Genomic DNA, 57,671 nt, shown 5'->3' with positions numbered 1-57,671 from the left:
GCTGTACCCGACCATCATGCAGGACCTGCAACCCTGGGCGGACAAACTCAAGGTGCCCATGCCGGAGCCGCTGAACCCGTAGGGGCCTGCAGGCAGGTTCCTATGTCGACATTGCCCCTGATTAAAAGGAGGTGATCCGGATGATAAAAAGAGTCGGCGATACGGCAATACAGCCCATCCACCGCGCGTCCTGCCACTGCGGCGCGGTAGGATACGAACTGGAACTGCCGCAGGGCATTGTCGAACCGAGCCGCTGCGACTGTTCCCTGTGCCGGCGCCGCGGCGCCGTCGCCGCTTCGGTGCCGCTGTCCGGGTTGCGCATAGTGCGTGGCGAGGAGCATCTGAAGCGCTATCAGTTCAACACCATGACAGCGGAGCACTACTTCTGCGGCAACTGCGGTATCTATACCCATCACCGGCGCCGTTCCAACCCGGATGAATACGGCTTCAACGTCGCCTGTCTCGAGGGCGTCAACCCGTTTGAACTCGGCGAGACCCCCGTCAGTGAGGGTATCAACCACCCGGCGGACCGCGAGGAGTGAACGCTGTGAACCCCAACAGCGACCCGGCACTACAAAGGTTCGCGGCGCGGATGCGCGGCACTTGAGCCCGACAGCAAGCTCCCCTTTCCCGCCGGGAGAGGGGTTGGGGGAGAGGGCAGTGAGGGGCACGGTGATTTCTACAGCCCCATGCCGGAATCACCTCGAGCCGGGGCTTCTTTATTGGTACGGCGAGTGCCGCCGCACCTCCCGATATTCCACCTCCCGCATCGACAGCTCGTACTCCAGGTCCTCGATCTCCATACCCAGCTCGCTGTGTCTATCCTTCAGCCGCGCGATATCGGCCAGCAGTTCGACGCGTTCGTCCCTGGTCGCCTCATCACTGACCAGCCGCGCGCTCATGTCGGTGATATCGTCGAGCAGGTGTTCCCGCTCCCGCGCGCGGTTGCGGATGGCCCGGGAAACCTCGTTTACCGCCGCCCGGGCCCGGTAGATCTCCCGCCCCGCCTCGTAGGCGTGCAGGAACGGCGGCTCCAGGTCCGCCGGGCAGACACCGTTGTAGGTCCGCCCCGAACGGCCGAGGCGGAAGCCGCGCTGATCGGTGCAGTAGAGCCGCAGCCCCTCACTGCGGCCGGCGCGGTAGGCGCCGGTATCCGGGCGCACACCGTATTCGGCACAGGCCTGGCGGCGCTCGCCCAGTTGGGCCACCGGCTGCCCGGCGGCGCCGTCTTCATAGCCGAGGGCGTGCCAGTCGGCCACCAGACATTCCTCTTCACTCATGCTGGCGCAGCCACCGACCAGCAAAACCAGCCCAGCCACTGCTATTTTCTTGTAGGTATCGATCACAGCTTGCCCCCGTTCGCGGCTTTATCGGCTGCAGGTTATCACCCCGAAGCTGTCTGAATCCTGAAGCGGGTTTCGCAAAATGGAACGTCCGTTACAGGTCGAAGGGGCAGGCCGCTTTCCCGCTGCGACCATGGTCCCGGCGAGAAATTGGGGCGCGACAATCCACGGCAATGCGGCGGGTCTGGCGCCGTCGCGTACTAGGATAGGTGCATAAACGGAAGAAGAAGAGGAATTGCCGATGAATGATTTTGTCAGCATGACAGCCGTGGAGCTGTTACAAGGGTATAAAGACAAGTCATTTTCTCCGGTTGAAGTCACCGAAGCCCTGCTGAAACAGGTAGAGCGCTGCAATCCGGCCGTCAATGCCTATTGCCTGGTGGATAGAGACACCACCATGGCTTTCGCGCGCGAGTCCGAACAGCGTTACGCCAACGGCGAGCCCCGCGGACAGCTCGACGGCGTACCGGTAGCGATCAAGGATGTCTTCCTCACACCCATGTGGCCCACCCTCAAGGGATCCCGGACCACCGTGCCGCAATCCACCATGGGCAAGGAAGCACCCTGTGTCGCGGCGCTGAACCGCAACGGCTACATCCCCCTGGGCAAAACCACCACACCGGAATTCGGCTGGAAGGGAGTCACCGACAACCCGATCGACGGTGTCACCTGTAATCCCTGGAACCCGGAAAAGACCGCTGGCGGCTCCAGCGGTGGCAGCGCCGCATCGGTACCGCTGGGCATGGGCCCGCTGGCCCTGGGCACCGATGCCGGTGGTTCCATCCGCATTCCCGCGAGTTTCTGTGGCCATGTGGGCCTGAAACCCAGCTTCGGCGAGGTGCCGCACTGGCCGGCGAGCCCTTTCGGCACCCTGGCCCACGCCGGCCCAATGACCTGGACGGTGGCCGACTGCGCGCTGATGATGAATGTGTTGAGCGAGGCGGACCACCGCGACACCAACGCAATTCCGCGGCGCAACATCGACTACCTCGAAGCCATCGCCGGCGAGCCGGGCGAACTGCTCAAGGGCATGCGCATCGCCTACAGCGCCACCCTCGGCTACGTGAATGTGGAGCGCGAGGTGGAGGAGAGCGTGCGCGAGGCTGCGCATCTGCTGCAGAGCCTGGGAGCCGAGATCACCGAAGTGGCGCCGGGCTTTGACGACCCTCTGGCCGCCTTCGGCCACCTCTTTTACGGCGGCGCCGCCAATGCGCTGCGCAACCTCAGCAGGCGCCAGCGTTCGTTGATGGATCCGCAGTTGGTGGCGGTATCGGAAAAGGCCTCCCAACTGACGATGCTGGACTACCTGGCCGCGGTCAACGAGCGCACGGCACTTTGCGAGCGCATGGCGAATTTCCACCGCAAATACGATCTGCTGCTGACGCCGACACTGCCGATTACCGCCTTCAAGGCCGGTCGCGAGGTGCCGGAAGACTGGCCCAGCACCCGCTGGCCGTCGTGGACGCCGTTTACCTATCCGTTCAACATGACGGGCCAACCGGCGCTGACGGTCCCCTGTGGCTTCTCGTCCGACGGCCTGCCCATCGGCCTGCACCTGGTGGGCAAGCGCTTCGACGACGCCACGGTGCTGCGCGCCGGCCAGGCCTACCAACTGGCTGCGCCGCTGACCGACAGGCGCCCGGAACTCTTCTATGCCAACGCCACTGAAGGGGAAAAAGTGTGAGTCGCCTGGATTTCGATTTCTACGAGTCCGAGGATCCGGTCTGGAACCCGGCGCTGTTAACGATACCGGTACCCGGCATCCGCAAGATGGTGAACCTGGCTGCGACCATGGACGACGTGATTCACCTGTCCATCGGCCAGCCGGACGCGCCGGCACCACCCCATGTCATCCAGGCCGGCGTGGACGCGTTGCAGGCGGGCCAGACCGGCTACACCATGGACGCCGGACTGCCGGAGCTGCTCGATGCCCTGGCCGAATACAATGGCGAGCGCTATGGGCGCACCATCTCGCCGGAAAATATTCTCGTTACCACCGGTGCCACCGAGGCCATCTACCTGGCACTCAGCGCAGTATCCGCACCGGGGCGGGAATTCATCGTCGCCGATCCGTCCTTCATGCTCTACGCGCCGCTGATCCGCATGCACGGCGGCGAGGTGCGCTATGTGCCCACGCGGGTGGAAAACAATCACCAGCTGGATCCCCAGGAAGTGATCGACGCGATCGACAGCAACACCCACGCGATCATCCTGAATTCGCCCAGCAATCCCACCGGTACCGTCTATCCGCGGGAAACGGTGGAGACCATCGTCCAGGAGGCCGCCTACCGCGGCATCTATGTGATCAGCGACGAGGTCTACGATCACCTGGTTTACGACAACCGCGACTACGCCAGCGTGCTCTCCTGTTGCTCCGATCTCGACCACGTGATGATCATCAGCAGCTTCTCCAAAACCTTCAGCATGGCCGGCATGCGTATCGGCTGGCTGATTGCCAGCCAGGGCGCCATCAAGAAACTGCGCCGCTACCATATGTTCACCACCACCGTCGCCAACACCCCCTGCCAGTGGGCTGGCGTCGCTGCCCTGAAAGGTCCGCGGGCCTTTATCGACGATATCCAGGAAAACTACAAAAAACGTCGCAACCGCCTGGTACAGCTCGTCGAACAGACGCCGCACCTAGAGGGCTACATGCCCGAGGGCGCCTTCTATTTATTCCCCTCCCTACCGGAGGGCGTCAACGGCAACAACGTAGCCCTGCGCATGCTGCGCGAAACCGGCGTCTGCACCATCGCCGGCGACACCTTCGGCGAGTCCTGTCGTAACGCACTGCGCTTCAGTTACGCGACTTCGATCGAGAATATCGAGCGGGCGTTTGAACGGATTATTCCGTGGATGGAGCGGCAGGATTTCGGCTGATTTTTCCCGCTCGCATGAGCCTATCCGCTATCGGTGCGCACGGCGCACCTACGGTACTACGTTACCTCGATCGAGAATGTTGAGCGGGTGTTCGAGCGGATTATGCCGTGGATGAAGCGGCAGGATTTCGGCTGATGTTCCCGCTCGAATCGGTTCCCCCGTAGGGTGCGCCGTGCGCACCGCCACCGCGAGGTATACGCCCGCGCTGTCGGTGCGCAGGCAGCGTCCCCTCGGCCCCCCTTCCGGATAGCCCTCGAGACGAAAGGGCTGGCCCCGGAGTTAGCCCACCCACCGTTTCTTCATTTCCTGACAGCCCTCATTCATACCAATGGATGAGGGACAGCCATCCCGGACAGGCATACAGTCGATGGCTGGAAGCCGTTGAATGTTCGAATTGCGGGCAGTCTTCCACAGTATGCGGAGAATAACGAGAGACCGCGTAAAAGCGAATCCAGATCGAGAGCGAAGAGAGAAACCATGAAAACAATAAACCCCGCCGGCGGGCAGAGGAACCTGTCTGCCAGACTGACACGACTGCTCGGCACCGCTGTGTGCTTTGTATTGGCTACCCTGGGCGCACACGCCGCGGCCGGCACCGTTTACGACGAGACCATGGTTGCGAAAAGCTACGCCGGCTCCCGGGACCGGCAGTACCGGGTTTATGTTCCCGACAGCGCGCCATCCCCGGCGCCGATGGTCATGGCCCTGCACGGTTGTGTGCAGGACCACCTGGATGTGTACAACAACTGGGGCCTGAAGGAGGCGGCCGACGATTACGGTTTTATCCTGGTCATGCCCTTCATCACCAGCTACGACGGCATGCGCAGTGAAAACTGCTGGGGCTTCTGGTTCGACCAGCATACCCACGAGGGCAGCGGCGAGCCGGAAGACCTGCACCAGATCGCGCTGGAGGTGGAGGCAGACTTCGCCATTGATTCCCAGCGCCGCTACATCACCGGCTTTTCATCGGGCGGCGCCATGACCGCGGTGGCGGCCATCACGCACAACGAGTACTGGGCGGCGGTCGCGCCGGCCGCGGGCCTGGCCTATGGCGAGACCTCCAGCGCCGTGTCTCTATCCGGTTGCTACGGCTCCCCCACCATGGAATCGGTCGCGACTTCCGCCAGCGACATGGAGCGGGAACTGGACGACGGCTACGCCATCCCCCTGCTGGTGATGATGAACAACGTGGATTGTGTGGTGCAGCAGCCCGCCGGGCGCAACCTGCGCGATGCCCACCTGCGCGTATTCGGCGGTACCGAGGCGGATGACGTCGCCTGCGAGTATGATTACCAGGAGAGCTACGGCTGCCGGCACGCGTACTACACGGTTGACGGTGCGCCGGGCAGCCGCTCGGTAGTGGAGACGGTCTTCTTCGACGGGCCGCTGGAGACGGCCTCGACCGGCGACAACGACTACGGCCACTACTGGGTCGCCGGCGAGCGCGGCCAGGAGGCAGACTACAATCGCCGCACCGGGCCGGGTTATCCGGATCTGCTGTGGGATTTCTTCAGCCGCCACGCCCGGGACGGCAGCGGCGGGCCGGTCGACGACGGCAAGCCGACCATCGCCCTGAACGGCGATAACCCCATCACGCTGAATCTGAATGAGACCTTTACCGATCCGGGGGCCAGCGCCACCGATCCCGAAGACGGCAGCCTGGCGGTGACGGCGAACTGCGATGTGGACACTTCCGTGGCCGGCGAATACTACTGTACCTATACCGCCGAAGATTCAGCGGGCAACGTGGCCAGTGCCACACGTACGGTCATTGTGATAGATCCGAATGCGTCGGATACAACCTGCGCCGAGGTCACCTCCGCACCGAGCACCCATATCGACAAAGGCCGCGCGCTCAAGGGCGGTGACTACGATCTCTACGCACTGGCCACTGGCGACGAAGAGCGCATCGGCTATTACTTTGACACCTGGTCCGACGTCACCCTGTACGAGGGTAAACCCGGTGAGTGGTTCACCGCACAACCGGGCGAATGCCGCAGCGGTGACGACGCTTTTTCCTGCCGGGACTGGTACGACACCAATGGTTGGCACGAGAATCGGGGCCGGGCCTACTACCAGAGCGGCTACTACACCACGGGCGGCGACGATGGTCTCGGCAGCTTGTCGGGCACCTACACCTACGTAAAGGAGACTTCCGAGGGGTTCTACGAAAAGGGGCAATGCCCCTAGTGGTCCATGCGGTAGATTCAGTAACACTATCTCTTCGCCCCGGGCCCCAGTGCTGCGTTGAAAAAGCTTGAATTAGCGCTGCTAGTCCTGCGCTTTTTCGCCTTGCCCTGGAACCTGTGGCTGTGAGCTAGCGTCATCGAATTTACCGCATGAACCACTAGCGGATTGTTGAAAAAGACCTTCCATGGTCTTTTTTCAAACCGGGTTTGCAACACATGTTCGCAAACCCTCCACGAAAAATAATCGAGCACTTACGTACTCCATTTGCGGCCCGGCCCTCTGAGGTCGGGTTGTCGGCAAAGGGGAACAGGAATTCCGGTTGCCGGCGCCGGCCTTTTTTCGCCGCTTCAAATGCACTGTCCTAGCGGTTTCTATCCAGTGCTGCCCGCGCCAGCTCCAACGCCCTGTCGAGTGCCTGGTCCGCCGCGACAGGTACATCCGGCTTCACCCCGACATCCTGCCAGTTGGAACCGGTGATCGGGTTGATCGAGCGGGCTTCCGGCAGGTCGACGGCGAAGTGCGGGTGTACTCGGCGATACTCGAATGGGTGTGCGCCGCCGCCGGTAGTCTCGCCGACGATCACCGCACGTTTCAGCGCCTGCAGGTCATAGGCCAGTGCCTCTGCGGCCGAGAAGGTTCTCTGCGAGGTGAGAATGTACAGGGGTTTGGTGGATCCGAAGCGACGGCCCGGAACCCATGCTGGAGAGGAAACATGGCTGTGGGTATCCGTTGGACGGTTGTAGGTGCCGCTGAGCGGGCTGTGTTTCTCCAGAAGATAGCCGGTCAGTAACTGCACTGTTTCGGCCCCTCCGCCATTGCGGCGAAGGTCGATGATCAGGGCATCGCCCTGGGCCACCAGTGTCATCGCTGCGGCGAATACCTCGCCGGCCATGGATGGCGGCGGGAAGACGCGCAGGTCGAGCAGCATGATGTTGTCCTCGAGGCGCTCGATTTTCTCGATGCCGTGATTGATCTGCGGTCCGTACCAGCGCTGCATTTCCTCATCGGAAAAGGTTTTTTCCCCGCTTCGCTCGGGGATCGGTTCCGCACTGTAGCTGAGCCCCAGATGTCCGTCGCCGGAGAGTTCTCGCAGGAGATCGGTCATTTCCTCGGCGAAGGCGGCGCCCTCCCGTGTTCTCTGCCAGCGATTGTCCGGCCGGCGCAGGGCAGCGGAGATTTCCCGCGCTTTTTCGGCATCGACATAGCGCTTTTCGATAAGATCGGCAGCGGTTTGGACTATTTTGACCTGCTCTTCCGGATCCAGTGAAATGGCATGCGCCTGGGTCGATAGAAAACAGAGTGCGATCAAAATTGCGCGGCAACGGGACATAGTCGGTTTCCTCGATTTTTTATTATGAGCTTTCATCGCTCGCTACGGCGTCTTGATGTTGGTTATCGTAGCGGGCCGACCGGGCCTCGGGAAAGATGGTCCAGTCAGCTTTTGGACGAATCGTATTGGAAACAGGACGAGGGCGGGCACTGCGGTTGGCGCCAGGAAGGGTGACGGAGGAGCGAAGCGATGTGCCCATCGGTGCAGATGGATGGGTATGCTGCGCTTTGCCCATCCTGCGGGATTGCTATTCGGTACCACCTGGATCAGGCAAAGCCAGTCAACAGCCCCCCGTCCGCCAACACGGTGGTCCCGGTCACGTAGGAGGCCTCGTCCGAGGCCAGCCACAGTGCCACCCGCGCGATTTCTTCCGGCTCGGCGATCCGCTTCACACCCCGCACGATATTGTTGGCTCTCTCCACCGCTTCTTCATCGCGCCCGGTGGCGCGGCGGAACATGGGGGTATCGGTAATGCCGGGTGCGACCACATTGACGCGCAGCCCCCGCTCGGCGTAATCCTGGCTGGCGCTCTGTGCCAACGCCTCCAGGGCGCGCTTGCTGCTGGCGTAGGCGGCGCCGCCCGGGCGGGTGGAATAGGCGTGCTGGGAGGAGGTGATGACGATATTGCCACCGCCGGCCTTGAGGATTTCCGGTATTTCGTACTTCATCGCCAGAAACACGCCGCGCAGGTTGGTGTTGTGTATCCATTCCCACTCTTCCAGGCCGATCTGGTGCAGCGGTTTGAAGGTCACCTCACCGGCGTTGTTGAAGGCGATATCGAGGCGGCCGTAGCTGTCTACCGTTTCCCGGATAAACATTTCCACCTGCTCGGGCCGGGTGACATCCGCGCGGATATAGCGCGCCTCGCCGCCGGCCCGGTGGATGCTCTTTGCCACCTGTTCGCCCAGTTTCTGCCGCCGGCCGCAGAAGGTCACTCGCGCGCCCTCGGCGGCGAACAGCCGCGCTGCGGCGGCGCCGATTCCGGAGGTGGCACCGGTGATGGCAACCACCTTGCCGGCAAAGCGTCCGTTGCTCTTATCGCCGCTGTTGCCCTGGGCCACGGACGGTATCGAGGAGGTGGCCGCGGTGCCCAAGGTCGCCGCGCCCAGTTTGAGGAAGTTGCGCCGTTGTCTGCTCATAACTCTTTTCCGTCGTTGTAAATGGCAGTGGTTTGTCACCGCTTACTCTGCCGCAGCGGCCCGCGCGGAATAAATCCATGTGTGGGCAAAATATTCGTGATTTCCAGTCAGTAATGGATAACAGGAGCGTGATAGGCTGGTATGCCGATCGAACGGAGTGAGAGGGAAAGCCCCATGCCGCTGGATACTTCCGCTATTGCCGTCTTCGCCAGTGTTGTGAAGCACTCGAACTTCGCCCGTGCAGCGGAGGAGCAGGGGATGACGCCCTCGGGTGTCAGCCGGGTGATTTCCCGGCTGGAGGAACGTCTGGGAGTGCGGCTGCTGCAGCGCTCGACGCGCCGCCTTTCACTGACGGAGACCGGCGCGATTTTCCACCGGCGGGCACTGCGGATACGGCGGGACCTGGACGAAGCGGAGGAGGAGGCGTCGGCCGCCAGCCTGCAGCCCCGCGGGCTGCTGCGGCTCAATGCGCCGGTGGTGTTCGGCCGCCAGCATATGGTGCCACTGCTGCGGCCGCTGCGGCAGCGCTATCCGGAGCTGTCGGTGGAGCTGACGCTGAGCGACGACTTTGTCGACCTGATCGAGGAGGGCGTGGACCTGGCGGTGCGCATCGGCGCCCTGGCGGACTCGCGCCTGATTGCGCGGCGCCTGTGCGCCAACCGCCGCCTGCTGGTGGCCAGCCCGGATTACCTGAAGCGCCGCGGCGCGCCGCAGACGGCGGCGGACCTGGACGATCACGATTGCCTGGTGTTCACCGGCCTGGAGCGGCCCCACCAGTGGCGGCTGGTGGGCCCCGAGGGGCCGGTGACGGTTTCCGCCGGCGGGCCGCTGGTCTGCAACAACGGCGAGGTGCTGAGCGAGGCCGCCAAGAACGGCCTGGGTATCGCTCTAGGCGCCACCTTTTCCATCTCCGGAGCACTAGAGTCCGGCGAGCTGGTGCGCGTATTGCCGGACTACGAATTCGAACCCACGGCCATCCACGTGATCTATCCCTCCACCCGGCAGTTGTCGCGCAAGGTGCGCGCCACCGTGGATTTCCTTGCGTCGGCTTTCGACGGCGTGCCGGCCTGGGACGCCACGTTGGAAGGGGTTGTACCGGGCTTCATTGCGAAAGCCTGAACTCACCATTCTTGATCCGGGGGCAATAAACCCTTGATCGCGATCCGCTTTTTCCCCAATGCCGCTGCCGCTAGATTTTCTCCCTTGAATGACGAAGCAATGAAGGAGACGGAATTGAAGACGGCGCAAATATCCTTCGCAACCTGCTGCTGGCGGCCGTATCCATCAATGTTGCCGCCGAGCTGCCCGACAGCGCACGGGCGCAACAGGCGCGGCGGCGGTATCGAGTTTTTCCGCGTGAAGAGCGACAGGCTGAAAGACCCGGGCCGCATCGCCATGCCCCACGGGCTGCACCATATCGCTATCGCCAATTGAGAAAAGGCTGGAGAAGTCATGTTGAAATATCTGCAGAAATACCGCTTTGCCACAATTGCCGCCATTTTGCTGTCGCCGCCGGCGGTCGCGGAGGAGAAGACGGACTACCGCGTCGACGACGCCCTCTACCAGTTGGCGCCCACTGCGGTGCTGGCGCAGGGGTTGTACGAGGGGCCGACGCCGTTTCGGGAGCTGCTGCGCTTCGGGGATTTCGGCCTCGGCGGGATCAATCCCATCGATGGCGAAATCATTATTGTCGACGGTGCCGTCTATCACGCGAGCCATCGGGGCGGGAAACTGCGGGAAGTGGGGCCCGGGGAAAAAAGCCCCTTCGCCTATATCAAGCGCTTCCGCGAGGATCGGCGCATAGCACTGCCGGCGGCGGAGAGCCTCGAGGAACTGGAACGGGCAATCGACCGGCGGTTGCCGACCCCCAACCTGATCTATGCCCTGCGTATCGAAGGGGTGTTCGACTATCTGAAACTCCGCAGCGTGCCGCGACAGAAACCGCCCTATCCGTCCATCGATGAAGTGGTGAAGGGCCAGTCGGTCTACGAGCGCACCGATACACCCGGCACCATCGTCGCCCTGCGTTTCCCCCCCTACCTCGGCGGTGCCACCGGCAGTGGCTTCCACATGCACTTTGTCGATGCGGAGCGCCGGCTAGGCGGCCATGTGCTGGACCTGCGCAGCCCGGCGTTGTCGGTGCCGGTGGATGAGAGCCGCGGCCTCCACCTGATACTGCCGGACAGCCCGGCGTTCGAGGAGGCGGATTTCAGCGCCGCCAACGATTCCTCCGGCGCCTACGAGCGCGCCGTGCGGCCGCGTTCGGGGGAGTAGGGCGAGGGACTCTGGACAGAAAGCGGGGAATCGATTTCGCACTGCCCGGGCCTGCGCGCATGAGTCTGGAACAACGGTACCGACCAGGAATGAGTCTGCTCTGGAAATCATTGGAGAGTGTACGCAGGCCGGATCTATCTCTATGGAGGATGTAGTGGCGGCGGTCAGTTGAGGGCCGCATCGCCCGCCCGCAGGGAATCGGCCGTTGCCGACCTCAAGCCGTGCACCAGCGACACAAGGACGAAGCTCAACAGCATCAACAGATACCAGGAAGACAGCTTGGCCAGCGGCACCATGCTCCAGGTGGCGGACTGGCTGGGGTAGACCCAGATATTGACAAAAGTGGCGATATTTTCGGCCAGCCAGATAAACAGGGCTACCAGCAGCCAGCCGAGCAGCAACGGCATCCGCCGATAGGCCGAGTCCACCCGGAAGTAAATCTGTGTGCGCCAGAACAGGACCGCAGTCCAGCCGAGCAGTAGCCAGCGCAGGTCCGGAATGAAGTGATGGGTGAAAAAGTTCAGGTAGATCAGTATCACCAGAACTATCGCCGGGCGGTTATCCGGGTAGCCGCTGTAGCGGAATTCCAGAATGCGCCAGATTCGCGCCAGGTAGCTGCCCACTGCACTGTACATAAAACCGGTGAACAGCGGCACATTGCCGATGCCGAATAGATAGGCTTCCGGATACACCCAGGAACCGATGGCATCGGCGGTCTTGAACAGCTCCATGACTGTCGCCACCAGGTGGAATACCACAATCACCAGCGCTTCGCGCAGTGTCTCGAACCGGAACAGCAGCAGAAACACCTGAAAGCCGACAGCGGCGAGGAAGATAAAATCGTAGCGGTGCAGGAACTCCAGCGGGTACCAGTACTTGGTGACGATCATCACTGCCAGCAGAAAACCGCCGAACATACAGGCATAGGCCTGCTTGAGGCCGAATAGCCAGAACTCGCGGAGCATCGAATACAGCGGCACGCTTGTTACTCTTTTTGTCTGAAGCAAACTTGACCGGTCCCCCGGCTTTCAATGGGCGCAGTTTATCAGGTGGCAGGCAGGGATTGCGCAAACTGGCCGAAACAAGGCGCCTCCCGCCGGACCGACGGAATCATACCGGTGCCGGCGACCCGGGGCGCACCAGCCGTCCGCGCGCGGGGAATTGCCGGCCACGGAGGGGCTAGTGTGCCGTACGGGAAGTTCGCAAACAGTTCGCTGCGCCAAAACGCCCAGCTCTGCGTTGAGAAAGCTTGAAATAACGCTGCTATTCCAGCGCTTTCTCGCCTTGATCTGAGCGCTTTGGCTATGCTCCTTTGTTCGCGAACTTCCCGCACGGCACACTAGACTGAAGTTCAGGAGCCGACCACCGCATTACCCCGGACCTGCACATGAGCCTGGACCCCCTACCGCCGGAACAACTGTATCGACACTGCCCGCTGGAATGGCTGGAAGCGGAGGCCGAGGCGGGAGATGCCGACCAGTTGCCGGGTTTCGGCCAGGAACGCGCCCTGGAGGCCATGGAGCTGGCGCTGGACCTGTCCGGCAATGGCTACAACCTCTATGTGGCCGGTTCCGTGGGGCTGGGCAAGCACGACCTGGTCAGGGCGCGCATCGACGCCTGGGCGAAAGGGCAGGGGCCGGCGGACGACCTCTGCTATGTCCACAATTTCGACGCCGAGCACAGGCCCCGGGCCCTGGTGCTGCCCGCCGGCACCGCCCGCCAGTTGCAGCGCGATACCGACAACCTGCTCGAGCATCTGCTCACGGCCATCCCCGATATTTTTCGCAGCGACGAGTACCGCGCGCGCCGCGAGGAACTCAAGAAGGAAGTGGAGGAGCGCGAGGAGGAGGCCTTCTCCGAGCTGGCGGCGCGCGCCGGCGAGCTGGACATCGGCCTGGCGCGCACGCCCCAAGGGTACACCATCGGGCCGCAGATCGACGATGAATTTATCAGCCCGAAAAAATTTTCCGAGCTGTCGGAAGAGGAGCAGAAGCGGCTCAAGAAAAATATCGACAGGGTCAACGCCGACCTCAAGGAAACCCTGGCCCGTGCCCTGCGCTGGCACGAGCAACTGACGAAAAAGCTCAAGCGCCTGAACCGCGAATACCTGCACCTGACCCTGGATGAACGCATCGAGTGGTTGCATCGTCGCTACCAGCGGCTGGAGCAGGTGCAGGCGTTTATCGACAATATCAGGCGCGATGTGATGGAAAATGCCGACGACTTTCGCGCCGCCGGTGAGCGGGGCGAGAAGGAGGGCGTCTCCGTCGGCAAGCTGATCCGCATGCGCGAGTTTATTCGCTTTCGCGTCAATATCCTGGTCGACAACGGCGACGCAGAGGGCGCGCCCGTGGTCTACGAGGACAACCCCACCTACACCAACCTGCTCGGGCGCATCGAGCACGAATCGCAGATGGGCGCCCTGAGCACCAACTTCAAGCTGATCAAGGGCGGCGCTCTGCACAGGGCTAACGGCGGCTGCCTGATCCTGGACGCGCGCCGTCTGCTGATGACCCCCTTCGTCTGGGAAACCCTGAAACGCGCCCTGCGCTCGCGGGAGATAAAGATACAGCCGCTGGAGCTGCAGCTGGGAATGCTGTCCACCACCACCCTGGAGCCGGAGCCGATTCCACTGGATGTGAATGTGGTGCTGATCGGCGAGCGCTGGTTGCACTACCTGCTGAACACCTACGATCCGGAATCGTCGCAACTGTTCAAGGTCTACGCCGATTTCGCCGAGGATATTGCGCGCGAGCGCGACAGCGTGGCCGTCTATGCGCAGCGCATTTGCGCCCTGGCCCGGGATGAAAAACTGCGGCCACTGTCGAAAAAAGCCGTGGCGCGGGTGGTGGAGCAGGCGGCGCGCCTGGCCGGCGACGCGGAAAAACTCTCGCTGCACGGCGAGCGCCTCGCCGACCTGCTGCGCGAGGCGGACTACTGGTGTCGCCGCGAGGACGCCGAGTGGCTGAGCCGGGAGCATGTGCAAAGGGCCATCGAACAGCGCGAGTACCGCCAGCGCCAGTTGCAGGAGCGCCTGCAGGAGGCGATGGAGCGCGACATACTGATGATCGATACCGCCGGCGAACAGGTGGCGCAGATCAACGGCCTGGCGGTGACAATGCTCGGCGACACCGCTTTCGGCCGCCCCTCGCGTATCACCGCCACCGCGCGCCTGGGCAGCGGCAAGATGGTGGATATCGAGCGCGAGACGGAGCTGGGCGGGGCGCTGCACTCCAAGGGCGTGCTCATCCTCAGCGCCTTTGTCGCCAACCGCTACGCGCCTGAACGGCCGCTGTCTTTATCGGCGAGCCTGGTGTTCGAGCAGTCCTACGGCGCCGTCGACGGCGACAGCGCCTCCCTGGCGGAACTCTGTGTACTGCTGTCCGCCATCGCCCGGGTGCCGCTGCGCCAGAATCTCGCCGTGACCGGTTCCGTCAACCAGCTGGGACGGGTGCAGCCGGTGGGCGGTGTCAACGAAAAGATCGAGGGCTTCTTCGACCTCTGCCGCGCCCGCGGTCTCAGTGGCGACCAGGGCGTGATCATACCGGCGGCCAATGTGCAGCACCTGATGCTGAAAAGCGAGGTGGTGGAAGCGGTGCGGGCGAAGCGGTTTGCCGTCTACGCGGTGGACAGTGTCGACCGCGCCCTGGCCCTGCTCACCGGCCTGGAAGCGGGCGCCGCCGACGAGCGCGGCGACTTCCCGGGCGATACAGTCAACGCCCGGGTGCAGGGGCGATTGCGGGCGCTGGAGGACAAACGCACGGCATTGTTGCGGCGGGATCTGGACGGGCTGGAAGAAGGGGAACCGCCGCCGAGGGCCGGTGGTGGAAAGGAATCGCCCGGGCCGGATCGGGATTGACCGTTGGCTGAAGAAGCGCGTTTCAAGACTATTTTCCTTCGTATCCCGTTGTTGCCCAAACTGTCTTTCTTTCTACTCCCCCGATGGCCTGCTGACTGAAATCGTTTTATGGGTGCTGATTTTTTATGCGGATAGAGTTAATTACGCGACAGGGATAAGAAGACAGTTTCCTTTAAATTGCCCCTTATTCGAAATAAACCATCTATTTGGCGTAAGAAACATTATCTGTTGTAACTGTTTTTAAGGTCTGCGGCGGCACTTTTTGTGATTCGTGCCGAAGTATTGCCCGGTGCAAAGCGTTTCAATACTCTGACTGCACTCATTCAGTGCTACACCGCTGACTGGGAAAAATAATAATCACCACGCCAGGGGTATTCGACGGCGTGATCCTCACCAGATAACCATAAGAGAGAGGACGGGCATACCATGTATTCACCTTCATTCAAGCCGCTGTCGCTGGCGATAGCGGCCGCACTCGCACTGCCGGTTTCCGGCGCCCTGGCCCAGGAAGAGATCACCCCCGCCGCGGACGACCGCGTACTGGAAGAAGTCATCGCCACCGGTACCCGCCGGGAAGGGGTGTCCCCCACCGAGACGCTGTCGCCGGTGGACCTGGTGGGCGGTGGCAGCCTGGAGGAACAGGCCAGCTTCGACCTGACCGAGTCCCTGTCCAAGGTGGCGCCTTCGTTCAATACCAAGCGCTTCCCGATCGCCGACGGCACCGCCTTTATCCGCCCGGTGAGCCTGCGCAACCTGTCCCCGGACCAGACCCTGGTACTGGTCAACGGCACCCGCCGCCACCGCTCGGCGCTGGTCAACCTGCAGCTGGCGCCGCTGGGCACCAACAACCAGGGGGCCCAGGCGGTGGATTTCTCCGCGATTCCGGCCGCGGCCATCGAGCGGGTGGAAGTGCTGCGCGACGGCGCCTCGGCCCAGTATGGTTCCGATGCCATCGCCGGCGTGGTGAATGTGATCCTGAAAGACGACGCCGATGGCCTGACCCTGTCGGCGCAGACCGGTGAATACTTCGAGGGGGATGGCACCCGCAACAGCCTGGCGGCCAATGCCGGTTTTGCGCTGGGGGACCGCGGTTTCGTCAATGCCACCATTGAGCACTCCACTGCGGACAAGACCTGGCGCGGCGCCGCGCGGCCGGATGCGGAGTTTGTCGGCAGCGTGGTCGGCGTTGAGAATGTGCCGCTGGACGGCCTGGGCCAGCGCTGGGGCGACCCGGAGGTGGAAACCACCAAGCTGTTCGTCAATACCGGTTACGATCTTAGCGACAGCACCGAACTGTACGGCAATTTCGGCTACTCCGACAATTCGACCATTTCCGATTTCTTCTATCGCGGACCGGTGCTGGACCCGGAACATGAGTTCGGGGCGCGGCCGACACTGCAGGCGGATGCCGACGAGGACTTTATGCCGGACCCGGCCCCCCAGTCACTGATCGACAGTATCAATGCCCAGGGGTTGACACCGTCCGATTACCTGGTGGCGGACGATTCCAGCCCCAGCGGCTATGTGCTGCGCAACCCGATCTACGCCCAGTTCCCGGGCGGCTACAACCCGCAGTTCGGCGCCGATATCAGCGATATCTCCGCGGTCGTCGGTGCCCGCGGTGAAGTGGCCTCCGGAATGAGCTGGGACCTGCGCGCGCGCACCGCAGAAAACGAGGTGTCCTATGTGCTGAAGGACTCCATCAACCCGAGCCTCGGTGCCCTGTCTCCCACCAGCTTTGAGCCGGGCACGCTGACCCAGGAAGAGACCAGCGTAAACGCGGATTTTGTGCAACCGATCGAAATCGCCGTGCTGGCGGCACCGCTGAACCTGGCGTTCGGCGCCGAGTGGCGCGAGGAAACCTACAAGATTGGCGCCGGCGACGAGGCCTCCATCGCCGTGGGGCCGACCGCGGCCGTGTTTGGCGTGGGTTCTGATGGCTTCCAGGGCTTCCCCACCGAGGCGGCCGGCAGCTACAGCAGCGAGAGTATGGCGGCCTACGTGGATCTGGAGGCGGATGTGACCGACCGCCTGACCCTGGGTGGAGCGCTGCGCTTCGAGGACTACGACCTTTTCGGTTCCACCTCGGACTGGAAGCTGTCGGCGCGCTATGACTTCAGCGAGTCCTTCGCGTTGCGCGCCACCGCCAACACCGGTTTTCGCGCACCCACGCCGGGTCAGGTGAACACGCTGAATGTCACCACCGCCGCCAAAGCCGACGGAAGCCTGGTTCCCAGCGGCACCTACCCGGTGGATCACCCGGTGGCCGAGGCGCTGGGGTCGACGGCGTTGAGCCCGGAGGAATCCGACAGCTACACCATCGGTGCGGTGATCAACCCGTTGGATAACACCAGCGTGACCATTGATTACTACAACATCGATATCGAGGACCGCCTGGCGCTGCGCAACAACACCATCGGTGCAGACGAGGTGGCGCTGTTGACCGATGCCGGAGTAGCTGATGCCGATCTGTTGATGGGCAGTAGTGTGAACTATTTCACCAACGCCTTCGACTCCGAGGTGAGCGGCATCGATCTCGCCGTTACCAGCGATTTCGACCTGGCTGGTGGCCTGCTGACCGTGGACCTGCGCCACAACTACAATGAGCAGGAGGTCAAGAAGGTGACCCCGAATACCGTCAATGCCACCCGCGTGTTCGACTTTGAGAATCAGGTGCCCAACCAGCGTAGTACCCTGACTTTCGATTACGACACAGGCGGTATCTTCGCCGGCTACTTGCGCTTCAACCGCTACGGCGGTTGGGAGTCCACCGGTGGCCAGCTGGAGCCGGACGGCAACGATACCTCCAATGCCAGTGCCTACGGCGCCGAGATACTGACGGATATCGAGGCTCGTTTTACCCTCGCCGACAATTACACCGTCGCCCTGGGCGGTGAGAATATTTTCGACGTGGAGGCGGACGAGGAGGGCAACGGCACCCTGCAGTTCCTGGGGGTACGCCAGTCGCTGACCTCGCCGTTCGGCTTTAACGGCGGCTTCTGGTATCTGCGCGCCGCCGCGGAGTTCTGATCCGTTGTCGAAATACCGTGGAGGTCCCTGGTGTCAGGGGCCTTCGCGGATTTTCCCATCCTGCTTTTTGCGGAGAAAAAGCGCAGAAATAAATTTACGCCACTGCGCCTTGAACTTTCTCCCGCCGCCCCTATCTAACCGCCCATCACTCGATTGAACCTTGTTTTATGGGCAAGCCCTACTGTCTGTTTGCACAAGCAATGATTTTTTCGGCTGATCGGCACCCGCAGGGCGGGGCCCCTACCAATTTTCTACTCCGGAACCACTACCGGGTTCCGGTCGCTGTTTGCAGACGCCGCTGCGGGCCGGCGGGCTCTCCTTTTACCTCAATCGTCTCTCCCCGCTATCGCCCGCTCGCCGCGCGGCCTCCGCCGCAGGCGCCTCTCTCCCATTTTTGAACGACGCAGTAAAACCTCTCCACAACTCTGAACAATAAGGAGGACAAGGTGCTGAAAGTCAGCCATCTGAGCCGTTGCTATGGCACTTTCAAGGCCGTGGACAACGTCAGCTTTGCCATTGGCAAAGGCGAGATTGTCGGCCTGCTGGGGCACAACGGCGCCGGCAAGACCACCATCATGAAAATGCTGTCGGGCTACCTGGAACCGGATGCCGGCAGTGTGTGTATCGACGGCCTGGATATGGCCCGCCACGCAAAACAAATCCAGCGCGGCCTCGGCTACCTGCCGGAAAACCTGCCCCTCTACGGGGAGATGGCGGTGGCCGATTACCTGGATTACGCCGCGGCGCTGAAGGGCCTGGCCGGCGACGACAAGATCGCCGAGATTCGCCGCGCGATCCGGGCCACCGGGCTGGTGCCCAAGCTGGATTCGCCCATCAATACCCTGTCCCGCGGTTTTCGCCAGCGGGTGGGTGTGGCCCAGGCGATTCTCGGCAGGCCGCGGCTGCTGATCCTGGACGAACCCACCAACGGCTTGGACCCGACCCAGACCCGGCAGATGCGCGAGCTGATCCGCGAGATCTCCCGCGAGGCCACGGTGATCCTGTCCACCCATATCCTGCAGGAGGTGGATGCGCTGTGCGACCGGGCGCTGATCGTCAGTGCCGGCCGCCTGGCGGTGGACGAAAAACTGGACCAGTTGCGCGCCGGCAACAGCCTGCTGCTGGAAACCTCGGCGGCGAAGGCAGGGGAAAAACTGCAGGCCATCGACGGCGTCGACAGCGCCGGGCCGCTGGAAGAGCCCGGCCACTATCGATTGGCGCTGAAGGAAGGGACCGACCCGCGCACCGCCGGTGCGGCAGTGGCCGCGGCCATTGTCGGCGGCGGCGACGATCTCTACCGGCTGCAGCCGGAACAGCGGGATCTGGAGAGCCTGTTCCGCCAGGTGAGCGAGGCGGGAGCCACACAGAAGGAGGAACTGAGCCATGCAGCCTGACAACAATCGGCCCTCCCTGATCCGGCGCATCGCCGGCAAGGAAATCGGCCTGTTTTTCGCCTCGCCGGTGGCCTACCTGTTCCTGGCCTGTTTTGCCGCGGTGAGCCTGTTCGTGTTTTTCTGGGGCGAATCCTTTTTTGCCCGCAATATCGCCGACGTGCGGCCGCTGTTCGAGTGGATGCCGCTGCTGCTGATCTTCCTGTGCAGCGCGCTGACCATGCGCCTGTGGAGCGAGGAGCGCCGCAGCGGCACCCTGGAGCATATACTGACCCAGCCGGCGCCGCTGTGGCAGTTTGTGGCGGGCAAGTTCGTCGCCTGCCTGGCGCTGCTGGCGATCGCGCTGCTGATCACGCTGCCGCTACCGGTGACCGTGTCGCTGATCGGCGAACTGGACTGGGGCCCGGTCTGGGCCGGCTACCTGGCCACCTTCCTGCTGGGCGGCGCCTACCTGAGTATCGGCCTGTTCGTGTCGGCCCGCGCCGGCAACCAGATCGTCAGCCTGATCGTGGCCGCGGCCCTGTGCGGCTTCTTCTATCTGCTGGGCGCGCCGCTGGTCACCGAACTGTTCGGCAACCGCGTCGCCGAGTGGCTGCACTGGCTGGGCACCGGCTCGCGCTTCGACGCCATCACCCGCGGCGTGATCGACCTGCGCGACCTCTACTACTACCTGAGCCTGGTGGCGGTGTTCCTGAGCCTGAATACCCTGATGCTGGAGAGGGAGCGCTGGGCCGGCGGCGACCGCGACAACCGCAACCGCTGGCGCGCGATCACCGCGCTGCTGGTGGCCAATGCCCTGGGGGCCAACCTGTGGCTGGGACAGATCCACAGCCTGCGGGTCGACGCCACCCGGGGCGACCTATACTCCATCTCGCCCGCCACCCGCAGCAACCTGGCGCAGTTGGAAGAGCCGCTGCTGATCCGTGGCTATTTCAGCCGCAAGACCCACCCGCTACTGGCGCCGCTGGTGCCCCAGTTGCAGGACCTTCTGCGGGAATACGAAGTCGCCGGCGAGGGCCGCGTGCGCGTCGAGTTCGTCGACCCGGTGCGGGAGCCGGAACTGGAAAAGGAGGCCAACCAGAAATACGGCATCGAACCGGTGCCCTTCCAGGTGGCGGACCGCTACCAGTCTTCCATCGTCAGCTCCTATTTCGATGTGCTGGTGCAGTACGGCGATGAACACCGGGTGCTCGGCTTCCGCGACCTGATCGAAATCAAGGCGGACAGCGAGACGGACGTGGACGTGCAACTGCGCAACCCGGAGTACGACCTGACCAGTGCCATCAAGAAGGTGCTGCACGGCTATCGGGCCGGCGGCAACCTGTTCGACACGGTAGAGGGCGAGCTGAAATTTACCGCCTATGTCTCCGCCGATGACCAGTTGCCGAAGCAGCTGGCGGACTTCCGGCAGACGGTGCGCGAGGTGGCGGAGACATTTCAAAACAGCGCCGGCGACCGCCTGTCGGTGGAGTTCGTCGACCCGGAAGCCGGCGGCGGCCAGGTGGCGGAACAGATCGCCGCCGACTACGGCTTCCAGCCGATGGCCGCGGGACTCCTGGGCAGGCCCTTCTATTTCTACCTGACCCTGGCGCGCGGCGATCGGGTGGTGCAGATATCGCTGGACGATCTGCAGAAACAGGGGCTGGAGCGGAATTTCGAGTCGGCCATCAAGCGTTTCGCCAGCGGCTTTACCAAGACGGTGGCGATGGTGGCGCCGGAGCAGAACGTCGGTCGCGGCCAGCACTTCCGCAGCGGCCCTCGCTTCTCGCAACTGGAGCAACTGCTGGGCGCCGAGCTGAACGTGGAGCGCGAGGATATCGGCGACGGCCGCGTGTCCGGCAATGCGGATATCCTGTTGTTGCTGTCGCCGCGCAACCTGGATGAAAAACAGCTGTTCGCGGTGGACCAGTTCCTGATGAAGGGCGGCACCGTGATCGCCGCCACCTCGCCCTACAGTGCCGACCTCAGTAACCGCAGCCTGAGCCTGTCGCCGGTGGATAGCGGCCTGGATAAATGGCTCGAGCATATGGGCCTGAAGGTGGAGGACAAACTGGTGCTGGACCCGCGCAACAGCGCCTTCCCGGTGCCGGTGACCCGCAATGTGGGCGGCTTCCAGTTGCAGGAACTGCGCATGCTCGACTACCCCTATTTTGTCGATGTGCGCGGCGAGGGCCTGAACGCCGACAACCCCATCAGCGCCAACCTGCCCCAGGCCACTATGAGCTGGGCCTCGCCGATTTCGGTGGACAAGAAGAAGTCCGCCGAGCGCGAAATCACCGAACTGCTGAAGAGCTCCGGAGGCGCCTGGCTGTCGTCGTCCACCGACGTGATGCCGCAACTGGTGAACGGCTCTGTAAGCACCTTTGAGCCGCAGGGCGAAACCGGTTCGCGCCTGCTGGGCGCAATCAGTGCCGGCCGTTTCGACTCCTATTTCGCCGATCGCGAATCGCCGCTATTGGCGGATGCGGAGCAGTCCGGCGAAGCGGAAGAGGGCGGTGAAAGCGGGGAAACCGATGGCGGGGCGGAACTGGAGACCCTGCCTTCCCTGATCAGCCGCTCGCCGGAGTCTGCGCGCATTATTCTGTTCTCGTCCAACGATTTCCTGCGCGACCAGGTGATCGGCATGGCCGGCTCCGCGGTGGGCAGCGAATACCGGAACACGCTGCAACTGGTGGCCAACAGTGTCGACTGGGCGCTGGAGGACGCGGGCCTGTTGTCGATCCGTTCGCGCAGCCACTTCAACCGCACCCTGCCGCCGCTGGATCACTCGGCGCAGTTGTTCTGGGAATACCTGAACTATATCTGCGCGCTGCTGGCCCTGGGGCTGGTAGCGCTGGTGCAGCAACTGCGCAAACGCGCCCGCCGGCGGCAGTACCGGCAACTGTTGGCAAACTGAATCTGCCCGCGGCCCGGAGGGGCCGCGGCCACTTTTCTCAAAGAATTCCGGGGAAATAGCAATGAAAAAACTGCAATTTTACCTGAGCGGTTTTCTCGCCCTGCAACTGGTGCTGGCCACCGGTCTCTTCTGGCGCGAGCACCGCCAGCAGGAAATGCAACAGCAGCGGGAGCCGCTGCTGGCGGTGGAAACCGGGCAGATCGAAAAGCTGGAGATCAGCGACGGCGATGCCAGCGTGACCCTGCGCAAACAGGGTGACACCTGGCTGCTGCCGGAGCTGGAGAAGCTGCCGGCGAATGCCGACAAGCTGGATACCCTGCTGGAAAAACTGCAGGGCCTGCGTACCGGCTGGCCGGTGGCCACCACCGATTCCAGCCGCGAGCGCTTCGAGGTGGCCGAAGACAGATTCCGCAAACGGTTGCGTCTCTATACCGGCGGCGAAAAGGCGGTCGCGGAATTCTATCTCGGCACTTCGCCGGGTTTTCGCAAAATACACCTGCGCAGCGACGGCGACGACGCCGTCTACGCGGTGGAGCTGAGCAGCTTCGAATGGCCCGCGAAAGCCGCGGACTGGCTGGATAAAAAGCTGCTGGCCGCCGGCGATGTGGAGGCCATTGACGGGCCCGACTATCGCCTGGCAAAGCGCGATGGCAAATGGCAGTTCGACGCCGGCGAGGCGCCGCTGAATAGCGGCGAGGCAGAGCAACTGGCCGACGCGCTCAAAAACCTGCGCGTCAGCAAACTGGCCGCCAAAGTGCCGGAAGCGGAGCCGGTGCGGGTGAAAGTCACTACCGGCAGTGGCGAACTCGACTACGAGTTTCTGCAGGCGGACGAACATTTCTACGTGCGCCGCGGTGATCGCGAACAGTTGTTCGAACTCAGCCGCAGCGCCTTTGATCGTATTGCCGGTGTGCGCAACGAGCAGTTGGTGCTGGAGGAAAAGCAGGAGACTGAACGTACCGCTGGTGAGGAACCGACAGCGGATAGTGCCGCGCAGAGTTGATCGCGGTCTGTAGGATGGGCAAAGGAGCGCAGCGACGTGCCCATCGAGGACCCTGATGGACATGCTGCGCTTTGCCTATCCTACGCATACATTTCGGCCCGTAGGAGCCTGCAAGCAGGCTCCTACGGCCGCGCGGTGGTAGCGTTTGTTGCGGATAAAGCCGGGGGGGCTGTTTTCCCGTCAGGCGGAGCGCTGCGAATCCCCGCCCGCCGTCGGCGACTGTTGCAGCAACGCCTCCGCCGTCCTCTGCGCGTTGTAATCCATGATCAATTGCGGCTCGTCGGTAAAGACCCCGTCCGCCCCCATGGCCGCCACCAGTTGCAGGTCGGCGATATTGTTCACGGTAAACACATAATTCCTCAGCCCGCGGCGCCTGCCGTCCGCGATCAGTTCCGCGTCGACAAAATCCAGGTTCAGGTGCATGGAGTAGGCCTTGAGCGGCTCGGCGCAGGCGGCCAGGTCCAGGGGGATTCCCTGCATCAGCACGCCGCGGCGCACCTCCGGGATCCGCTGCAGGCACTGGTGTAGCTGGCGGTGGTCGAAAGAGGAAACCAGGTACTGTTCGAAACTGGAGCCGCTGTCGCGCACATAGGATTCCAGCTCCTGCGCCACCAGCGCGGCGCAGTCGGGGCCCTTGAGTTCGATATTGAGCTGCACGTTGTTGCCCACCAGCTCCAGTACCTCGCGCAGCGTGGGCACGCGGGCGCCGCAGGGCAGCAGTTTTTCCCGCAGGGCCTCGGGGCACATCTCGGTGAGCAGTTCACTGCCGGCGATCAGGCGGCCCAGGCGGCGATCGTGTTTGACCAGCAACTGGCCGCGGATATTCCAGATATCGATCTCGATGCCGTCCACATCGAATTCCAGCGCGTGGGCGATTGCCTCGAGGGTATTTTCCGTGGCCCGCTGGCGGTAGCCGCGGTGAGCGAAGCAGAAGAGGGGGCCGGGTGTCTGCATGGGTGACGGTCTCGCAGAGCGGTGGTACACAGCGTAAACGGCAGTGTGCTCCCGAATTATGACGCCGGGATGACAGCTTCACCATACCGGCGCCCCGAATCGCGGGAATTTGGCGTTGAATGCGGCTTATTGACAGGAGGGCAGCGGCGCGGCCGGTGCTCAATCGCCGGCCAGGGCGCGGTAGCGGCCGCGGTGAAACACCAGTGGCTCACCGCCGGAGGCCGAGAATTCCAGCACCTCGCCCAGCAGGATGGTGTGGTCGCCGCCCTCGATACACTGGGCCAGGCGACAGTGGAAGTGCGCTGCGCAGTCGTCCAGCAGCGGCACCTGGTCGGGGCCCGGCCGCCAGTGCACCTGGCCGAACTTGTCGGCGCCGCGGCCGGCGAACAGGTTGGAGATATGCTGTTGGTCGGCCTTCAACACGTGCACGGCAAAGTGCTCGCCGCGGGTGAAGGCGTCGTAACCGAGGGACTCCCTGCCGACGCTCCACAGCACCAGCGGCGGATCCAGGGACACGGAGTTGAAGCTGTTGACGGTCATGCCCACCGGCTGGCCGGCCGCATCCCGGCAGGTCACCACCGTCACACCAGTGGCGAACTGTCCCAGGGTGTCGCGCAGGGCGCGGCTCTGGTCGGCCGGGGAGGGGATGGCTGTACTGCTGTCTGTGGTCATACCGTCGTTCATTTTTTGGGCAAGTTTCATTTCGGCGGCCATTCTACGGCAAAAAAGCCTCTTTTGCGCGTCTTGCCTCCGGCGTGCCAGCTCTCCCCTCTCCCTTTGGGAGAGGGATCGGGGCAATCCTCCGGGCCGATTCCAGCGCCGGTCCGGCCGGCTCCCACAGGGACGGTCTGCAACCGCTATCCCTCCATCAAGGGCGCGCACTCGGCGGTCAGCTCCTCCCTGGCCGCAATCGCGGCGCCGGTCAGCGCAAAGCCCAGCAGGTGGCCGTCCCCGTCGCGGAACTCGGCCCGCACGCCGTCTTCGGAGGATTCGATCCGCCAGCTACCCTCGGCGCCGGCGGGCGGCGGACAGACGGTGGTGGGACGCAGGGTGGTCTTGACCGCTACCGGGATGGCGCCGTAATACACGTCACCGGGCTCGCCGGCGAGGGTTTTCGCCAGCGCGCGGGCGCAGGCCATCAGCGGCGCGACGAAGTAGAGCTGGTGGCCGTCCACCTCGGCACAGTCGCCGAGGGCGTAGATATCGGCGTCGCTGGTGCGCAGCCGGCGGTCCACGGTGATGCCGAGGCCCGTCTCCAGGCCCGCGGCCTCGGCCAGGCCGGTGTTGGCCTGCAGGCCCAGCGCCGCCAGGGCGATATCCGCCTCCAGGGTTTCGCCGTTGTCGAGCCGGGCGCGAATGCCGGCGCCGCGGCGCTCGAGGGCGGTGACCCGGCTGTTGCCGTGGAAGCGCACCCCGGCGCCCTCCAGCGTGCGTTGCAGGTCGCGGCCGGCGGCTTCCGGCAGCAGGCTGGCCAGGGGCCAGTCGACGGGATCCACCATCTCCACCCGGTAGCCGGCCTGGATCAGGTCGTTGGCGAATTCGCAGCCGATCAGGCCGGCGCCCAGCAGCAGCACTTTGCGGCGGCCCACCAGCGCGGTGCGGAAGCGGTGGTAGTCGCCCAGGCTGTTGATGCGGAACAGGCGTGCGCCGCCGTCGCCGTCGATCGCCGGCAGCGGCCGGCAGCCGGCGCCGGTGGCCAGTACCAGCCTGCCGTAGCGCAGCCCGGCACTGTGGCTGCCGTTTTCCGGCACCAGGGTCAGGATCTTCGACTCGGTGTCGATATCGTTGACGTGGGTGCGCACCAGGATTTCCGCGTTCAGCTCCCGCGCCATGTCTTCGGCGGAGGCGGTGGCCAGTTGCTGCGGTGTCTTGCCGTGGGTCAGGGAGGCGGACAGCAGCGGTTTGGAGTAGAAGGTGCCGTCGTCGCCGGTGATCATCACCAGCGGCGTGGTCTCGTCCAGTTTGCGGAACTCGCGGGCCAGGTTGTAGCCGGCGAGGCCGGTGCCGACGATCACCAGCGGCTCTCCCTCGGCGGGCAGGGCGCTTTCGCTGCTGGCGGCGGGTTCGGGTGCCGGCTCGGGTTCGGATACCAGCACCATATCGAATTCGTCCTTGCTCACGCCGCACTGGGGGCAGCACCAGTCTTCGGGGATATCTTCCCAGCGGGTGCCCGGGGCTATGCCGTCCTCCGGCCAGCCCCTGGATTCGTCGTAGACCCAGCCGCAGACCATGCACTCCCAGAGGCGGTTGCCGGTTTGCGCCGGTGTGGCTGTCGGCTTCTCTGCTGCCCCCGCGGTGGCGGGGACGACGGGCGCCTTTTCCTCGGCGGCGGTGGACGCCACCGGCAGCATCTCGAAATCCTCCTTGGCGGCGCCGCACTCGGGGCAGCTCCAGTCATCGGGAATGTCTTCCCAGCGGGTGCCGGGGGTTATGCCATCCTCCGGCCAGCCCTTGGCCTCATCGTAAATCCAGCCACAGATCTGACATTCCCAAACGCGGTATTCGGACATCGGTTCTCCCGTAAAACTAATAGACTCGAGTTTTGGGTGGCGAGGTACTCGTCGATGGCACAAGCCGGAGCGGGGTGCGCCTTTCTGGGACTGTCTGCGAGAGGGACCTCGCAGACAAGCCTACAGGGATGTATTCACGGCGTGTCCCAGAAAGGCGCACCCCGCTCCGGCTCCTTGATCTGATCCCCCAAAACCCGGGCAACAGAAAAACCCGGCGGCGGCCGGGTTAACAAAAAATCTGGCTGGGGAGTGTAGGGAAAATCGGTCGGGAAGTCGCTACTCGGTATCCCGCTGGGCGATATTGGTCAAGGCGCTGTGGTAGATTTCGGCAATCTGGCCCGGGTCGCTCATGGAAATGCCCAGGTCGCGCACCAGTCCGTCCCGCAGGCTGTAGACCCAGCCGTTGACGGAAATCTGCTGGCCGCGGCGCCAGGCGTCGCGGACGATGGTGGTCTGGCAGACGTGAATGACCTGCTCCAGCACGTTGAGTTCGCACAGCAGGTCCAGGCGCTCTTTCTGCTCGAACAGGTCCACCAGCGTGTGGTGCTTGTCGCGCACATCCTGGATGTGGCGCAGCCAGTTGTCGATCAGGCCCAACTGGTTGTTTTCCAGTGCTGCCTGTACACCGCCGCAGCCGTAGTGGCCGCAGACAATGATGTGTTTGACCTTGAGAATCTCCACCGCATATTGCAGCACCGACAGGCAGTTGAGATCCGTGTGCACCACCACATTGGCCACGTTGCGGTGCACGAACAGCTCGCCCGGCAGCAGCCCGACGATCTCGTTGGCGGGCACGCGGCTGTCGGCGCAGCCGATCCACAGGTAGTCCGGCGACTGCTGCTCGGAGAGCTTCAGGAAAAAGTCCGGCGTTTCCTCGCGGGTTGCGAGGGACCACTGGCGGTTGTTTTTCAGTAGATGATCGAGGGGGCGCAAGGGAGCTCCCAATGTGACTGTTGCTCCATTAGTCTTTAGGGTATCCACTTTGCCGATAGAGGCCAAGGGATATTGTTGGAGGAGGGAAAGGAAAGATGGCGAGGAGAATCTGCAGGAAACCGCAGCGTCGTTGGCGCGCCTACCGCGCCAGCCCCCTGAACCGCCACCGTATCCGCGTGCGCTGGCTGTTGGCGCAACGCACACGCACGCGCAATTACCAGCGCCGCTTCCGCGATACGGCCGCCGATCAAAACACGCAATGATACAGGGAGAGCCGATGCGCGAAACGGCCACCGAACTGACAACACTGATAGCAGACTACCGCAACCCGGACCACGCCGCCGATATCCTGCAGTTGATGGATGAGTATTCGCGGGACCCGTTCGGCGGCGGCGAACCGTTGTCGGATCTTTGCCGCCGGGAGCTGGTGGACCGGCTGGCGGATTTCCCCGGCGCCTTCAGCGCACTCGCCTACCGGGAAGAAACACCGGTCGGGCTGGTGAACTGCTTTACCGGCTTCTCCACCTTTGCCTGCCGGCCACTGATCAATATTCACGATGTGGTGGTGAGTGCCGGTGCCCGCGGCAGCGGTGTCTGCACCGAGATGCTGGACCGGGTGGCGCGGGAGGCAAAAGCGCGCGGCTGCTGCAAGCTGACGCTGGAGGTACTGGAGAAAAACCGGCCGGCGCAGACCGCCTATCGCCGCTCCGGTTTCAAACCCTACGCGCTGGACGAGGAATTCGGGCAGGCGGAGTTCTGGCAGCGGTACCTGTAAACCCCGGTAGCGACACCTTCGCCCGCAAATTCGTTAAGTGAACAGCATTGCGGTTGAGAGGGCGATGATCACCGATCACCCAACCGTGTTGCTGTCGACTGCCGATCGAAACCGGCCCCGTTTTGTTTCTGCTACCCGTGTGGACTTTTCCCGGGGGCCGCTCCCGCCGGGGTATCAGGAGAACAGGGCCGCAGTTGTTCCCAGGCAGAGTCCCAGCAGCAGCCCCGCCAACCATTTCCAGTGCCCCATGCCGCGCCAGGCGAAGCGCCAGCTGCTGCCGTCGGAGCGGGCGGAATTGACCGTGCGCAGGCCGTACAGGTGGACGCCGCTGAGGGACAGGGCGCTGAGGAAGCAGCCGAAGAGGAACCACAACCATCTGCTGGTGCGCCCGCCGAAGGTACCGAAATGCAGCGGGTCCGCGGCCTCGGAGATCCGCAGGTGGATGCCCAGCCGGTCGCCCCGGCGCGTTTCCAGGAGTTCGCCACGGCGGGGATCGAATGCCATCTGGTTGGCCCTGTCGCGAACCAGCAGGGCCTCTGCCTGGCCTCTCAGCCTCAGGCTTTCTCCCGCTTTTCTCGGCAGCAGTATCGAACGGATGCGTATTTCCGGGTAGATCTGCCGAGCCGCCTGTACGACCGCGGTGATGGTTTCCTCGGTCGGCTCGATTGGCCCGTCGCTGGCGGGGGCGGTGACCGGTGGGGGATAGCTGGCATGCAGGCCCCAGCGTTCCGCCAGATACCAAATCCCGGTCATTGCGATCAGGACAATAAACCACAGGCTCCAGACGCCGAGCAACCGGTGTAGCTGGCCCCAGTAGCGGCGGGACGCCTTGCGCCGGCCCTTGCCGGAGCGCTGTTTACTGCGAGGAAGTTTCCCAAAGCCTTTCCACCATCCCCGATAGCAGACAATGCCGGTGACCAGGGCGATCAGCAGCAGGAAAGCCGTGGCGCAGACGATGGGAATGCCCACGGCGAGCGGCAGCATCAGATGGCGGTGGGCCTGGCGGAAGAAGCGCTGCCAGTTGTACCAGCGGCCGGTGCCGGTGACCCGGCTGCCGGTGGGGTCCATGTAGATGCGAAAGCGCTTGCCGTTCGCATCCAGCGCCACGGCCTCCACTGCAAACCAGCTGTCCACGGGCGCTTCTATACTCAACAGTTGCGCCTCCGGGTGGGCCGCGCGGGCGCTGCGGTAGAGTGCCGCCCACTGGTATTCCACCGGTTCCACCGGGGCCTGCACGCGCATTGCCGGGTTGAAGAGCCAGTCGATTTCGTGGGAGACGGTGGCCAGGGTGCCGGTGACCAGGACAAAGCTGAGCAGCAGCGAAAGCTTGAGTCCGGCCCAGCTGTGCAGGCGGTACCATTTCAGGCGGTCGATGGTCACGGGTCTACAGCCCTCTTCCCCGGGCCCACTCCCGAAAGGGGGAGAGGGCAGTCAAGTTCCAAGTCAAAAGTCCTGCGTCACCTGCACCACCAGCTCCCGCGGCTCCCCGGGAAAGTGGCCGTTGCGCTCGTTGAAGCCGCTGACCGCGTATTCCTTGTCGAAGAGGTTCTTCGCGTTCACCTGCACCAATGTGTCGTTCCAGGCAGTGCTCCAGCTCAGGTCGAAAACGGTAAACGGCTTGACCCGTTGGCCGCTGAGGCTGAACTGTTCGCTGACATAGTCGGCGCCGAAGGCGATGGACGAGTCGATCGACGGGAAGTCGTAGCGGGTCCAGAGGCCGGCCTGGTGCTCGGGGGCGTTGGTGAAACGGTCGCCGCTGTTGAAGGTGTTGCGGAAGTAGGCTCCCTCCACCGCTTGGGTAACTCTGGTGTCGTTGTAGGCGTAGTTGGCGGTGATGGTCCAGGTATCGCTGAGGTCGCCCACCAGCGTTGCCTCGAAGCCCTGACTCTCCACTTCGCCCACGTTGACCAAGGCCGGGATGCCGTCGCCGGGGCCGCCGTCCTCGGGATTGGCCTGGGCCACGTCTTTCTTGGCTATGGTGTAGACGGCGAAAGTGGTCATCATGCTGCCGTCCAACCATTCGTTTTTCACGCCCAGTTCAATCTGCTCGCCGGTTTCCGGATCCAGGTTGCCCTCGCCGTCGACATCTTCCTGGCTACCGAGGCCGATGGGCTGGAAGCTCTCGGAATAGTTCAGGTAGACGGAAGTGTGGTCCGTCGGCTTGAATACCAGGCCGGCGCGGGGGACCAGCGCAGTGTCTTCGAAACGATAGCCGGAAGATTTCTCGGTATCCTCGAAGGTGTCGTAGCGCAGGCCCACCAGTGCCGACCAGCGCTGCCCCAGGGTGATCTGGTCCTGCAGGTAAACACTGTAGCGATTGGATTTCGCGCCGTCGCTGCCCATATCCGTGAGGTTGTAACTGGAGGGATCCGTCTCTCCGTAGTTCAGCTCGAAAATATTCAGGTTGCCCACGCCGTCTGCTTCGTAACGGGCGCGGTGGTAGTCGTAGTCGGTGTCCACCCTGTGGTAGTCGCCACCGAACAGAATCTCCTGGTTGTCCAGGCTGTAGACGAAATCTGCGGTCAGGCTGGTCTCGGTATTTTCCCGGTATTGCTTGCGATACTCCCGCTTGATGGTGCCGTCGTCGATGGTTGCCTCGCCATCGCCGTTTACTTCCACCCAGCTGCGGGATTCGTGATACTGCTGTTCGCGCTCGTTGTCGAGGCGGCGCAGGGTGGTGCTCAGGCTCAGGTCCTCGCTGAACTGGTGATCGAGGGTCGCCTGTAGTACCAGCGCCTCCAGGTCCTGGAAATCGTCCTTTTCGTTGGCGTTGTAGGAGCGGTCGACCAGAAAGTTGCCGTCGTCGTCCACCGGCACGCCGCGCAGCCGATTGCCGCCCAGGTCCTGGTTGATGTAGTCGAGAGTGGTGGTCAGGCGCGTCTTCTCGGCCAACTGGAACAGCAGGCCGCCGGCGACTTCCTGATTGATGGCGTCGGCGTTGTTGCGAAAGCTGTCCTGCTCCTCGTAGAAGGTGCCGAAGCGGTAGGCGACGGATTCGCCCAGGCTGCCGGTAGTGTCCACCGAGCCGCCCAGGCGCTCGTAGTTGCCCAGGGTCAGGTTGACCTCGGTGGCCTCCTCGAAGCGGGGCTTCTTGGACACATAGTTGATCATGCCGCCGGGCTCGCCGCCGCCGTAGAGGGCGCCGGCCGGACCCTTGAGGATTTCCACCCGCTCGAAGTTGAACAGTTGCGGTACGCCGAAGCCGGAGTAGGGATCGCCGCGCACGCCGTCGTAGAAGACGTTGGCGTCGTCGCGGAAGCCGCGGAAGGTCACACCGGAATAGCTGAATTCGCTGACGCCTGCCACGGCCCGGTAAAGATCGGTAACCTGGCGCGCAGCCTGGTCGCGCATTAACTGGGCGCTGAGTACCTGCACCGACTGTGGAATATCCATGATGTCGGTGGCCACCTTGGTGCCGACGCGGGTTTCGCTCTCCAGGTAAAATTCCTGGGCGCGGCCGGTGACCACGATTTCTTCTTCCAGCCCGTCGGCGGCCGCGGCGCTGGCAGCTTGCAGGGTGATGGCGAGGGGCAGGAGGTGTCTTGCGGGTTTCACTTTGGATTGTCCTTGTATCGAATTGGGGGGCGGTAACATCTGGGAGCGAGAGGTTAGTGATAGAGGATGTAAATGTAAATTGTTATCATGTGCGTTTGGCGCAAAATTCTTCCATAGACAAATTTGGAGAGAGGGATCGACAGTGGGGGAGAGGGCGGTCGGCTTGCGGGGAAGCGTGGCGGATCGCCGGGCGCCGCGCGCTCCTGGCGGCGCTCACTGCCGATAGTGTTATCTATGCTGGATATCTGGTTCACCCGTGAGTTTCCCGATCTGCCGCCCTGCCTGAACCGCGAGGAGCGCGGGCGCAGCGAGCGCTTCCTGCGCGGGGTGGATCGGCGGACCTTTGTGCAGGCGCACACGTTCAAGCGCCTGCTGATCAGCCACTACGACCCGGCCACAGCCCCGGGCGACTGGCGCTTTGTGAATTCGTCGTATGGAAAGCCCGGCATAGCGCCGTCCCACCGCTGCCATTTCAATCTCAGCCACAGCGGCCCCTGCCTGGCGGTGGCGCTGGCGGATTTTCCGGTGGGGGTGGATATCGAGCGACAGCGGGAGATGAAAGACGTCGAGGTACTGGCCAGGGAGGTCTTTCACCCGGGGGAACGGGAGTGGCTGGTGGCGCAGCCCTGCTTTCTTACCGCCTTCTTCCGCTTGTGGACTGTGAAGGAGGCGATTCTGAAGGCGGTGGGGACCGGCTTTTCCACGCCACCGGACAGTTTCTGTTGCGAGGTGTCGTCCGGCGAGTTTGCGTCTGCCAATGTCGCGGGTAGCCGGTGGCACTGCTGGAGCCGTAGCGGGGGCGATTTTCACCTCAGCGTTGCCGCCGCCGTGCAGCCCCTTTCCGGCCCGCGCTATTTTCAGGTGCACGGCGCGCCGGTGGCCCGGTCCGTTTCTCCCTCTGCGGTTTGCCATCCCTCTGTCAGCAGGCTGTTGAGATATGCCAGCAGCGCGGATTGCTGCTGTTGCAGGTAGAAGTGTCCCCCGTCGAAGAATGTCAGGCTGAAGTTGTCGCGGGTGTGGGGGCGCCAGGCTCGCATCGCCTCCGCCGGGGTGCCGCTGTCCTCCCGGCCCGCCAGGGCGTGTATCGGGCACTCCAGCGGCGATTCCTCCCGGAAGTGGTAGTCCTCGTAGAGGTGCAGGTCGGCGCGCAGAACCGGTAGCAGCAGTTCCAGTATCTCCGGCATCTGCAGTGCGGTCTCGGGAGTGCCGCCCTGCTCGCGGAGAAACTCGATCAGTTCGCCGTCCGGGGCCTTGTGCAGGCGGCGGGGAGGAACGGGCAGGTCCGGTGCGCGGCGGGCGGAAACGAACAGGGCCCGGGCCGGCGGTCTGCCCTGCGCCCGCAGCCGGCGCTCGGTTTCGAAGGCGACCAGGGCGCCGAGGCTGTGCCCGAAAAGCGCGTAGTGCGCTGCGCCGTGCGCGCGCACCTGCCGGGCCATCTCCTCCGCCAGTTCGTCCACGGTGGTTGCAAAGGGATGGTTGAACCTGACGCCGCGGCCGGGGTATTCCAGCGGAACCAGTTCCACGCCGGCGTCGACCAGCGCCCGCCAGGGCTGATACATGGCGGAAGAGGCACCTGCGCAGGGCAGGCAGAAGAGGGTGATAGTCCGGGAAAGCATTATATAATGATAAGCATTATCATTAGTTGTATCAAATGCTATTATTCCACACCTCGCAATAAGAAACCGACTGACTAAGGACAGGTGCTATGGATCATGCAAACAAGAATCGCAACTCGATCGGAGGGGGAGTCCGGGTGCTCTGTGCCGGTATCGCCATTGCGGCCCCGTTGCCGGCCTTCGCCGCCGAGGCCGAATCTCCGGAAAGAGTGGAAACGGTGGTGGTATACGGCACCGACATGAATAAGTATGTGTTCGACAGGTCCGAGGCCGCCACTGGCTTCGACGCGGACACCGATGAGCTTCCGCGCTCGGTGCAGGTGATCCCGGAGCAGGTGATCCTGGACCAGAACGCCGAAACCCTCACCGATGCCCTGCGCAATGCCGCCGGCGTGACTCGCGCCCACGGCTTCGGCGGCGCCGAGGACCAGTTCCTGATTCGCGGTATCGCCAACAATCACCTGTTCGTGGACGGCAACCCTGTCGGTGCCCGCCACCGGGTCGATGTCTCCAATATCGCCCAGGTGGAGGTGGTCAAGGGGCCCGCCTCCATTCTCCATGGCCAGGTCAGTCCCGGCGGCATTATCAATGTGGTCACCAAGAAACCACGGGCCCAGGCAGCCACGTCCGTACAGTTCGATATGGACGAACACGGCGGCCGGGAACTGACCCTGGACAGCACCGGCCGGCTCGGTTCCGACAGTTTGCTCTACAGGACCGTGGTGGCGGCCGAGGACTCGGAGACCTTTCGCGAAGTGAATACTGCCGATGGTACCGAGGCGACCTCAGTCGAGCGGTTGAGCATCTCTCCCTCGGTCACCTGGATGCCGACAGAGCGGGACCAGGTTACCTTCCGCGTCAGCTTCAACGACCAGGAGCTGCCCATCGACCGCGGCACCGTCGCGCTGGCAGGTGAAAACGGCGAGCTGGGAATGGCCGATATTCCGCGGCAGCGGCGCCTGGGGAGTGAGTTCGATATTCGCGACAGTCGCGACCTGCTGGTACAGGTGGACTACGATCACGACTTCGATAACGGCTGGAGCAACCGCTTCAAGGTCGGCGCCTTCGAGAAGAAGTTCGACGACTACCAGACCCGGCCGGCGGCGGGGCTGGACAGCAGCCTCAACTTCAACCTCGGTGCGGTCACGGCCAATGGTATGCTGGTGCGCACCCACGACGGCAACCTGGACGTTACCGAAAAGGACCTCTTTATCTCCGACAGCCTCAGCGGTACTTTCGGGATCGGCGGTGTCGACAACAGTCTCTATGTGGGCGCCAACTACTATCGCCGCGGCGTCGACCACACCGACGCCTTCGCGCTCACAGGTGCCGGTGTCCCCGGCGTCTATACCTTCGATGTGGACATCGTCGATATCCGTGCCGATGAGCAGCCTCCGCTGGCGGCGCCGAAGAGCCAGACCGCGGTCAGCCGCAACGACGAGGTGACCCACGAGGCCGGCCTGTCGGTGCAGAACCTGGCACAGCTCACCGAGCGCCTGAACCTGCTCGCCGGTCTGCGATACGACTACTTCGAGCGCGAGGTGGAGCAGACCGCCTACTACACCGCGTTGAGCCCGGTCACCTTTATGGAAAACGCGATGCCGGAAAAGAGCGAGGAGTCCGATCACAACGACAACCTCAGCGGCCAGTTGGGCCTCCTCTACGAAATGGTGCCCGGTGTGTCCACCTATGGCGCCTACAGCGAATCCTTCCAGCCGAACTATACCGACATCACCGCCGGCGTAACCTCCCCGGAAAATCTCGATCCGGAGAAGGCCAGGCAGGTGGAGTTCGGGGTCAAGAGCCAGTTCCTGGATGACCGAGCGCGCCTGTCGCTGGCCTGGTACGATCTCGAGCGGCGCAATGTGGCCAAGGCTGAAAACCTGCAGCTGCGCCTGAACGGCGAAGAGGAGAGCCGCGGTGTAGAGCTCGAGGGCTCGCTGCAGCTGGTCGACGGTATGAACCTGATCTTCAGCTACGCCCGCGTGGATGCGGAAATCGTCGACGACGGCGAGGAGGCCAGGGACAACGAGGGCAACACCCCCTTCGGCGTGCCCGAGGATTCGGCGCGGGTGTGGGGCACCTACGAATTCACCGCGGGTTCCCTGCGCGGCCTGGGCCTGGGCGCCGGCGCCGTCTATACCGGCAGTCGCCAGGGGGACGACGCCAACAATTGGACGCTGCCCTCCTACACGGTGTTCGATTTTGCCGGCTGGTACTACCTGCCGGTCTCCGCCGATTCGCAGATCAAGCTGCAGGCGGGGGTCAAGAACCTCACCGACGAGGAATACTACCCGGCGAATCTCAGCGCTTTCCGCATCAATGTCGGCGAGCCGAGGACCGTGTACGCCAGTGTGCGTTACGAACTGTAAAAGCCATCCACTCGCGGGCCCGCCCCCGCGCCGTTCCGGCCCCGTGGCATAAGCGGCCGTTGATGGGGTTGCGCCACCGTCGGGTGGTGCGGCCCGCTAGTGGTTCATGCGGTAAATTCGGTGACTCTAGCTCACAGCCACGGGTTCCAGGGCAAGGCGACAAAGCGCAGGACTAGCAGCGCTAATTCAAGCTTTTTCAACGCAGCACTGGGGCCTGTGGCGAAGAGATAGTGTTGCTGAATTTACCGCATGGACCACTAGCCCGGGGAGTCCGGCCGGAGCTTCCTGCAACCGCTCTCAGTGCGCGGGCGGAAAACGGTCGGTCCCCGAGGAGTCCAAATGGGCCCTCAGTGCGATTGTGTTTCCCCTTCCATGGCCTCGCGCAGGCTCCTCGGGCGCATATCCGTCCATACCGCCTCGATATGGGCCAGGCATTCCTCCCTGGTGCCACTCTTGCCCGCTTCGCGCCAGCCGTCTGGTAGCGGCTTGTAGTCCGGCCAGATGGAGTACTGCTCCTCCCCGTTGATCACCACGGTGAACTGGGTATCCGGGTCGTCCATGCTCATGGGTCAATCTCCTCATTGTTTACTGTTGTCCGGGTATGCGCCGGAAGGGCCGCAGGCCGGGCAGACTTTCTGCCACAGATGCTACTTTGGCCCAAGCCCCGAAACCGGCATTTTAAGAATGCGTTCACATTAGAAAGCAAACGATAACGATTATCAATTGTAATTATTTTATATCTTATGTAGGTTTACGGTCTCGCCGGAGTATGGAATAAGCGAACAAAAATAGAGGAGCCGCATGACCAGCGTGACAATGGGAACGCTCTCCAGGGCTGGGGAGTTGGCCGGGGATTTGGGCGGGGCCGAACTGCCCCTGGTGTTGACACCCGCGGAAGCGGGGGCGGACTGGCGAAGCTGTATCGAGGATATCCGCCTGTCGGTGGACAGGCATCTCCACCGCGTGGGTGGCCTGCTGTTGCGGGGTTTCGGCTTTTCCGGCGAGGACGATTTCGAGGTCTTCGCCCGCTCCTTCGGGCACGACCTCCTCAGCTACGATTACGCGTCCACCCCGCGCACCCGCCTCAACAAAGGGGTCTACACCTCCACCGAGTATCCGGCCCACCAGGTGATTCCGCTGCACAACGAGCAGTCCTACACCCTGCAGTGGCCGATGAAAATCTGGTTCCACAGTGTGCATGTGGCGGAGTCTGGCGGCGAGACACCCATCGCCGACAGCCGGGAGGTTTACCGCTGCCTGGATGCCGGGCTGCGGCGGCGTTTTGCCGACCGCGGCCTGATGTATGTGCGCAACTATGGCAACGGTCTCGACCTGCCATGGCAGCAGGCTTTCAATACCGAAGACCGCGCCGTGGTGGAAAATTTCTGCCGCGCCAATCGCATCGACTTCGAGTGGAAACCGGACGGCGAGCTGCGCACCCGGCAGCGTTGCCAGGCGGTCGCCGCGCACCCGGTCACCGGGGAGATGGTCTGGTTCAACCAGGCCCATCTTTTCCACCTTTCCAGCCTGGCGCCGCAGATGCGCGAAACCCTGCTGTCCGTGGTGGGTGAGGCGGAATTGCCGCGCAATGTCTACTACGGAGACGGCGCGCCCATCGAGGAGTCCGCCCTGGACGAAATCCGCGGTGTTCTCGGCGACTGCCAGGTGGTTTTTCCCTGGCAAAAGGGCGACGTGATGATGCTCGACAATATGTTGGTGGCCCACGGGCGCAGCACCTACCGGGGGGAACGCAAGGTGGTGGTCGCCATGGCGGAACCCTGCCCGCAAGCGGAATAACCCCGGCGCAAGTCAAAAAACAATTCAGGAAAGCGACAGGATGCAGCGAGAAAATCTCCCCCGCACGGAGCACTGGGTGGCGCAATTGCGCCGCAGCGCCGCGCAACAGCCCGACAGAACCGTCTTCGAATTTCTTGCCGACGCCCGCGAAGTGAGTGAGCGCCTGACCTGCGGCGAGCTGGATCGCCGCGCCCGCGGCCTGGCATCGCGGCTGCAGGCGCTGGCCGGCCCCGGTACCCGGGTGCTGATGCCGATGCCCAACGGCATCGACTATGTCGTCGGTTTCTTCGCCGTGCTCTACGCCGGCATGATCGCCGTCACCGCCTACCGGCCGCCGCACAAACGGCGGGGTTGGCAGCGGATACTGGCGATCGCCGGCGATTGCGATGCGGGCCTGCTGCTCGCCGATGCCGGGGGCCAGGAGGCGGTGTCCGATTGGGCCCGCGAGCAGTCCCTGTCCGGCCCGGTGCTGGCGGTGTCGCCGGGCGATGGCGAACGCGCCGGGCAGTGGCGCGAGCCGGAAATCCGGGCCGGCGATATCGCCCTGCTGCAGTACAGCTCCGGCTCCACCGGCGCGCCCAAGGGGGTGGCGATCAGCCACGCTAACCTGCTGCACAACGCGGATCTGATACGGCGGGAAATGGGGCTGGTCCCCACCGATATCTTTGTCTCCTGGCTGCCACTGTTTCACGACATGGGATTGATCGGCCAGATGCTGACCCCGCTGCTCTGTGGCTGTCGCACGCTACTGACGCCGCCGCCACTGGTGGTACAGCAGCCGTTCCGCTGGCTGGAGCTGATGAGTCGCAGCGGCGCCACTGTCAGCGGCGGGCCCAATTTTATCTACGACCACTGTGTCGAACGGATTTCCCCCGAGCGGATGGGGGCGCTGGACCTGTCCAACTGGCGCATCGCCTTCAATGGTTCGGAGCCGGTGCGCGCGGCCACCCTGGAGCGGTTCGCCCGGCACTTTGCCGCCGCCGGCCTGGCCCCCGGGGCGCTGGCGCCCTGTTACGGGCTGGCGGAGGCCACCCTGATGGTCACTGGCACGGCCGGCGGGGATGGCTACGCCACCCTCACCGTCGACGAATCCGAACTGGCCCGCGGCCGTGTGCGCCCCGCCGACAGCGGGCGCACCCTGGTGAGTTCGGGCCGCCCCAATGGCGAGATGCAAGTGCGGATTGTCGATCCCGCGGAGCAGAAGCCGCTGCCCGACGGAGAGGTGGGGGAAATCTGGGTGCGCGGCGCCAGCGTGGCCGGCGGCTACTGGCGCCGGGAAGAACTCAGCGCCGAGGCGCTGGGGGCGCGCCTCAACGGCGAGGGTCCCTATCTGCGCACCGGCGACCTGGGCTTCCTGCACGGTGGCCGGCTCTTTGTCTGCGGTCGCATCAAGGAGCTGATCCAGATCCGCGGCCGCAACCACTACCCGCAGGATATAGAGGCCACCGCCCAGGCAGTGAGCCCGCACCTGGTGGCCCACGGCGGCGCCGCCTTCTCCCTGGAGAGCGGGGATTGCGAGACGGCGGTATTGGTCCAGGAAGTGGACCGGCGCGGCGCCGGCAAGTCCGGCGCTGTGGACAGGAGTGCGCTGATCCGCGAGATCTGCGCGGCGGTGGCCGCGGAGCACGACCTGCAGTTGCAGGCCCTAGCGCTGATCGCGCCGGCGTCCCTGCCGCGCACCACCAGCGGCAAGATACAGCGCACGGCCGCCCGCAGCGCCTACGACCTGGGCGAACTCAGGCTGGTTGAACACTGGCGCGCGGAGGGCGGTGAGCGGGAACTGTCCCCGGCGCTGCCGGCGGGGGACGCCGACGGCATCGCCCGCTGGATCTGCCACTGGATCGCCGCCCAGACCCGCAGGCCGCTGGAGCAGATAACCCCGGACCTGCCGCTGGAGGCCAGCGGGCTGGACTCGGTGGCCGGCATGACCCTCAACCACGAGCTGTCCAGCCGCCTGGGGGTGCGCCTGCAGCCGGATATCCTCTGGCGCTATCCCACGGTGGAATCCCTGGCCCGCTACCTGGCCTCCCCGGAAGAGGCCCAAGAGGAGGAAGAGACCTGGCAGGAGGGCTTACTGTGACGGTTCAGGCACTACTGCACGACTGCTGGGCGCGGGGCATCACCCTCTCCGTCGACGGCGAACAACTGGCTTTCCGCGCGCCCCCGGGGGCGCTGGACGACGCACTGCGCGCGCACCTCCGGGAGCAAAAACCGGCGCTGCTGGCCGCGTTGCGGGAAGCGCCCGACTATTTCGACGGCCGCCCCCTGGGCGCCAACGAGCGCTCCCTCTGGTTCCTCAACCGCATGGCGCCGGACAGCAGCGCCTACAACCTGGCCTTCGCCGCCCAGTTGCACGCGGATATTTCCGCCGACGCGGTGGCGCGCGCCTTCGCCGGCCTGCAGGTGCACCACCCGATCCTGTGCAGCCCCTACGGCGAGCGCGACGGCGAGCCGCTGCAGTGGCTGGACGGAAAGAGCGCGCCGCGGCCGCTGGAGCGCTGTGCCGGCGGCGAGCCCCGGGAGCAGCTGGCCCGCGAGGCGGACAGCCCCCTGGACCTGGCCGCGGGGCAAGTCTGCCGCGCCCTGCTGCTGGAGAGCGAGAGTGGCGAGGGCCACCACCTGCTGCTGGTGGTGCACCATATCGCCGCCGATTTTGCCTCTTTCGAGATACTGCTGCGCGATTTTATCGAACTGATCGACGGCGCCGGGCCGGGCGAACCGGACACCGGCGGCTACCGCGCCTGGGTGGCGGAGCAGGCCCGCGCGGTGCGCGAGCAGGGGGATGGCCACCTGGATTACTGGTGCCGCCAATTGGACGGCGTGCCCGGTTTGGCGCTGCCCCTGGACTTCCCGCGCCCGGCGGAGCAGACCTTCGATGGAGAGGAGATCGGCTTCGCGCTCACCGATGCGGACAGCCGGCGGCTGCGGGAGGCGGCGCGGCAACTGGGCGTCACTCCCTACGTCTACTGGCTGGCGCTGTTCCAGTGGTTCCTGGGGCGCCTGTCCGGCCAGCGCGCCTTCGCCCTCGGCACGCCCAGCGGCGGGCGCCTGGCGCCGGAACACCGTGAACTGGTGGGCTACCTGGTCAACCCGCTGGTGCTGGCCTGCCGCCCGGATGAAAGCCTCACCCTGGCGGAGTGGATGCGGGCGGTGCGGCTGCAGGTCAACGAGGCCCTGGAGCACCAGCGCTATCCCTTTGCCGCCCTGGTGGAAAAACTGCAGCCGGAGCGGGAGGCGGGGCGGGCGCCGCTGTTCCAGCATATGTTTACGCTCAACCGGGAGCAGCCGCTGCCGGCCGGCGAGCGGGTGATCGCGCGGCGGCTGCTGGAGGAACAGCGCGGCGCGGCGCACGAACTCAACCTGGTGGTGGTGGATCGGGACGACGGCTTCCAGGGCAAGTGGCGCTACAACCGCGCCCTCTACACCCGGGCCACGGTGGCCCGCTTCCGGGACCTGTTCCTGGAGCTGGTGCGCCGCTCGCCGGAATGGCTCGAACGGCGTCTGGAAAAACTGGAATGGCCGCCGCAGGAGCTGGCCGCGCGGCTGGCTGGCGAGCCCCGCAACTGGCCCGACGCCAGCGCCCGGGGCGCCTTCGCCCGCCAGGTGCGGGAAAGGCCGCGGGCCGCGGCCATCCGCTGCAACGGACAATCGCTGAGCTACGGGGAACTGGCGCAGCGGGTCAACGGCTGCGCCGCCGTTCTGGCGCAGGCGGGCCTCGGTGCCGGTGACTGCATCGCCCTGTGCCTGCCCCGCGGCGTCGAGCTGGTGACCGCGATGCTGGCCAGCTGGCAGCGGGACGCGGCCTATGTCGCCCTGGACCCCCAGTGGCCGCCATCGCGGCTGGCCGGAATCTGCGAAGACGCGGGACCGCGGCTGGTGGCCGGTTTGGGAGAAAGACCGGGCTGGCTGCCGCCGGACACCGCCTGGCTGGACGCGGGCAGCGGCTGGCCGGCACGGCCGGGCGATCCGCCCGGGGAGGCAGATCCCCAGGCGCCGGCCTATATCATCTACACCTCCGGCTCCAGCGGCCGCCCCAAGGGCGTGGCGGTGGGGCAGGGGGCCCTGCAACACTACGCCCGCGCGGTGACGGAGCGCCTGGATCTGCCGGAAGGCGCCGGTCTCGCCAGCCTCGCCAGCACCGCCACCGACCTCGGCTACACCGCCCTGTTTGGCGCCCTGCTCACCGGGCGCAGCCTGCGGCTGCTGGACGAATCCCTGGCTTTCGATGCCGAGGAACTGGCCGCGCAGCTGGAGCGGGAGCCGGTGGACTGCCTGAAGCTGGTGCCCTCCCACCTCAAGGCGCTGCTGGTGGCCTCGCGGCCGGCGCGGCTGCTGCCGCGCCTGTGCCTGGTGTGCGGCGGCGAGGCCCTGTCGCCGGCGCTGGTGGAGCAGGTGCGGGCGCTGTCGCCGGGCCTGCGCATCCTCAATCACTACGGCCCCACCGAGACCACCGTCGGTGCCATTGCCTGCGAAGTGGCGGACCCGGCGCCGGCGGAAATCCCCATCGGCCGGCCGCTGGCGAATGTGACGGCCAGTGTGCGCAACGCCGCCGGGCAGCTATTGCCGCGGGGCGTCGCCGGCGAACTCTGCCTGGGTGGCGCCACCCTGGCCCTGGGCTACCTGGACAATCCCCAACTCACCGCCGCCGCCTTCGTCGAGCGGGACGGCGAACGCGTCTACCGCACCGGCGACCGGGCGAAGATGGATGGGGAGGGGCAACTGCACTTCCTCGGCCGCATCGACCGCCAGGTGAAGATCCGTGGCTACCGGGTGGAGCCGGACGAGGTGGCCGGGTGCCTGCGGGCCAGGGCGCCGGTGCGCGACGCCGCCGTGGTCAACCGCCCGGACGACCGCGGCCGCAACCGCCTGGTGGCCTACCTGGTATCTGCGGAGGGGGAGCTGGATGCGGTGCGCGAGGCGCTGGCGGAAGCGCTGCCCGACTATATGCTGCCCGCCGCCTGGATAGCCCTGCCGGCGCTGCCCCTGAAGAACAACGGCAAGCTGGACGAGGGCGCGCTGCCGGAACCGGAAGCGCCGGCGGAGACCGCGCGCGGCGGCGAAGCGGACGGCGACAGCGACGGCGACGCGGCGGCGCTCCTCGCCATTACCCGCGAGCTGCTCGGCAACGACCGCATCGGCGCCGACGACAATTTCTTCGCCGTGGGGGGCGACTCCATCCTCAGCCTGCAGATTATCGCCCGCGCCAAGCAGCAGGGCCTGCAGCTGACCCCGAAGATGATCTTCGAGCACCAGACGGTGGCGGCCCTGGCCCGGGTGGCGGGGCGCAGCGGCGGCCCGACCGCGGAAGCCGGCCCCGCGACCCCGGATGCCGGCTTTCCGCTGACGCCGATCCAGCACTGGTTCTTCGCACTGGAGCAGCCCGCTCCCGGCCACTGGAACCAGTCCCTGCTGCTGGACCTGCAGCGCGCCCCGCACGCCGAGTGCCTGCGGCGCGCTGTCGACGCGCTGCTGCAGCGGCACCCGGTCCTGCGGACGCGCTTCGACAGCGAGGGCGGCCGGTGGCGGCAGTGCTACCAGTCCTGGGGCGCGGATATGGTCTCGCGGGCCTTCGCGATCGACGACGGCGCGCCCGACGCGGAGCGCCTGGAATCCCACCAGCGGGGGTTTGCCCTGGAGCGGCCGCCGCTGATCCGGCTGGTCTGGTTTCCCGCCGCCGGCCGGCTGCTGTGCACCGCCCACCACCTGATCGTCGACGCGGTGAGCTGGCGCCAGCTGCTGGCGGAACTGGAACAGCTGTACCTGGCGCACGAGGCCGGCGGGGAGGCCGAGCTGCCGCCGCCCGGTGCCGGCTACCACCAGTGGTCGCAGGCGCTGGCGCAGCGCGCGGCGCAGCCGGACCTGGACGGGCAGCTCGCCTACTGGCGACAGCAGTTGCAGGACCAGCCGCCGCTGCCCGCGGCGCCCAACCGCTACGCCGACAGCCGCACCCACACCCTGGACCTGGACGCCGACACCACCGCGCAACTGCTGGGCGGCTGCCACGAGGCCTACAACACCAACGCCCAGGACCTGATGCTGGCGGCCCTGGCGCGGGCGATCGGCCGCTGGCAGGGCCTGGAGCGGGTGGCCGTGGAACTGGAAAACCACGGCCGCGCCCCCGGCGACTGGGCACCGGATGTCGGCCGTTCCCCGGGCTGGTTTACCAGCCGCTACCCGCTGGCGCTGCCGGTAAGGGAGTCCGACGAGGAGGCGGTGATCGCGGTCAAGGAGTCGCTGCGTTCGGTGCCGGAATCGGGTGTCGGCTACGGCCTGCTGCGCTTCCTGCGCGGCGCTGAACTGCCGCCGCCGGCGGGGCTGGTCACCTTCAACTACCTGGGCCAGTTCGACCAGTGGGGCGGGGAATCCCGGCTGTTCCGCATCGGGGAGTGGTCCTGTCCCGGCGCGCGGGCGGGGGAAAACCTGCGCAGCCACTGGCTGGACGTCAACACCCTGGTCCTGGACGGCCGCCTGCAGGCGGAGTGGCGCTATGTGCCGGCGGTGCACGGGGACGGCGAGGTGCACGGCCTGGCCCGGGCCTTTTTCGACGAACTCGCCGCGCTGGTACGCCACTGCGCCGAGCCGGCGGCGGGGCGGGTCACCGCCTCCGATTTCCCGGAGGCGGGGCTGTCGGACGACGAGCTGCAGGGCCTGCTGGAATCCCTGGATTCGTAACGACCTGCCCATCCAGTAAAGCTTTTTTCGAATTTGCAGAGCAGAGAAGCGCAATGAGCGACAAGGCCAAGTCCATCTCCAGAAATATCGAGAGCATCTACCCGCTGGCGCCCATGCAGCAGGGGCTGCTGTTCCACAGCCTGATGCACCCGGACAAGGGCATGTACCTGCTGCAGTACCGCCACGTCATGGAAATGGCGGACCTGGACCTGGCGCTTTTCCGCGAGGCCTGGGAAAAGGTCGTGGAGCGCCACGAACTGTTGCGCACCTCCTTCGTGTGGCAGAAGCAGAAGCGCCCGCTGCAGGTGGTGCACCGGCGGGTGGAACTGCCGGTGGAGTACCGGGACTGGTCGCACCTGGACCCGGACACCCAGGAGCGACGCCTGGAGGAACTGCTGCGCGAAGAGCGCGAGCGCGGCTTCGACTTCACCCGCCCGCCGCTGATGCGGGTGCGCCTGTTCAGGCTGGCGCCGGACACCTACCAGTTCGTGCGCAGCTACCACCATATCCTGATGGACGCCTGGTGCTTCTCCATCATCATGATGGACTTCCTCGGCCACTACCGCGCCCTCTGCCGCGGGGAATCCCTGCAACTGCCCAAACCCCGCCCCTACCGGGACTTCATCCGCTGGCTGGAACAGAAGAACCCGGAGGACCACCGGGCCTTCTGGCAGGGCCGGCTGGCCGACTTCGACGAGCCGACGCCCCTGGGCATCGAGCGTCCCGGACTGGACGCCCCGGAACCGGTGGTGGACTGCGTGCACCGGTTGTCCGCCGAACAGACGGCGCAACTGCAGCGGGTCGCCGGCCGCGTCAATATCACCCTCAACACCCTGGTGCAGGGCGCCTGGGCCCTGCTGCTGTCCCGCTACAGCGGCAATAGCGACGTACTTTTTGGCGTCACCGTGGCCGGCCGCCCCGCGGAACTGGCGGGCATGGAATCCATCGTCGGCCTGTTTATCAACACCCTGCCGCTGCGCTGGCGGGTCCGCGGCGACGAGGCCCCGGGCCCCTGGCTGCAGGCATTGCAGCGGGAAAACCTCGCGCTGCGCGAACACGAAACGGTCTCCCTGGCGCAGATCCAGCAGTGGAGCCAGGTGGACGGCGAGCTGTTCCACAGCCTGTTCGTGTTCGAAAACGCCCCCATGGACGCGGGGCTCAATCGGGAAAACCTGGAATTTGTCGTCCGCGACGCCGCCAACCGCACCCACACCAACTACCCCCTGACCGCGGTGGTCATCCCCGGCGAGCGGCTGCACCTGCAGATCACCTACCAGACCGACCGTTTCGCCGGCCCCCCGGTGGAGCGGATGCTGGAACATTTCACCGCGCTGCTGCTGCGCCTGGGCGAGAGCCTGGAAGCGGAGCGGGACACCCGCCTGGCGGAACTGCCGATGCTCGCCGGCGGCGAGCGCCAGCGCCAGCTGCGCGACTGGGCCCCGGGCCCGCGGATGCCGCTGGGAGCGGACTATGTGGCGCGACTCGAGGAGCGCGCACAGCGGCATCCGCAGCGGGTGGCCCTCCGCTACCGCGACTGCAGCCTCAGCTACGGCGAACTGAACACCCGCGCCAACCTGCTGGCAGAACAGTTGATCGACCGCGGTGTGGGACCGGACAGACTCGTTGCCCTGCTCGACGAGCGCGGCCCGGCACTGGTGGTGGCAATCGTCGCGGTACTCAAGGCCGGCGGCGCCTGGATGCCCCTGGACCCCGCCCACCCGCCACAGCGCCTCGCTGCGGTGCTGGCACAGGGCCGCCCGGCGCTGCTGCTGTGCGGCCGGGAGTTCGAGTCCCTTGAAATACCCAATGCGCCGGCGCGGCTGGTGTTCGATCTGGAAGCCCAGCCGCTGCGCGACTGCGAAAATCCCCGGGTTGCGGTATCGCCGGCCAACCTGGCCTATGTGATCTTCACCTCCGGCTCCACCGGCACCCCGAAGGGGGCCATGGTGACCCGGGAAGGGATGCTCAACAATATGCTGGGCAAAACCCCCGGCCTGGCGTTGGCAGGCGGGGATGTCATCGCCCAGACCGCCTCCCAGTGCTTCGACATTTCCGTCTGGCAGTGCCTCACAGGCGCCATCCTGGGGGCGCAGACCGAGATACTGCCGGACTGCGTGGCCCAGGACCCGCAGGCGCTGGTGGAAGCGGTGCGGGAGCGGGGTATCACCATCCTGGAGATAGTGCCCTCGCTGATGCAGGGGATCCTGGACTCCGCCGGTGAAGCCGCCGACCTCGCCAGCCTGCGCTGGCTGCTGCCCACCGGCGAGGCCCTGCCACCGGTTCTGGCCCGCCGCTGGAGTGAGCGCTTCCCGCGGGTGCCGATGATGAACGCCTACGGCCCGGCGGAGTGCTCCGACGACGTGGCTTTCCATCCGCTGGCCGGCCGGCTGCCGGACTCGGCCCACAATGTGCCCATCGGCCGCGCCACCCTCAACAACCGCCTCTACCTGCTCAACGACCGCCTGGAACTGCTGCCCGAGGGCGCGGTGGGGGAAATCTGCGTGGCCGGCACCGGCGTCGGGCGCGGCTACCTCGGGGAGCCCGCCCGCACCGCCGCCGCCTTCGTGCCCGATCCCTTCGCCGCCGACGGCTCGCGCCTCTACCGCACCGGCGACCTGGCCCGCCTGCTGCCCGGTGGCGAGCTGGAATACGTCGGCCGCGCGGACCACCAGGTCAAAGTGCGCGGCTACCGCATCGAACCGGGCGAGATCGAGAGCCGCCTGCACCGGCACCCGCAGGTGCGCGAAGCGGTGGTACTGGCCCGCCGGGACGAGCGCCGCGCCGCCGTGCTGGTCGCCTACCTGGTGGCGGAACCCCAACCCGAAATCGACCAGCTCCGCCGCTTCACCGCCGAGGCCCTGCCGGACTACATGGTGCCGGCGGCCTTCGTCCTGCTGCCGCGCCTGCCCCTCAACGCCAACGGCAAGGTGGATCGCAAGGCCCTGCCGGCACCGGACTTCTCTGCCCAGAGCGCCGCCGGCTACCGGGCCCCGCGGACCCCGCTGGAGGAACAACTGGCGGAAGTCTGGCGGGAACTGCTCGGCCTGGAGCGGGTCGGCACCGGCGACAACTTCTTCGAACTGGGCGGCCACTCGCTGCTCGCCACCCAACTGATCGGCCAGCTGAGCCGGCAACTGGACCGCGAGATTCCCCTGCGCGCGGTCTTCGAGCACCCCACGGTCGCCGCCATGGCGGAATGGCTGTCGGAAGGGGAGGGCGCCGGCGACCCGGGCCCAGAGCCGGGCCCCCGGCCGGAAGTACTGCCCCTCTCCTACGCCCAGCAGCGCATGTGGTTCCTGCAGCAGCTGGAACCGGAGAGCCCCGCCTACAACCTGCCCGGCGCGGTGCGCCTGCTGGGCGAGGTGGACAGCCACTGCCTGCGCCGCGCCCTGCAACTGCTGGTGGACGACCACGAGGTGCTGCGCACCCGCTTTGCCAACCGCGACGGCGCGCCGGTCCAGGTGATCGAGGACGAGCTGAAGGTGGAGCTGCCGCTGGTGGACCTGGCCGAGGAGGGCGACCTGGAGGTCGCGCTGCGCGGCGCATTGCGCGCCGATGCCGGGGCCCCGTTCGAGCTGGAGCGGGGGCCGCTACTGCGGGCGCGCCTCTACCGGCTGGGACCACAGGAGCATGTGCTGGCCATCAACTGCCACCATATCGTCGCCGACGGCTGGTCCCTGCGCCTGATGATCGAGGCCTTCTGCGGCCACTACCGCGCCCTCGCCGACGGCGCCGCGCCGGCCCGCGAACCCCTGCCGCTGCAGTACGCGGACTTCGCCCTGTGGCAGCGCCGGTGGATGCAGGGCGAGGAATGCCGCCGCCAACTGGCCTACTGGCGGGAGCAACTGGACGGCGAGAGACAGCCCCTGGAGCTCCCCGCCGACTTTCCCCGACCCGAGCGCGCCGGCTGGTGCGGCGGACGCCACAGTGTGGCGCTGCCGGCGGCGCTGGCGAAACAGGTTAAAGCGTTTGACCGTCAGCGCGGCCGGGGCAGCTTCGCCACGCTGCTCGCCGCCTTCCAACTGCTGTTGCACCGTTTCAGCGGCAGCGACGACATTCTCGTGGGGGTGCCGGTGGCCAACCGCCACCGGCCGGCGGTCCAGCCGCTGGTCGGCTGCTTCGTCAACACCCTGGTCTACCGCACCCGGCTGCGCGCGGACGAATCCGTGCAGGCGCTACTGGAGCGGGTGCACCGGCAGTCCCGGGAAGCCCAGGCGCATCAGGACCTGCCGTTCGACTACCTGGTGGAGCAGCTGGGCCTGGAGCGTCAGCTCAGCTACAACCCGCTGTTCCAGGCGATGTTCAACTACCTGCCGGGCATGGCCCTGGACCGCTTCGACCTGGGCGACCTGCTGGCCGAGGCGGTGGACAGCCGCCCGGACACCGCCATGTGCGACCTGAAGCTGGATGTCCACGAGAGCGACAGCGGCTTCGAACTGCACTTCGAATACAGCAGCGACCTCTTCCGCGAGGCCACCGTGGCCGCCATGGCCGACTACTATCGCGAGCTGCTCGCCGCGCTGGTGCAGCGGCCGCAGATGCCCTGTGGAGAATTGTCACTGCCCGCGGACCGCGGGGCTGTCCTGCGCGGCGCCGGGTCGCCGGTGGAGGGCTGGCTGCAACGCTTCCGCCGCTGCGCGGCCGGGGCCCCCGAACAGATCGCCCTGGCGGCCGGGGATTCGGCGCTGGACTACGGCGAGCTGGACCGGATCACCGACCGCTGGGCCGGGGCCCTGCGCGGCCGCGGCATAGGCCCGGAGGACCGCGTGGCCCTGTGCCTGGAGCGGGGCCTGTCCCTGCCCATGGCCATGGTGGCGGTGCTCAAGGCGGGCGCCGCCTACGTTCCGTTGGACCCGGCGCAGCCGGCGCAGCGCAACCGGGAGATATTGGCGCAGGCGGCCCCGACTTTGCTGCTGTGTGACGACGGCGCTATAGGAGCGGCCCGGCCGGGAGCGGCCGCTGGCCGCGATCCCAACCCGCCGGTACCCACCGCGGCTCTATCCGAACTGGAAGGGGAATCCCACTCTGTAGGAGCGGCGGCGCGGCCATCCGCCCATGGCCGCGATCCGAGTCCCGAGCACCTGGCCTACCTCCTCTACACCTCCGGCTCCACCGGCCGCCCCAAGGGCGTCGCCATCACCCGCGGCAATCTCGCCAACCTGCTGGCGGAACTCGATCGGCGCCTCGAACTGGGCGCCGGCGACCGGGTACTGGCGCTCACCACCTGCACCTTCGATATCGCCGTGGTGGAGTTGCTCGCGCCCCTGGCCGCCGGCGCCACGGCGGTGCTGGCGGACCGCCACCAGGCCCGCGACCCGGCGGCCATCGACCGGCTGCTGGAGCGGCACAAAATCACCGTGGTCCAGGCCACCCCGGCCAGTTGGCGCCTGCTGGTCAGTCACAGTCGCCGGCCCTGGAACGGCATCCGCGCCATCGCCGGCGGCGAGGCACTGCCCGGTGCCCTGGCCGGGGCCATCGTCGAACGCGGCGCGGCGCTGATCAACGGCTACGGGCCCACCGAGGCCACCGTCTATGCCAGCTTCCAGGCCGTGCAGCCGGAGGACGTGCCGCTGCAGGTACCCATCGGCAATCCGGTGGCCAACAGCGCCTGCTATGTGCTCGACGACCAGCTGCGCCCGGTGCCCCCGGGCGCTGCCGGCGAGCTCTATCTGGCCGGCGGCGGCCTGGGCCGCGGCTATTTCGGCGCCCCGGCGCTGACTGCCGTCGCCTTCCTGCCGGACCCCTTCAGCCCGGTGCCAGGCGCGCGCATGTACCGTACCGGCGACCGGGTGCGCGTGGCCGGCGGCGCCCTCGAATACCTGGGACGGCGGGACTTCCAGGTCAAGCTGCGCGGATTCCGCATCGAACTGGGGGAGATAGAGGCGGTACTGGAAACCCACCCCGGGGTGGAGGCCGCCGCGGCGGCGGTGTTCGGCGAGGGCGACCGCGCCCGCCTGGCGGCCTACTACAGCGGCCCCGGCACCGAAGCGGAACTGTCGCAGCACCTGGCCGCGCGCCTGCCCGAGTACATGGTCCCGGCCCAACTGGTGCCCCTGGCGGCGCTGCCGCAGAACGCCAGCGGCAAGGTGGACCGCCGCGCACTGCCGGCGCCGGAGGCCCCTGAGTCCGGATCCGCCGACCGCGCCATGACCCCCTGGGAGCAGCGGCTGGCGGAGATCTGGCGGGAGGTGCTGGAGCGGGACAGCGTCGGCCCGGACGACGATTTCTTCGCCCTCGGCGGTCACTCCCTGCTGGCTGCCCGGGTGGTGGCCCGACTGGGCGAGCGCCACGGCCTGCAGTTGCCCCTGCGCCGGGTGTTCGAGCGGCCGCTGTTGTCGGACCTCGCCGGTACCCTGGCGGAAGGCGGGGCGGTGGAAACCATACCCCGGCGCGGGGAGAGCGGCCCCGCGCCCATGCTCCCCACCCAGCAGCGGCTGTGGTTTATCCACCGCTTCGAGGGCGGCAGCCGGGCCTACAATCTCTCCCTGGCCCTGCGCCTGGACGGGGAACTGGAGCCCCGCGCCCTGCGCGCCGCGGCCGTGGAGCTGGCGGAGCGCCAGCACAGCCTGCGCAGCGTATTCGCCGAGCGTGACGGCCAGCTGCTGCAGCTGCTGCTGGAGCCCGAGGCCGCCGGCGCGCCGCGCCCGCCGCTGCCCTGCGCCGAAGAAGAGCTGCCCGGACTGCTGGGCGCCGAGGCGGCGGGAGAGTTCGACCTGGAGCGCGGCCCCCTCTGGCGCCTGGCGGTGTACCGGCTGCCGGAAGGGGCGGATGTGCTCCAGCTCACCGTGCACCATATGGCCGCCGATGCCTGGTCCCTGGAAATACTGGTGCGGGAGCTGGGGGCCCTCTACCGCCGGCACCACACCGGAGAGCGGACCGCGCTGGCGCCACTGCCGGTGCAGTTCGCCGACGTGGCCGCCTGGTGGCAGGGACCCGCGGGCCGCGCGCGGATCGACGGGCAACTGGCGTACTGGAAGAAACAGCTGGCCGGCGAGCCGCCACTGCTGGACCTGCCCGCGGACTTCCCGCGCCCGGCGCACCCGAGCCACAGCGGCAGCCGCCACCGCTTCCCGCTGCCGCCGGCGCTGGCGGAGCGGATCGACGAAACCTGCCGCCGGGAGGGGCTGACCGCCTTCGTGCCGCTGGTGGCGGCCTGGCAGCTGCTGCTGTCCCGCTACAGCGGCCAGCGGGACCTCTGGCTGGGAGTGCCGGTGGCCCAGCGGCACCACGGACACACCGAACAACTGATCGGCTACTTCGCCACCACCCAGGTGCTGCGCTGCTCGCTGGCACCGCGGCAGCCGGTGGAGGCGCTCTGGCAGCAGGTGCGGCGGACGCTGCTGGATGCCCAGCAGCACCAGGACGTGCCCTTCGAGGAACTGGTGGACGCCCTCGCGGTGGAGCGGGATCCGAGCCGCCCGCCCCTGTTCCAGGCCCTGTTCAACCTGATCCAGCTGCCCGTCGATGAGGCGGGCGAATTCGGCGGCCTGCCGGCCCGGCGGCTGGCGGTGGAAAACGATTTCGTGTTGGGGGATATCGCCCTGCAGGTGGAGCGGATCGGCGAGGGCTGGCACTGCACCCTGGAGTACAGCACCGAACTGTTCCTGCCCGCCACCGCGGCCCGCTACGGGCAGCACTATCTGCGCCTGCTGGAGGCGATGCTGGCGCAACCGGAAGCGCGGCTGTGCCAACTGGCCCTGGAGCGGGAAATGCCGGCGGCGCAGTGGAACCGCACCGATGTCCCCCTGGACTGGCGGCGGGGCGACCTGGTGGGCCGCTTCGAGCAACAGGCGGCGTCCAGCCCCGACGCCGTCGCCGCCGAGTCCCGGGACTGGTCCCTGAGCTACCGCGAGCTGAACCGGCGCGCCAACCGCCTGGCCCACTGGCTGCGGCAGCGCGGCACGGGGCGGGACCGGCTGGTGGCCGTGCACCTGGAGCGAGGCTCGCATCTACTGCCGGCGCTGCTGGCGGTGCAGAAGGTCGGGGCCGCCTATGTGCCCCTGGACCCGTCCCATCCGGCGGAGCGCCTGGCGGCCATCGCGGCGCACGCCCGGCCGGCCCTGTGCCTGACGGAATCCACCCTGCCGGAAATAGCCGGGGAGAGCGTCGCCCTGGACCGGCTGTGCCTGGAGGACCAACCGGATTCCGATCCGCAGCCGGCCTGGCACCCGGAGCAGCTGGCCTACGTGATCTACACCTCCGGCTCCACCGGCCGCCCCAAGGGGGTGCAGATCAGCCGCGCCAACTTCGCCAATTTCCTCTGCGCGATGGAGCGCCGGCTGCCGCTGGAGGCGGGGGACTGCTGGCTGGCCACCACCACCTGCGCCTTCGATATGTCCAAGCCGGAGCTGTTCCTGCCGCTGGTGCGCGGCGCCCGGGTGCGGCTGGTGACGCCGAAGCTGGCCACCGACGGCGCCGCGCTGTTCGAAGAACTGCAGAAGGCCTCGGTCTTCCAGGGCACCCCGGCCAGCTGGCAGCTGCTGCTGGCGCACCGGGACAGCGGCTGGCCGGCGATCCGCGGCCTGATCGGCGGCGAGGCGGTGCCCGGGGAACTGGCCGATCGCCTGCGCCGACTGGGCGTGCGCCTGACCGCCATGTACGGCCCCACGGAGACCACCGTCTGGTCCACCGCGCAGCCGGTGGACGGCGGGCAGGGGGGGGTGGTGCCGATCGGCTCGGCGCTGGCCAACACCCGCTGCTACCTGCTGGACGACTGCCTGCAGCCGGTGCCCCCGGGGGCCACCGGGGAACTCTATATCGCCGGCGACGGCGTGGCCCGCGGCTACCGCGCCGCCGCCGGGCTGACCGCCGGCGCCTTTCTGCCGGATCCCTTCTCGGGCGTCCCCGGCGGCCGCATGTACCGCACCGGCGACCTGGCGCGCCGCCGCGCCGACGGCACCCTGGTGTGCATCGGTCGCAGCGACTTCCAGATCAAGGTGCGCGGTTTCCGCATCGAGCCCGGGGAGATCGAATCCCTGCTGCGGGAATACCCCGGAGTGGGGGACGCGCTGGCCATGGCCGATGGGCAGCAGCGCCTGATCGCCTGGATACAGGCGGACGGGGAGACGGATACGGTCGCCCTCCGCGACTACCTGAAACGGCGCCTGCCCGCCTATATGGTGCCCTTCGCGCTGGTGCCGGTGGCGCGCTTTCCGCTCAACAGCAACGGCAAGATCGACCGCCGCGCGCTGCCGCGCCCGCAGGAACAGGACCTGGCCAGCAGCGCCTATGTGCCCCCGGCCACGCCGGTGCAGGAACGGCTGGCGGAAATCTGGGGCGAGCTGCTGGGGCTGCCCCGGGTGGGTATCGGGGACAGCTTCTTCGAGCTGGGCGGCCACTCCCTGCTGGCCATGCGCCTGATCGGCCGGGTGGAGCGGGAGTTCGGCGTCAGGCCGGACCTGCGCGCCCTGTTCGAGGCCCCCACCATCGCCGCCCTGGCGCAACAGGTGGAAGCGGCCGGCGGCCGCGCCCGGGAGGAGCTGGATACGATGAGCCAGCTGCTGGCGGAATTCGAGGAATGACGAAGAGACAGAAATGAACCGACCCGACCCAATGGATATCGCCCGCCGCCTGGCGGCGCTGCCGGCGGAGAAGCGCCGCGACTTCCGCGCCCGCCTGGCGGCCCAGGGCATAGACGCCTGGCGCCTGCCCATCGCCGCCCGGCCCGCCGGGGAACCGGAGCAATACCCGCTTTCTCAGGCCCAGCAACGCTTTCTGGCCGCGGAGGAACTCAGCGAACGGGCCCTCTACAACCTCTGTTCGGTACTGCGCTTCCGCGGCCAACTGGACCTGGACGCCCTCGAGCGCGCCACCGCACAGGTAATCGGACGCCACGAGATACTGCGCAGCCGCTACATCGCCGGCGGGGACGACGAGGCCCTGCAGGAGGTGTTGCGCGACTGGGTGCCGGCGCTGAAGGTGGAACCGGCAGAGGTAGCGGGTGACAGCGCCGCCTGGTGTCGGGCCGAGTACCGGCGGCAGCTGGCGCAGCGCTTCGACCTGGAGCGGGAACCGCCGCTGCGCATCCGCGTGTACGGCACCGGCGACGGCGACCACTGGCTCTTTTTCACCATCCACCATATCGCCTTCGACGCCTGGTCCGCGCAGCAGCTCAACCGGGAGGTGGCCGAATGCTACCGGGCGGAACTGGCCGGCGAGGCGCCCCGGCTGGAGGCGCTGCCGGTGCAGTACCGGGACTACGCCCTGTGGCAGCGGGAGTGGATGGACAGCGACGACTACCGCGCCCAGTGCGAACACTGGCGCCAGGTGCTGGACGGCGCCCCGGAGGCACTCAACCTGCCGCTGGACCGGCCGCGCCCTCCCGCCGCCGGCCGCCGCTTCAGCGGCGGCAACCTCAGTCGCCCGCTGGAGCCGGGCCTGAGCGAGGGCATCCGCCGCGCCGCCAGGGACAGCGGCGCCACCCTGTATATCTATGGCCAGACCGCCTTCGCCTGGCTGCTGGCCGCCTACAGCGGCGACCGCGAGCTCTGCCTGGGCAGCTCCATCGCCAACCGCGGGCGACCGGAGCTGGCGCCGCTGATAGGCCCGCTGCTCAATACCCTGGTGCTGCGCCACGACCTGGGTGGCGATCCGGATTTCTCCGAATCCCTGAAGCGCAGCCGCCGCATCACCGCGGACGCCTTCGACCACCCGGACCTCCCCTTCGAGCAGCTGCCCGCGCTGCTCGGCCGCACCGGCGGCGAACCCCTGTTCCGGGCCATGTTCGTGCAGCTGAGCCTGCCGGAGAGCCGCAGCTTCCAGCTGCCCGGCGCGGAAGTGGAGATGGTCGAGCCGGAGCAGCAGCACGCCCGCTTCGACCTGACCCTGCGCCTGGTGGAACTGGCGGACGGCCGCCTGCGCCTGGACCTGGAGTACAGCGACGAACTGTTCGAGCGCGCCACCGCCGAACAGATGCTCGCGCACCTGCAGCAGCTGTTCGAGCAGGTCCTGGCAGATCCCCGCCTGCGCCTGTCCGAACTGCGCTGGGCCGGGGCCGTCAGCGATCTCAGCGCCCCCGCGCTTGCGGAGCCCCCGCAGCTGCTGGACCGGCGGCTGGAGGCACTGGCCCGGCGGCAGCCGGACGCCTGCGCCCTGGACTCCCCGGACGGCCGCTACAGCTATCGGCAACTGGCCCGGGCGGCCGCGGCGCTGGCGCGGCGGTTGCGCGACCAAGGTGCGGGGGAGGGCGACCGCGTGGCCCTGTGCCTGGAGCGCACCCCGCTGCAGGTCGCCGCCACCCTGGCCTGCTGGCGCCTGGGGGCGGTGGCGGTATTCCTGGACCCGGCGCAGCCGGCCGGGCGCTTGCGACAACTGCTGGGGGACAGCGACTGTGCCCTGGCGGTGCTCGCCTGCCCGGACCCGCAACTGGTCGGCGACTTGCCGACGCTGATACTGGACCGCTGGCCCGAAGGCGAACCCGATGGAGAGGAGAGCCACAGCCGCGCCGGGGCCCCCGCCTACCTGCTCTACACCTCCGGCTCCACCGGCCGGCCCAAGGGCGTGCTGGTCAGCCACGGCGCTATCGCCCACTACGCCGCCGCCGTCTCCGGGCGGCTGCAACTGCCCGCGGACGCGCGCTGGGGTACGCCGGCCACGGTGGCCGCGGACCTGGGACTGACCGCCGTGGCCGGCGCCCTGTACAGCGGCGGCACCCTGGTGCTGCCGGACCCGGACTGGGCCTTCGACCCGCCGGCGCTGGCGGACTACCTGGCCCGCGAGCCCCTGGACTGCCTCAAGATAGCGCCGTCCCACCTGAAGGGACTGCTGGCGGTGGACGAGCCGCGGCGGCTGCTGCCCCGCCACACCCTGGTGCTGGGCGGCGAGGGTCTGGAGGCAGAACTGGCAGAGCAGCTGCGCGCCCTGGCGCCGCAGCTGCGCATCGTCAACCACTACGGCCCGTCCGAGGCCACCGTGGGCGTCTGCTGCCAGCCGCTGGAGCCGGATACGGAGTCCGCCGGCCCCTACCTGCCCCTGGGCACGCCGCTGCCCGGCTGCCGCCTGCTGGTGCTCGACGGCGACGGCAACCCGGTGCCGCGGGGGGCCGCCGGGGAACTGCACATCCGCGGGCCGCAACTGGCGCTGGGCTACTGGCGCCGGCCCAAACTGACCGCCACCGCCTTCCCGCCGGCGGCGGACGGCGGCCGCTGCTATCGCACCGGCGACCTTGTGCGGGTCAACGTCCGCGGCGAACTGGAATTCCTCGGCCGCACGGACGACCAGGTCAAGATCCGCGGCTACCGGGTGGAGCCCGGGGAGGCGGCGCGCTGGCTGGGCGAGCAGCCGGAGGTCGCCGCCGCCGCCGTGCTGGCCCCGGAACTGGATCGCGGCCGGCAGCTGGTGGCCTACCTGGAGGCACAAGGGGAGGATTTCGAGCTGGAGGCGCTGCGGGCGCGGATGCGCGAACAGCTGCCCGACTACCTGGTGCCGGCCCACTGGATACCGCTGGAGCGCCTGCCACTGAATGCCAACGGCAAGCTGGACCGGCGCGCGCTGCCCCTCCCGGAAACCGGCCTGTCCCGGGAAAAGGCGGAAGAGCGCCCGCTGACCGAAACCGAGGCGCAGCTGGCGGAGATCTGGCGCCGGCTGCTGCCGGTGGAACAGTTGGGACCGGAGGACGACTTCTTCCTGCTCGGCGGCGACTCCATCCTCAGTCTGCGCCTGATCGCCCTGGCGGCCGGCGCCGGGCTGCGCCTGACCCCGCGCCAGGTGGCCGCCGACGGCCGGCTGCGGACCATGGCCGCGGAGGCGGAGCTGGCCGGTGACCCGAATATCCGCCAGCTGCGCGACCTGTTCCGCGAACTGCTGGACAGGCCCGAGCTGGGCGCGGACGACGACTTCTTCCGCGCCGGCGGCGACTCCATCCTCAGCCTGCAGCTGGTCGCCCGCGCGCGCAAACTGGATTTGGCACTGACCCCGCGGCTGCTGCTGGAAAACCCGACGCCGCGGGCCCTGGCTGCGGCACTGCGGCCGGGGAAAGCGCCGCAGCCGGCCAGTGGCGGGGCGCCCGCCGTACCCAGCGTCGACCGCGCCCGGCCCCAGCCGATGTCCCCGGCCCAGCGGCGCCTCTGGTTCCTGCAGCAGCTGGAGCCGGAGAGCGCCGCCTACAACGTCTGCCAGTTGCTGGCGATCCGCGGCCCCCTGGACGCGGCGGCG

34 protein-coding genes (1 of these 34 running past the window's edge) are annotated in these 57,671 nt (G+C 66.4%); 21 read left to right on the top strand and 13 right to left on the bottom strand.

Annotated features, from left to right (window positions below; all coding sequences use genetic code 11):
• On the top strand, window positions 1–82 hold the end of the coding sequence (locus tag OQE62_RS11895) for an Ldh family oxidoreductase (protein WP_265722260.1). It extends 980 nt beyond the left edge of the window; only the last 82 of its 1,062 coding nucleotides appear in the window; the start codon falls outside the window, past its left edge; it ends in the stop codon at window positions 80–82.
• A 58-nt stretch (window positions 83–140) separates the two neighbouring features.
• Window positions 141–542: a GFA family protein gene (locus OQE62_RS11890; protein WP_265722259.1), complete on the top strand. Its 402-nt coding sequence runs from the start codon at window positions 141–143 to the stop codon at window positions 540–542.
• A gap of 177 nt (window positions 543–719) precedes the next feature.
• On the opposite strand, the gene OQE62_RS11885 is transcribed toward OQE62_RS11890, so the two are convergent.
• On the bottom strand, window positions 720–1,319 hold the full coding sequence (locus OQE62_RS11885) for a DUF2799 domain-containing protein (protein ID WP_265722258.1): 600 nt from the start codon (window positions 1,317–1,319) through the stop codon (window positions 720–722).
• 265 nt (window positions 1,320–1,584) lie between these two features.
• Here OQE62_RS11885 and OQE62_RS11880 point away from each other — a divergent pair, with 265 nt between their 5' ends.
• The 3 genes from OQE62_RS11880 to OQE62_RS11870 all read left to right on the top strand — a co-directional run bounded on the left by OQE62_RS11880 (window position 1,585) and on the right by OQE62_RS11870 (window position 6,413).
• A complete protein-coding gene (locus OQE62_RS11880) occupies window positions 1,585–3,027 on the top strand; it encodes an amidase (RefSeq protein ID WP_265722257.1) in 1,443 nt (480 codons plus the stop codon).
• Window positions 3,024–4,223 carry a pyridoxal phosphate-dependent aminotransferase gene (locus tag OQE62_RS11875; protein ID WP_265722256.1) on the top strand — a complete coding sequence of 400 codons (1,200 nt, stop codon included), beginning with the start codon at window positions 3,024–3,026 and terminating at the stop codon, window positions 4,221–4,223. Before OQE62_RS11880 ends, OQE62_RS11875 begins: the two co-directional genes overlap by 4 nt.
• 477 nt (window positions 4,224–4,700) lie before the next feature.
• Complete coding sequence (locus OQE62_RS11870) at window positions 4,701–6,413, top strand: extracellular catalytic domain type 1 short-chain-length polyhydroxyalkanoate depolymerase (protein ID WP_265722255.1); 1,713 nt, start codon at window positions 4,701–4,703, stop codon at window positions 6,411–6,413.
• A gap of 361 nt (window positions 6,414–6,774) precedes the next feature.
• Here the strand turns inward: OQE62_RS11870 and OQE62_RS11865 are convergent, their stop codons facing one another.
• A complete protein-coding gene (locus tag OQE62_RS11865) occupies window positions 6,775–7,743 on the bottom strand; it encodes a S41 family peptidase (RefSeq protein ID WP_265722254.1) in 969 nt (322 codons plus the stop codon).
• 266 nt (window positions 7,744–8,009) lie between these two features.
• Window positions 8,010–8,882: an SDR family NAD(P)-dependent oxidoreductase gene (locus OQE62_RS11860; RefSeq protein ID WP_265722253.1), complete on the bottom strand. Its 873-nt coding sequence runs from the start codon at window positions 8,880–8,882 to the stop codon at window positions 8,010–8,012.
• A 174-nt stretch (window positions 8,883–9,056) separates the two neighbouring features.
• On the opposite strand from OQE62_RS11860, the gene OQE62_RS11855 reads away from it, so the two are divergent.
• Complete coding sequence (locus OQE62_RS11855; RefSeq protein WP_265722252.1) at window positions 9,057–10,001, top strand: LysR family transcriptional regulator; 945 nt, start codon at window positions 9,057–9,059, stop codon at window positions 9,999–10,001.
• Between the two features lie 2 nt (window positions 10,002–10,003).
• Here the strand turns inward: OQE62_RS11855 and OQE62_RS11850 are convergent, their stop codons facing one another.
• Window positions 10,004–10,336, bottom strand: coding sequence for a hypothetical protein (locus OQE62_RS11850; protein ID WP_265722251.1), 333 nt, complete (start codon window positions 10,334–10,336; stop codon window positions 10,004–10,006).
• On the opposite strand from OQE62_RS11850, the gene budA reads away from it, so the two are divergent.
• Window positions 10,335–11,156, top strand: coding sequence for an acetolactate decarboxylase (gene budA, locus OQE62_RS11845; protein ID WP_265722250.1), 822 nt, complete (start codon window positions 10,335–10,337; stop codon window positions 11,154–11,156). The genes OQE62_RS11850 and budA overlap by 2 nt on opposite strands.
• A gap of 164 nt (window positions 11,157–11,320) precedes the next feature.
• Here budA and OQE62_RS11840 read toward each other — a convergent pair whose 3' ends face one another.
• A complete protein-coding gene (locus OQE62_RS11840) occupies window positions 11,321–12,136 on the bottom strand; it encodes a DUF817 domain-containing protein (protein WP_265722249.1) in 816 nt (271 codons plus the stop codon).
• A gap of 407 nt (window positions 12,137–12,543) precedes the next feature.
• Here OQE62_RS11840 and OQE62_RS11835 point away from each other — a divergent pair, with 407 nt between their 5' ends.
• From OQE62_RS11835 to OQE62_RS11815, 5 genes are all read left to right on the top strand, one after another.
• The gene (locus OQE62_RS11835; RefSeq protein WP_265722248.1) at window positions 12,544–15,015 is read left to right on the top strand and encodes a Lon protease family protein; all 2,472 of its coding nucleotides are present in this window, start codon (window positions 12,544–12,546) and stop codon (window positions 15,013–15,015) included.
• Window positions 15,016–15,441: 426 nt separating this feature from the next.
• A complete protein-coding gene (locus OQE62_RS11830; protein ID WP_265722247.1) occupies window positions 15,442–18,045 on the top strand; it encodes a TonB-dependent receptor plug domain-containing protein in 2,604 nt (867 codons plus the stop codon).
• A 446-nt stretch (window positions 18,046–18,491) separates the two neighbouring features.
• On the top strand, window positions 18,492–19,439 hold the full coding sequence (locus OQE62_RS11825) for an ABC transporter ATP-binding protein (RefSeq protein WP_265722246.1): 948 nt from the start codon (window positions 18,492–18,494) through the stop codon (window positions 19,437–19,439).
• Window positions 19,429–22,332 carry a Gldg family protein gene (locus tag OQE62_RS11820; protein ID WP_265722245.1) on the top strand — a complete coding sequence of 968 codons (2,904 nt, stop codon included), beginning with the start codon at window positions 19,429–19,431 and terminating at the stop codon, window positions 22,330–22,332. The genes OQE62_RS11825 and OQE62_RS11820 overlap by 11 nt, the downstream gene beginning before the upstream one ends.
• A gap of 61 nt (window positions 22,333–22,393) precedes the next feature.
• Window positions 22,394–23,335, top strand: coding sequence for a DUF4340 domain-containing protein (locus tag OQE62_RS11815; RefSeq protein ID WP_265722244.1), 942 nt, complete (start codon window positions 22,394–22,396; stop codon window positions 23,333–23,335).
• Window positions 23,336–23,515: 180 nt separating this feature from the next.
• Here OQE62_RS11815 and OQE62_RS11810 read toward each other — a convergent pair whose 3' ends face one another.
• From OQE62_RS11810 to can, 4 genes are all read right to left on the bottom strand, one after another.
• Entirely contained in the window at window positions 23,516–24,289 is a 774-nt protein-coding gene (locus OQE62_RS11810) for a glycerophosphodiester phosphodiesterase (protein ID WP_265722243.1), read from the bottom strand.
• A gap of 159 nt (window positions 24,290–24,448) precedes the next feature.
• On the bottom strand, window positions 24,449–24,991 hold the full coding sequence (locus tag OQE62_RS11805; RefSeq protein ID WP_265722242.1) for a flavin reductase family protein: 543 nt from the start codon (window positions 24,989–24,991) through the stop codon (window positions 24,449–24,451).
• Between the two features lie 155 nt (window positions 24,992–25,146).
• The gene (locus OQE62_RS11800) at window positions 25,147–26,799 is read right to left on the bottom strand and encodes an FAD-dependent oxidoreductase (RefSeq protein ID WP_265722241.1); all 1,653 of its coding nucleotides are present in this window, start codon (window positions 26,797–26,799) and stop codon (window positions 25,147–25,149) included.
• Between the two features lie 276 nt (window positions 26,800–27,075).
• The gene (gene can, locus OQE62_RS11795; RefSeq protein ID WP_265722240.1) at window positions 27,076–27,732 is read right to left on the bottom strand and encodes a carbonate dehydratase; all 657 of its coding nucleotides are present in this window, start codon (window positions 27,730–27,732) and stop codon (window positions 27,076–27,078) included.
• 95 nt (window positions 27,733–27,827) lie between these two features.
• Between can and OQE62_RS11790 the strand changes: the two genes are divergently transcribed.
• The gene (locus tag OQE62_RS11790) at window positions 27,828–27,995 is read left to right on the top strand and encodes a hypothetical protein (RefSeq protein ID WP_265722239.1); all 168 of its coding nucleotides are present in this window, start codon (window positions 27,828–27,830) and stop codon (window positions 27,993–27,995) included.
• A gap of 14 nt (window positions 27,996–28,009) precedes the next feature.
• Window positions 28,010–28,507, top strand: a complete 498-nt coding sequence (locus OQE62_RS11785) for a GNAT family N-acetyltransferase (RefSeq protein ID WP_265722238.1) — start codon at window positions 28,010–28,012, stop codon at window positions 28,505–28,507.
• Between the two features lie 174 nt (window positions 28,508–28,681).
• Here the strand turns inward: OQE62_RS11785 and OQE62_RS11780 are convergent, their stop codons facing one another.
• Window positions 28,682–29,887: a PepSY-associated TM helix domain-containing protein gene (locus tag OQE62_RS11780; RefSeq protein ID WP_265722237.1), complete on the bottom strand. Its 1,206-nt coding sequence runs from the start codon at window positions 29,885–29,887 to the stop codon at window positions 28,682–28,684.
• Window positions 29,888–29,950: 63 nt separating this feature from the next.
• The gene (locus tag OQE62_RS11775; RefSeq protein ID WP_265722236.1) at window positions 29,951–32,062 is read right to left on the bottom strand and encodes a TonB-dependent siderophore receptor; all 2,112 of its coding nucleotides are present in this window, start codon (window positions 32,060–32,062) and stop codon (window positions 29,951–29,953) included.
• Between the two features lie 234 nt (window positions 32,063–32,296).
• Here OQE62_RS11775 and OQE62_RS11770 point away from each other — a divergent pair, with 234 nt between their 5' ends.
• The gene (locus OQE62_RS11770; RefSeq protein WP_265722235.1) at window positions 32,297–33,034 is read left to right on the top strand and encodes a 4'-phosphopantetheinyl transferase family protein; all 738 of its coding nucleotides are present in this window, start codon (window positions 32,297–32,299) and stop codon (window positions 33,032–33,034) included.
• On the opposite strand, the gene OQE62_RS11765 is transcribed toward OQE62_RS11770, so the two are convergent.
• A complete protein-coding gene (locus OQE62_RS11765) occupies window positions 32,920–33,621 on the bottom strand; it encodes a thioesterase II family protein (protein ID WP_265722234.1) in 702 nt (233 codons plus the stop codon). The two genes, OQE62_RS11770 and OQE62_RS11765, sit on opposite strands and share 115 nt — an antisense overlap.
• 146 nt (window positions 33,622–33,767) lie before the next feature.
• On the opposite strand from OQE62_RS11765, the gene OQE62_RS11760 reads away from it, so the two are divergent.
• Window positions 33,768–36,050 carry a TonB-dependent siderophore receptor gene (locus OQE62_RS11760; RefSeq protein WP_265722233.1) on the top strand — a complete coding sequence of 761 codons (2,283 nt, stop codon included), beginning with the start codon at window positions 33,768–33,770 and terminating at the stop codon, window positions 36,048–36,050.
• 347 nt (window positions 36,051–36,397) lie between these two features.
• On the opposite strand, the gene OQE62_RS11755 is transcribed toward OQE62_RS11760, so the two are convergent.
• Window positions 36,398–36,616: an MbtH family protein gene (locus OQE62_RS11755; RefSeq protein ID WP_265722232.1), complete on the bottom strand. Its 219-nt coding sequence runs from the start codon at window positions 36,614–36,616 to the stop codon at window positions 36,398–36,400.
• 235 nt (window positions 36,617–36,851) lie between these two features.
• Here OQE62_RS11755 and OQE62_RS11750 point away from each other — a divergent pair, with 235 nt between their 5' ends.
• The 5 genes from OQE62_RS11750 to OQE62_RS11730 form a co-directional block, all read left to right on the top strand.
• Window positions 36,852–37,847, top strand: coding sequence for a TauD/TfdA family dioxygenase (locus OQE62_RS11750; RefSeq protein ID WP_265722231.1), 996 nt, complete (start codon window positions 36,852–36,854; stop codon window positions 37,845–37,847).
• 40 nt (window positions 37,848–37,887) lie between these two features.
• The gene (locus tag OQE62_RS11745; protein ID WP_265722230.1) at window positions 37,888–39,927 is read left to right on the top strand and encodes an AMP-binding protein; all 2,040 of its coding nucleotides are present in this window, start codon (window positions 37,888–37,890) and stop codon (window positions 39,925–39,927) included.
• Window positions 39,924–44,519, top strand: coding sequence for a non-ribosomal peptide synthetase (locus OQE62_RS11740; protein ID WP_265722229.1), 4,596 nt, complete (start codon window positions 39,924–39,926; stop codon window positions 44,517–44,519). Before OQE62_RS11745 ends, OQE62_RS11740 begins: the two co-directional genes overlap by 4 nt.
• A gap of 53 nt (window positions 44,520–44,572) precedes the next feature.
• The gene (locus OQE62_RS11735) at window positions 44,573–54,040 is read left to right on the top strand and encodes a non-ribosomal peptide synthetase (protein ID WP_265722228.1); all 9,468 of its coding nucleotides are present in this window, start codon (window positions 44,573–44,575) and stop codon (window positions 54,038–54,040) included.
• Between the two features lie 13 nt (window positions 54,041–54,053).
• The coding region (locus OQE62_RS11730; RefSeq protein WP_265722227.1) for an amino acid adenylation domain-containing protein at window positions 54,054–57,671 on the top strand (3,618 nt) is incomplete at its 3' end.

The organism is Microbulbifer halophilus (assembly GCF_026183675.1).
In the GTDB taxonomy this organism is placed as follows: domain Bacteria; phylum Pseudomonadota; class Gammaproteobacteria; order Pseudomonadales; family Cellvibrionaceae; genus Microbulbifer; species Microbulbifer halophilus.
This window is presented reverse-complemented; position numbering and strand designations above follow the sequence as displayed.

Coding starts and splice junctions, on each gene's coding strand:
- OQE62_RS11745 (WP_265722230.1), top strand. CDS start 37,888: ATGCAGCGAGAAAATCTCCCCCGCACGGAGCACTGGGTGGCGCAATTG.
- OQE62_RS11890 (WP_265722259.1), top strand. CDS start 141: ATGATAAAAAGAGTCGGCGATACGGCAATACAGCCCATCCACCGCGCG.
- OQE62_RS11870 (WP_265722255.1), top strand. CDS start 4,701: ATGAAAACAATAAACCCCGCCGGCGGGCAGAGGAACCTGTCTGCCAGA.
- OQE62_RS11860 (WP_265722253.1), bottom strand. CDS start 8,882: ATGAGCAGACAACGGCGCAACTTCCTCAAACTGGGCGCGGCGACCTTG.
- OQE62_RS11790 (WP_265722239.1), top strand. CDS start 27,828: ATGGCGAGGAGAATCTGCAGGAAACCGCAGCGTCGTTGGCGCGCCTAC.
- OQE62_RS11765 (WP_265722234.1), bottom strand. CDS start 33,621: ATGTATCAGCCCTGGCGGGCGCTGGTCGACGCCGGCGTGGAACTGGTT.
- OQE62_RS11735 (WP_265722228.1), top strand. CDS start 44,573: ATGAGCGACAAGGCCAAGTCCATCTCCAGAAATATCGAGAGCATCTAC.
- OQE62_RS11815 (WP_265722244.1), top strand. CDS start 22,394: ATGAAAAAACTGCAATTTTACCTGAGCGGTTTTCTCGCCCTGCAACTG.
- OQE62_RS11855 (WP_265722252.1), top strand. CDS start 9,057: ATGCCGCTGGATACTTCCGCTATTGCCGTCTTCGCCAGTGTTGTGAAG.
- OQE62_RS11755 (WP_265722232.1), bottom strand. CDS start 36,616: ATGAGCATGGACGACCCGGATACCCAGTTCACCGTGGTGATCAACGGG.
- OQE62_RS11810 (WP_265722243.1), bottom strand. CDS start 24,289: ATGCAGACACCCGGCCCCCTCTTCTGCTTCGCTCACCGCGGCTACCGC.
- OQE62_RS11770 (WP_265722235.1), top strand. CDS start 32,297: ATGCTGGATATCTGGTTCACCCGTGAGTTTCCCGATCTGCCGCCCTGC.
- OQE62_RS11785 (WP_265722238.1), top strand. CDS start 28,010: ATGCGCGAAACGGCCACCGAACTGACAACACTGATAGCAGACTACCGC.
- OQE62_RS11830 (WP_265722247.1), top strand. CDS start 15,442: ATGTATTCACCTTCATTCAAGCCGCTGTCGCTGGCGATAGCGGCCGCA.
- OQE62_RS11750 (WP_265722231.1), top strand. CDS start 36,852: ATGACCAGCGTGACAATGGGAACGCTCTCCAGGGCTGGGGAGTTGGCC.
- OQE62_RS11805 (WP_265722242.1), bottom strand. CDS start 24,991: ATGAAACTTGCCCAAAAAATGAACGACGGTATGACCACAGACAGCAGT.
- OQE62_RS11800 (WP_265722241.1), bottom strand. CDS start 26,799: ATGTCCGAATACCGCGTTTGGGAATGTCAGATCTGTGGCTGGATTTAC.
- OQE62_RS11820 (WP_265722245.1), top strand. CDS start 19,429: ATGCAGCCTGACAACAATCGGCCCTCCCTGATCCGGCGCATCGCCGGC.
- OQE62_RS11865 (WP_265722254.1), bottom strand. CDS start 7,743: ATGTCCCGTTGCCGCGCAATTTTGATCGCACTCTGTTTTCTATCGACC.
- OQE62_RS11850 (WP_265722251.1), bottom strand. CDS start 10,336: ATGACTTCTCCAGCCTTTTCTCAATTGGCGATAGCGATATGGTGCAGC.
- OQE62_RS11880 (WP_265722257.1), top strand. CDS start 1,585: ATGAATGATTTTGTCAGCATGACAGCCGTGGAGCTGTTACAAGGGTAT.
- OQE62_RS11835 (WP_265722248.1), top strand. CDS start 12,544: ATGAGCCTGGACCCCCTACCGCCGGAACAACTGTATCGACACTGCCCG.
- OQE62_RS11760 (WP_265722233.1), top strand. CDS start 33,768: ATGGATCATGCAAACAAGAATCGCAACTCGATCGGAGGGGGAGTCCGG.
- budA (WP_265722250.1), top strand. CDS start 10,335: ATGTTGAAATATCTGCAGAAATACCGCTTTGCCACAATTGCCGCCATT.